The organism is Flammeovirga sp. OC4, assembly GCF_000812565.1.
Lineage (GTDB): Bacteria > Bacteroidota > Bacteroidia > Cytophagales > Flammeovirgaceae > Flammeovirga.
Genome location: NZ_JTAM01000009.1, coordinates 57672 through 115342 on the forward strand (window position 1 = coordinate 57672; position 57671 = coordinate 115342).

Here is a 57671-nt window from a genome sequence, read left to right on the forward strand (position 1 = left end):
ACGAAAGAAATTAGAATCGCAATGGCTCAGGGAACAGTGATGAAAGAACACAAAACATCTTTTCCAATTGTTGTAGAAATGGTTGATGGAAACGTTGACTTTGGTGTGGAACAAAAAAACTTGCAATTGAAAAAAGGAGATATCCTTGCATTAGAAAGCAATGTTCCACACGACTTAAAAGCTACAGAAGACAGTGTTATCAGACTGACACTAACAAAATATGACTCTTCCGAAAGGGTAGAAGGTGTAGCAAAAAAATAATAGATTTAAATTTCAACAAATTCGATATTTAAGCTTTTATTGGGTTGATGATAGAGTCCTTAAGGTTCTTGATTCATCCCTTTTTTTGTTAAGTTTGTGATGTGTTTTTTAATCTTACTAAAACTAAATTAATCATGAACAAACTTATTACTATGGTTTTCATTTTGATGGTTTTCATCTCTTGCAAAACCAAAACGAAACAAGATCAAGTGAAGGAGACTCTTTTCGAGAAAAGGAATGATCTTCAGCTAATTCTTGACTCAGCCCAACTAGACGGTGCAATATTAATTTATGATCAAGAAAAGGATACCTATTATTCAAACAATTTTGAGTGGTCTGAAAAAGGTTTTTTGCCTGCTTCAACGTTTAAAATTCCTAACTCCATTATTGCATTAGAAACTGGAGTGGTTGAAAATGACAGTACTTTGATGAAGTGGGATGGTATTGAACGAAACTTTAAAATCTGGAATCAGGATTTAATTTTTAAAAAAGCCTTCCAATATTCATGTGTTCCCTGTTATCAGGAAGTAGCAAGAAAAATAGGTGTAGAACAAATGCAGTCTTACTTGAAAAAATTGAATTATGATGGGATGGTATTTGATTCTACTTCAATTGACACTTTCTGGTTGGTGGGAGATTCACGGATAAGTCCATTTGAGGAGATTGATTTCCTAAAACGATTGTATAGATCAGAATTACCTATCCAAAAGAGAAATGAAACCATCATTAAGAAAATGATGTTGATTGAAACCAAAGATCAATATAAACTTAGTGGTAAAACAGGTTGGGCTAGTAATGGGAATTATAACAATGGGTGGTTTGTAGGTTTTCTTGAACTTTCAGACAATACTATTTTCTTTGCAACCAACATTGAACCTACAGAAAGCTTTGCTATGAAAAACTTTCCAAAAGCAAGAAAAGCTGTAACAATGAAAGCTTTCAAAACTTTAAATTACCTGTAAAGATCTATCTCTCTCTTCAATCATTTAACTAACAATTAGAACAAAACTATTTCTAAGAAAATTGTATATTAGATTAACTCAAATTTTTATTAATTACATTTCTCAAAAACTACTATGTACACTAAACGGATCTACTCAGTTTCCATTATGGTAAAATGGACCAGAAGGTATATCTATCAATTTATCATTTTAGCGATTTTACCGGTCATTCTGTATGAAGTATTGGGCTTCAAGTGGCTGAAATTACCTTGGTTACCTATTGGTTTAGTAGGTACAGCATTAGCCTTTGTGATTGGCTTTAAAAATAATGCTTCATATGGACGCCTATGGGAAGCTAGAAAAATTTATGGAGGTATAGTGAATGCCTCTCGGTTATTGGCCACTATGGTCAATGATTTTATTACAAATGAGCATGCAAAAAGAGAAAGAACAGAAGAAGAGTTTTTCGAAATTAAGAAAGAAATTATTCATCGACATATAGCTTGGATGACTTGTCTTCGATATGCTTTAAGAACAAAAAAATCATGGGAAACCTCCGCTGTCAATAAGTCAGATAAAGAGTATATGGATGCCATGCAAATCATAGAATATGAAAACACCTTAGAAGATGAGTTAGAAGGGTACGTATCTAAGGAAGAAAAAGAATATATTCTTGATTTTGGAAATAAACAAAATGCATGTCTGACTTTGCAATCCAAACAATTCCGTGAATTACAGCTTAGTGGCTTAATAGAAGATTTTAGACACATGGAATTTAAAAATATGATTGCAGAATTATTTGCTTTACAAGGTAAAGCCGAACGAATAAAGAATTTTCCGTACCCTCGTCAGTTCGCAACTTTGAATTTATATTTTGTATGGATTTTTGTGATTTTTCTTCCATTTGGTTTAATGAGTGAGTTTGATAAAATTGGTCACGTTTTATTAAATCAGAATGTACTAGACCCAAGGTTCCTATTTATTGCTGATAATTTTGTATGGTTGTCCATTCCAACGAGTGTTGTGATCTCATGGATATTTTTTACGATGGAAAGAGTCGGTGATGTTTCAGAAAACCCTTTTGAAGGTATTGGTAATGATGTTCCGATTTCGACGATGTCTAGAGGAATAGAAATTGATATTAGACAAATGATTGGTGAAGATAAAGCATTGCTTCCGGCACCACTTCCTCAAATCAATGATACGCAGATGTAAGTCTTGAAATATGAAATTTATAACACCAACTATACTACTATTATTTCTTTTGCAAAGTTGTTCCATCTCAGAGGAGACATGGACAAAAGAAGAGATTTTGAATAGTGTTTCAGAACATAATTATTCGGGAACGGGTTACAGAGACTTTGAAGGCAAAGTCATCAATTATGATTATGTTGATTTTGGCAGTTTTCGGTTAGCTATTTACGATAATAAAATTAAGTGGAGAGGTTATGGTGGTTATTTTGATGGTATTGTTGCCCTGGTAGAGCCTCAAATCTCTAAAGTTTCAGAAGGAGTCTATTTTATGTCTTGGGTTTTCGAATCTGGAGGAGGAGATAATGTATGCGTAAATTTTAATAATAAAAAAGTATATGCACACCTTCATCAACCCGAATCAGATTTGCCAGAGGATTTTGAATTGATACATGGAAAAATAGCATGTGGTCCCTCTAAAGATTGTGCATTTCCTGACGGTGAACCAATGGGACAGTTTTCAACAATTTGGTCTATTTTTAAGAATATCATGAAATATGATCTTCCTTTTTTGGGAGAAACGGAACGTCCTTTGATTCAAGAAAACAAATTGGCTCAAAAAGAATTAACAGGTAAAAAAATCAAATATAGCATTGACAACCTATCCATCACTATTGAAATCAAAAACGAAGTTACTCAAGTGACCTATCAAGGAGAAGAAACTCAAAACTTCTTGACTTATGTAACAAAAGTTAGCCCTGGTATTTACTTTATATCATGGATGGGAAACCGAAAAGCGAGTGATCATATCGTCTTCAATCAAAATGAAATGATAGTTTTTGATCACATTTCAAGAAATGGAGAACACCGAGAGTCTGTATATGATGTAGATTGCTTTAGTGAAAACTGTAATTAGTTTAACAATTGTAAAAAAGACTTAGAATTAAAATCCATTGGGTACATTTGTCTTGAGTTTAACTACATTATCACGACTACGTTTGCATAACTTTATATGATCTCAATAAAAAAAAGAAGACAATTAGTACAGGTTATTCCATTTGCTGTAATTTCTTTATTATTTGGTTTAATCTATACATTCCTTGAACATGGTATCCTTGGAGATACACCAACCTATCCAACAACAGGTAACCCTTATAATTTTAATCCTGTTTCCTCAGCTATTTTAACCTTAACAGGAGGAACTTTAATGGGACTATTGGAAGTATTTTGCCTTAACAAACTATTTCATTATAAGAGTTTTTCCAAGAAGTTGATCATAAAAACATTGATCTATATTCTGATCATTGCTGTACTTGTTTTTATAATGACGGATTTAGGACATGCTATTGAAATGGAGGAAAGTCCATTTAACCCGAAGGTAATAGGGTATGCGATGAATTTCTTAATGAGCTTTGCTTTTATTTCTATGGAAGTCTATATGGCATTAGGGATCGTAATATGCTTGTTTTATACAGAAGTGAGTGACAACATTGGACAAGAAGTATTGATCAATTTTTTTCTAGGAAAATACCATAGCCCAACTGAAGAACATCGTGTTTTTATGTTTTTGGATATGAAAGACTCGACAGCAATTGCGGAGCGATTAGGCCATACCAAATACTTTGATATGCTGAGAGAATATTATGCTGATTTGTCGAACTCCATTCTGAATTACAGTGGACATATTTATCAATATGTAGGAGATGAAGTAGTAGTGACTTGGACAATGGAGAATGGTTTAGAGAAAAACAATTGTCTGAACTGTTTTTATGATATGAAGAAGTCATTGGAAGAACAAGCTGATAAGTACCAAGAAAGATTTGGCGTAGCACCTACTTTCAAAGCAGGGATACATTTAGGCAAGGTAACCACTGGTGAAATAGGCGTAACTAAAAAAGATATTATCTTCTCGGGCGATGTATTAAATACAACGGCAAGAATACAAAGTTTATGTAATTCTTATAAAACTGATCTTCTCATTTCTGAACGATTGTTGGAATTCCTTAAAGTCGAAAACTATTTTTCAACAACAGATATTGGTACTGTCGAATTGAGAGGTAGAAATGAAAAAGTAAATCTCTTTTCAGTAAAACAGATTGCATAAAACTAAACCTGTCTCTAACAAACTTATCTCTTAATGAATATAGATCAACTTCGTCTAAAAGAAGATATTGTGCCGCTATATGACGATAAGCAAAATCATAAAGTGACTCCTTACATTCATAACTTCATATTTCATAAATGTTCAAAGGAAGAGCTTTTACTTCGTCAATCCATAATCCAAAATCTTCTGAATCATCAAGAGGTTATTCATAGCTATAAATACAATAAACTTTACTTTGGAGAAGCTTTTAAGGTAAGTGAAGAAATAAATAGATCTTCATTTTTGACCTCAAAGAATTATATTTTCTTTACGAAAAGAGAAGTTGATCATAGTAAAATTTCAAGATTAACAGCAAGTGCTATTTTCTTCAATGAGCTTGAGTCTTTAATTCAAAGTCTTTTAGATATTGCAAAGGTTACTGAACTGAGAGATTTACTATCTCTACTATTAGATGACCTTAACTCCCTTAAAATTTATTCTAATACTGCACTTACTCAGCAGGAGTTAATGAGGTACATTGAAACCCTTCAAAAGATAAATTTTAAGCGTTTCTGGGATACTCTTTTTCAGGTGGAATGTTATATCTCTATCACGAGGTGTTCTCTAAAGAAAGGGTTTTGTTTACCTGTTATTTACGAGGATTGTATTCACTTAGAACAAGCTTACTTTCCGTTGATCAATAATGTTGTCAAATATGACATTACATTTGACAATAGTTTTAATATACTTAATGGCCCTAATATGGGAGGTAAATCGACTTTCTTAAAGACCATTACTTTATGTTGTTACTTAGGGAATATTGGTGTCCCAATTCCATCTTCAAAAGCTAAAATTCCTTTTTTAGAATCCTTTCATGTAAATTTTAATACTAAAGATAATTACAAAAATGGGACAAGTCATTTTATGAATGAAGTTCTATCCATGAAGGAATTTATCCTTTCAAGTAAGTCTTTTGGGGGCGTTTTTGGTTGCTTTGATGAATTGTTTAATACGACAAATCCAGAAGAAGCACTTCGATTGATCTCTTATTTGTTTTCTAACTTAAAATTGAAATCTCCTTCATTTTTTATTATTTCTACTCATTTAGATATTGAAATATTCAAAGACAGAGAAGAGATAGGATTTTATCATCCGTCCACGAAATTAAACGGAAATAAAATTCAATTTGATTATAGTATCACGAAGGGAATATCAAACTTGAAACTAGGAGAGAAGCTATTTCAAGATGCTGGAATAATGGATATCATTTAATATGAAAAGAAAAAATGTCACACCTACTTTAAACTAGATGTGACATTTTAGTATTAAGTACTAAGCCAAAAATAAATTAGAATTATTTTTTCTTGGTACTTAATAGTGTTTGACTCTATTCCTCACTTCATCCTTTTTACCATTATTAAATACTTTATGGTAAGCACCGGTGATATATCCTGTTACCCTACGAAGTGTGATAATATCTTTTGAGCCACATTTTTTACATTTCAGGTCATCAAATAATCCTTCGTGGTTACAACTCAAACATCTATCTTTTTGAATGTTCGTGGCGAAGTAATAAACTCCTTCTTCCATTGCTCCCTCCACAAGGTTTTTATAAAGATGAGGCGTTTTTGAAATCTCAGATCGCAATTCTACATAAGTAATAGAACCTCCTGTACAATGTTGATGATAAGGAGCCTCAATGGCAATCTTATCGACATAATTGATTTCATGCCAAACCGGAACGTGATAAGAGTTTGTGATGAATTCTTTGTCGAAAATTCCTTTTACTCTACCATATTGTTCCTGTAGTTTCTTAGCAAAAGTATGGCAAAGACTTTCTGCAGGAGTAGCATAAAGAGATATATTCAATCTTCTTCTTTCGCTTTCTACATCACAAAATTGATGTAAATCGCTGATTAATTTTAGAGCTTTTGCCTGAGATGTCTCACTTTCACCATGGTGTTTTCCCTCTAGAATTAATAGTGCTTCAGCAAGACCAATAAACCCTAAAGCAAGCGTACCTGAATACAATACCTCACCAATCTTAGCCTTTTCATTGTATTCTTGTTCATGCTTCCAGATCTTATTTTTATACATAAAGGGAGCAGACCCCATCAATTGTTTCCTTTGCCAACGTAGACGGCATTCCATCATGTCAATACCCGTATAGGCCATTTCCATCACCATTTTAGAAAACTCTTCCCATGAAGAAGTCTCCATTGCAAACTTTGGAAGGTTCATGGTAACAGGAGAAAGATTACCTCTTCCTGATTTTCCATTACTACCGTGTAGGTTTTTACCTAAGCGTGTTCTACAGCCCATGGTGGCAGGGATGAGATCAGGAACAATATTTCCTTCTTCATCCTTGATATCGTATACCTCTTGATGGGTGTTGACATAGTTTGGGTAAACTCTTTTAATAGAACATTCATTGGCTCTACGGAAAAGGTCTTCATTGATAATCTTACCTTCCTCTTTACGGTATTGCCAAATTTGTATAGGGAAGATAGGCGTTGTTTTTTGTTCACCAATACCTTCCATTGTAGCTTCAAGAAGACACTCAATAAATAAACGACCTTCTTTAGATGTGTCACAACCGTAATTGATAGAAACGAATGGCAATTGATTACCGGCTCTACTTTCTAAATGATTTAGATTATGAAGAAAAGCTTCACAAGCTTGCTTTGTTTCCTCAGTCGTTTGTTCCCAAGCATACTTTTCTTCGTTAGGAATGGAGTAACGATTAGCCACTTTTATATGTTTCTCATAACTCTTTCTGATAAAAGTAGCCATATGAAAATCAAAAGCATTGATGGCAATACCTCCAAATTGTGCATTACTTTGACACTGTAAAACCACTGCTGTCACTTGTAAAGCCGAACGAATACTTTGTGGAGGGCGCATGGTACCATTGGTCGTGAAGATAGGTCTACTTAAAATATTACCAATATCAATAAACATACAGTTTTGCATTCCCACTGCATACGAACTGAAGTCATGAATATAAATCCAACCTTCTTCGTGCATCTTTAAATGTTTTTCTGGAAGGAGATATGATTTAGCATATTCTTTAGAAATCTCTCCTGACATCCTTGTCAGCTTAGCGGTAAAAACACCCTCTGGCATGTTGGCGTTCTCATTTTCTACATTGGTGAGGTTGATGGCCTCATTGGCGAATTTTAATAGTTTACTATCTTGAAAGTTTACCATGTCTTTTGAGTATAAAATGAACAAAACACAAGGCGCGTTGATTGGAAGTGCAAAACAATAGGCACATAACGATCCTATCGTTGATGTAGACACTTTAACTCGAAGTCTCTTCATAACTAATGCTTGGTAGGTCTTCTGACTTATCTCTGAAATATCTACCTTCTCGCTTTGTAGCAATGGCTATCAGATTTTCATTAGAAAGATTTACAGCTGCGAGTACAGTTTCAGCTTTTCACTGAATTCCCTATTATTCCACTTAGGCACCATGCACAACAAATTTGTGTTTTCTTTCCTTTAAAAGTATTGATGACAATCACTGAAAAAATATTGCAAATTATAAGCGCTTGAAAATGAACTTTTGAGCGAAACAAGTTTGTGTAAAACCTACATTAAAAATTGTGAAGTAGATTTGAAGTAGTGAATTGGCTATTAGATGAAGAATGCCGTATCAATTGCTTTTTTGTTGTATCCACGACTAAATATATTTGAGTTTTAATTTAAAAGCGGACGGAATTTCAATTTATAAACGGCAAAACGATTTGTACTCAGCAATATAATTGATTTGTACATTTTATTTTACCGTTTTTATTCTTGACCTAATGATCTGCTGTAAGTCCACCCCTTTGACTCTAATTCGAGTATTTTTTCCGTTGTTGATTGAGGTTGATTTGATATATTAACTAATACAAAACTTCGATTAACCCCCGAACTATACAATAGTAAATCATCCAATATATCGTTGAGTGTATCGAAGTTGGATGAATTCCAAAAGTTTGATAGTTGTATTGATTCTAAGTTCAGCCACGCTGAACTAATCATTTCAGTATGACTGAAATTGTCAATATCTTCACATCGGAATATTACATCTTTCACATTTGGTGCACTTGAAAGATTAACAATACTTGAAATATTACACTGTATCTTCTCAAGTAATGTGTGATTACTAAAATCAATAGTTTCTGTTTTGAAATTTTCACATAACGAAACTAATGATTTTAGTTTATTTTGAGTTTGTAAATTGGCGAAAGTTACTTGATTAGTATATTTCCAAAAACCTTGTATTTCAACATGTTCCAATGTTGAATTAGCAGGCAAGATTACCGTTGCGTGACTATTAAAATATGCACCGTAAATTTGGTGAGTTGTATTGATTCTCAAAAGTCTACTACATGCACTAAAATTGTACACCCCTCCATTTTGTCGCCCTAATAACGTCATATTTTCAAGTGAGTCAGGAAAAATGTAAGTTCCATTTCTTATTTTTAAGTTTGAAAAATACCCTCTTTCATCTCCAAAACCTTTGATCTTTGAGTTCGACATGTCTGCTACAAAACCATCCCCCTCTCGAACACTCCCCGAGTGTAATAACCTCAATACATTACAATTTTTGCGATTTGTTATTTGTTCCACATTCGGAACGCTTGAAAAATAAGAGTTAAATACATCGGTTAATTCTGAATCATTCAGTGAATCAATAAAAGAACCTTCTAATTTCACATCCGAAAAAACTGTGAGGTTAGAAAAGGTCACACTAGACATAAATGTATTATAGTGATAATAAGATGTAGCACCACCCCATGACTGTCTGTCAATCTTAATAAGATTATTAAGATCAATATTAGCACAATATCTTAATATTGTGTGACTCCCTACAAAAGCTCGATCACTATTAGCAACAAAGCTCTTCCACTCGTTTGTTTCGGTCATTCCATAACTTCTTGTATTAACAACGTTGTCATTAATATCATACATTGCAAATAGCTGAGAGCGTGTATTGCCACCTGTACTTATTTCTTCGAAAATAGGTGTATATACATTTGTATTATGTTTTTTAAATATCTCAAAGGAAAGAAAGATAAGCTCACTATTTATATCTATCTCACTATCACAGAAATCGAACACTAAATTCAAAGTATTTAGATCATATAGATACTGAAAAAAGTTAATAAGGAAATAGGTGCTCATTTTCGTAAACTTCATATTTATCTCAATATCCTTGTCTAGGATAATATCATTAGTTAAGAAGTCAACTAATGATATATGCGACAAATCAATTAATGAAATCCCCCCAACATTACTATGATACAACTCCACCAAATCCCCTTGTTCCAACTGAACCCCACCAACAACCCTCTTCCCATTAACAAACCAAAGTTCAGCTCCCGAATTAGCAGTAACCCTATTATCAAAAGATATATAAGTACGTTCCCCAATTGTAGCAGATAGCAGTTTGTAGTTTACAATCTTAATTGTCCAACCCAAAGCCGTTAAAGCATCAATACGTGTTTGCAGAGTGGGATTATCATCTAAATCCACCAATACAATTCCTGCATTGAAAGTTCTATCAGAAATCACGTTATCTGGGTCATTGACACGCTCTAATTCCGTAAGCATTCTTTCAAAGTCGGAAGGCTCATAAAAGGCGTTCTCGACGTCTAAAACAACACCTGTTTGATTCACCCAAGAGCCTAATCTTAAATCAGGGTTTAAAGCGTTTTTAAAGCAGATATAAACGAGGTTTAACCAGTCATTTGAAGTGAGGTCAATCACACCCGAAACACCTGCTTCGCAAGCTGAGATACTATTAATTTTATCCTTTCCTGATAAAGCAAATAAATAAGAAATACCTGCTCTATGATCCCATACAAAGTTAGTTCCTGTAGCTACTAATTTTGATGAGTTTGTATTGAAGATTTGAAGATCTGAATCGGGCGTTGTAGCTTCTGCGATATTTGAAAACTCAACAGCTCCAGCGAAGCCTTTTACTCTCACTTGATACTCGTATGTAGTACCGTGATCTAGGTTGTCATTTTGCCAAGTAGTTTCACCTACACTTGTGTCGTAAATGCGAAGAAAATCTAATGCTCCTTTCTTTCTTCTCCAAATTTCAAAGGCATATAATCCTTGACTGTTATCATACCAATTGAGTGTGATTGATCCGATTTCTGAAGAGGTAGGAACGGCTGATAAACCTGAAGGAGGAGAAGGAATTTCTATATCACCAGTGTTCACACGAACACCACGAGATTGAAAGTAATTCACAATCTCAGGACGTTCTTGATTATCGGTGTCAATGATCACTTCCGTACCTGCATTTATAATTCCGTTGGGGTTGATGTGTGGGTTTCTTTCAAGGAATGCAGGTAAACCTTCCACACTTCCTTCTAAGAATAATACAACGTCAAGAATGTTCATTCCTTCGCTTGTGATTACTTTCTTTTTCATAGTTCCTTTACAGCTTAATAAGTTTACCTACTACCATGTATGGCTGTCTGTTTTCGTGTGACTCTAATGCGTCTTTTGCATTTACATTGTTAGTCTCAGTAATGCCAGTATAAGAGCTTTGGATAGTGCCACAACGAACAAGGTTAGGTTCTGTTGGGTCATTATTAGTATCACCCCCCGAAGTCGATAATCCATCAGCTGTCATTAATTTATTGAAATCACCATTAACGTGATTGTGAGATTTATCTGTAATCGAATGCTGATGACTTTGAATACCCGATTGATCACCAGTTAATGTCACATTTCTAGTTCCTCCTTGATTTCCAACCTCAAAATATTCAGATAGATTAGCCTCTGAATTTCCGTTTGGATCACTTGAATTACCTAACCCCACTGTCACCCTTCCTCTTAAATCGGGCGTACCATTCTGACCGTTACAAAGCGCATAACCGATATAATCACCGATACCCAAACCTGTTCCATCAAAGTTTGTAAGTGGACCAAAAAAATCAACTATCATTCCCGGAAGTAAACCTTGTAAACCTGCAATAGCATCAGAATTACGTTGAATAGGGTGCTTAATGATAGCATTATAATCAAACAAGCCTGTTCCACTCGCTCCAAACGACGGTTTCAATTTCTCTTCTTGACAAATAAAGAATGTTCCGACTTTGTTGAACCCTTCAAAAAGGTCGTGTGGTTCATGATTTAGATTTGATGTTTCTATATTAAATACAGGAATTTCAGAACCTGTACCAGTGCCGTTAAAAGCATCTACTTTATACAAGGTATTTTGATACAATAGCCAACCTTCAGTACATTCATATTGATTGCCATTATTTGAAAATTCCACTCCCGTGATTCTGACTGGAGCAGAACTTTCAGTTAAGACCGAAGCCAAAGCATCCGCAACATCCTTAGTCGCATTATACAGATGTTCAAAATCAACAGTATTATACCTTGCACCTTTTGGAGGTGTATTAAACTTTTTCATGTCCAGATTATTTCATAGATGATGCCTACGTGAAGATATTTCTTCAGGAAGACGTGAATATTATTTTCTTGACTTTGCAGTGCAATTGGCACTTCAACCGTCAATTGGGTTTGTAATAAATCTACACTCGTATCATCGGGAGGTTTGACAACACTTGTAGCGGTAGAGGGAGGACCGACAAAAGGAGTAGTCGCATTGTATTCCGGAGGAAAAACCAAGAACTCCACATTCTCCACAATTTGAGTAATCAGGTTGATTGAAGGGTTATTAAAACGTTCTCTGATCAGTGTTTCCACTGCCAGCTTTGAACGCCCCCATATAATTTGATCTTTCGCATAATTGGCAAAAACCCTCTTTTCTTCATTTACTGTTTTAGAGTGAAAGCAAAAGAGCCTTACCCAAGCAGTATGAAAATTATCCCTTAAGAAAGATGGAATACATCTATAAGAAAGTATATCTGTATCGAGTAATGAAAACTTAGACATCGGCTATTGAGGTTATTTGATATGTTTCTAATTCCATCCACCCCGACGAAGGGTAATATCTAGCTTTCACATCTTCGGAAACGGTTCCTATGTCTGGGCGAGCCTTCAGAACAGTGATATAGAAATCACTGACCCCTTCCGTCTGCTTGACGAAATCCACCAAATCAGACACCTGAAGTGTACCATCAAAAGGCAGGTTTTTAATATAATCGGCTACTGCTCCTTGTACATCCGCCTCTACTTGCAGGCGATCGTGTTCCGGTTCGTAATAGAGATCTGCATGCAAGATTAATTTATCAGAGTCTAAATTGACTACTCCCATTTGTGCTCCTGGTTCTTGAATTTCTCGTAGATAAGCTTCAACACCTGAAGCTTCACTATCTGTTAACTTTCCATTTTCTCCACGCAGTTTTACAAGAGCAAAGCCACGTCCAGAAACAGCTACAGATTTCACAACCCTTTTTGTTTCGTCAACAACCTCGTAATAAGGTTGCTTCGTGTCGGGGTGTAAAAGAATAGGATCACCATGTTGATACTCCAAAATTCTTTCAGCATACCATTCTGCTGTATGTACTTTTGAAGCTGCAATCAATGCTTCTACTTCAACTTTGTGAGCATCAAAAAGGACTGTGATAATATGACTTACAAATGATGTGATATACAACCACAAATTCCAAATCGCCACTTTGGAAGTACTTGTTACATCTCCCAAGTCTTTCAACGCATCAGCAAGTTCCTTTTCATCCAAGAGCATATCCAGTTCTTGAACACGCTCTTTTTCTGTAAGTAACTCCTGATATAGTTCTGCTCTTGATTTTGCCATTAGACAATTGTTAAAGTGAAATTATTACGACCGATCGCACTTATCATTTTTGAAAAAGTGGCTTTTGAGGAAGTAACATCTTTATAACCATCTTTGTCAATGTCAAAATGCGTTTGACCGACAAGCACACACCCCAAAGTATCTTCATGGAAATTACCCCAATGAAATAAAATTAAGTCTCTATCTGGCACATTGGTGATATGGTAGTGCTGCTTATATTTTTCTGATTTCCTTGGTACACATTCATAAGTACCTTTCGGAATGCAGGAAACATAGTTTTCATTATCATTGTCTGCCAATTCAAGTGTTTTACACTCAAATACTTTTTTCATACCATCATAAACGACCAGTTCACCAAGCGTTTGCTTTTCACCTTCTTGTACTCTTACTAATACTGCTTTCATCATTATTTGAGTTTATCAGCTCTATCTTTCTTTTTCAGAAAAGACAGATCCACGTTTTTAGTTACATTTGTTGCGATTTTTTCGGCTGTTCTGCCAATCACAAAGCCCCCTAAACCAATTTCTAAAAGACTCCAAAATTCAGCAGGTAAGTCATTTGCCATATTTTCGGCATCAGGAAAAAAAGCAGGCTGAAAAAAGTAAGTGTACATCACTATAAAAGCGAAACAAAGCATCACTACAGGTCGCCAAGAACGTTGTAATAGATTGCCATTTGCTTCAGCTAAGATTACTTTCGCTTGAGCTTCATGTAATTGATTAAGGTTTCCCAATACCACTTGAGAGAGCTCATTTTTAAGTTTCTGTTTCTCTTCCGTATTGGTGACTACCTGATCAATAATATCCGAAGAGCCCTTAATAAGGTTGGATGCTGATTTTAAAATATTGCCAATCATTTTCTTTCTGTTTTTAAATTGATCTGACCATTTTCATAAATATCAAGTGCTCTGATTTCCTTTTCGTCCAATTCCATATTCTCAATAATTACCTTATAGAGATCCCCTAACTCTCCATCTACAAAAGAACCTAATCCAACACCCAAATCAGGAAATTCACGAAAGTCTCCCTTGTTTGCAATCAAGATTAATTTCTCTTCTTGATTTAAAGAATCTTCTACAGTAAAGTCACCCTTTGTAACTTTTAGTGTATTATCATCATTGAGAATAAAGTCTTTCATATCAGTGTTTGATTTTAGTATTTTCTACTTTTGAGAAATCCCCTAACTCGAATGTTTTTAAAGTACCATTCAAGGTTTCTTGAAGTGCAGATTTAGCTCCGTTTCCCGGTTCGAATATGGGAGCACCACCCAATACCTTTAAAAAAGCATCAAGAAGTTGATTATTCTTCTCCAGTTCTTGAACCAAAGTTGGTGTAATCAAAAGCCCTCCATTATTTCCTTCATTGAAGGTGATTCCATTTTGATCCACCTCAATAGTCGTTTCACCAATAACAGTTTTCACCTTTTCAGGTTCATTGACCATTGTTACAAATGCATCAATCTGAGAATTACCAATCAAAGCAACCATTACAATAGATTCTTTTTTAGGGAAGACTATAGTATAGTTACTAGCCTGATCCAAAGAGGCTTTGAGGCGGACATCTGGAATTTGTACTTCCTCGTGCAGAGGCAATACATCGATAGAGGCACTTTCCTCATTAACCGAGATCACCTTTGCAGGAAAAAGTACGGGTGGCCTGTCAACAATTCGCCGTAATAGGGTTTGAATATCTTCCTCGTAACTCATTTAAGTAATCTTTTTACCTATTTGAATAGCTCTTCTCCCTCCAGAGCTGGAGAAGGTGGTCACTACTTTATCAATTAAGAAAGTTCCATCCTTAGCAGGGTTTTCTATATCTGTCACCTTTGCTGTCATGCCAAAAGTTGCGTAAGGAAATAAGAAGGTTTTTACACCTCCTTCATATTTTCCTAACCGAATCCTTTCTATTTCCTCTTCGGCCTGTCGTTTTAATTCGGGTTTAGTTCTAGCAGTATAAGAGGTGTATTTTTTTGTAATACCACCTTCTTCCCCTGCTGTCACTTCTATTACGGTATTGTTTGGAAGAATAGCTTTTGCATCTATCTCAATCGCTTCATCTACAAAATCCCTATAGGTGAGATCTTCGGAAATAATATTTTCATTAAAATTATATTCCACTTCCCCCGGATCTTCCGTAAATGCGAGACCAACATAAAGTGTTTTCCCCCTGAAATAAGCAGTTAAACCGAATTCCTCTTGTAGTTTTTTCAAAGCCTCATAACCATTAATGTTACTCAACCGAAACTTATCCAACTTCACTTCCGGTATTTCTTCAGATAAGGTAATGGCTGTATCACTAATGATATAATGTATAACTTGTTTGAGTGTAGTGTCCTTCCAAACGTAGTTCAACCGCTTCTTTGCACGTAAAAGATAAGAAGCGTCTTCCAATTCAATTTTAATAGGACTGGTTTGATGAAATCGTTTTACATACCCTTCAAACTCCTGATTCAAAAATTGATCTTCACGAAACTGATAACCCAATTTGATATTGACTGGAGTCCCTCTTCGCATGACTTCCCCCAGACTTTTATCTACTTCGTTGTTGACAGATGGGATAAACAATTGAGCGGAATCCGTAAGAGTTGTCCATGACTTTTCAATTTTCACTTCTTTGACAAGAGGCATTTCCGTTTCATTGCGTCCGACTGTAATGCTATGAATCATTACAAACATGGTAATTAAGAATTTCATTGTGATTTTAATTGTTTAATAATTTTAGAATAAATGTTTTCGGTAGATGATCCCTGGTCCGAAAGTGCCCGAATAGTGTAGGCTTGACGATCCGGCTTACCACTCTGACCAGGGAAGTTATAATCTTCAATTACGATGTACTCAATATTGAGCAGTGACGTGATTGTAGATTCTATTTTTATAGCCTGCTGTTTTTCGCAGATTGCTTTGAGTTTTGTAAAGGCATTTTCAGGAAAGTTTTTACCTATCAAAGAATAAGAGCTAGTATTAGAAATATCTCCAAGATTAGATTCCCTACTAAGTGCCTGTCCTGTATTAGGGTTTTCCATCAAAATACCATTGATGCTGATTTCATAATCTCCTTCGGCGTAAAGCTCCTTTATAGTCCCCCTTGCTTTGGAACGGTTGACATTGGTTTTGATGATCTTCTTTCTTGAGCGGATCGTTAATACAGGCTCCAGAGGCATTTGAACTTCGTCCAGTTTGAGTGGCATAAAGAGTGGAGTGCCGAATATTTCATCTACTCGATCCTCTCCACTTTTAACCCTACTCACTAGCTCTTTGGCAGATTTCGCTGCAAAAGTGGTATATAACCCACCGGTCAAGTCATTGATATTGAAATTAGCCATTTGATAGATTCGCTACAGAGGTAAATACCCTCAGGTTCATTTCTTTAAACTTCTCGAAGTAATCTTCAATAGACTCTTCAAGCTGTTGTACATTGATCGTTTCCGCCATACTTATATCACCGTAAGTAATATTGATGGTAGTTTGCCGAGCTCCACCTTTTGAAATTTCATTGATACCATTTGCAGTATCATCGGTAGGAGCAGGAAGGTCTGAAGTCGGTAATCCTGGTACTGAGGGAGCCGAAGTGCCTACACCTGCTGTTACTGTATCAAGATTACTTTTAGAGAGTTCGTTATTGTATCCTTTTTTGAAAGAATCAACTACTTTGCCACCATATTGGTAAGCAAACCCCGCAGGTGTGGTAGCCAACAATCCTTTACCTAAAGAAGAAGCTCCAGCTTTGATTTGTGCTACATTTCGATTTAGTACCCCAGAGATCATATCACCAAGACCACCTAAAATATTTGAAGCAATATCTGCGATAGACATAAATACTTCTTTAAAGGCTTCCCATAATCCCCAAACGCCACCTCGGAACCAATCAAACTTCTGATAAGCATAAGTTAGTGCTGCTACAAGAACACCAATCCCTACTACGACTAGACCAATAGGATTTGCTGACATAATAGTATTCAAGAGCAATTGCCCTTTTGCCATTGCTATAGTAGCTATTCTTGCAATCCCCAAAGCCAAGGCATAACCTTTCGTAGCTATGGTTAGAATTCCCCATGCTGCACCTGCTGCCAAAACACCTGCTCCCAAGGATTTTACAATTGGAAGATATGATTCTGTATTTTCTCTCAACCAAATAATACTATCACCAATACCATTTAGAGCAATTGCAACATAAGGAAGGATTACTTCTCCTAATTCCGCTAAAACAACATTGAATCTGTTTTGAACAATGTTTGAAAGCGTATTGAAATCACCATGAGCATTTTTCAGTGCTTGACTAATATTGAATTTAGAACTATCGAAAGCATCCAATGTGGTCAATACATCATCTCCAGAAGTTTTCAATTGGTTCATCAGATTTTGCAGACCTTCAGGTCCACCAATAGCATTTCTCAAAGTCAAGAAATCTTGATCACTCATTCCTTGCAATTTTGGAACAAGCTCACGGATAACAATATCCATATCTTTCATGTGCCCTTGAGCATCAAATATGTCTACCCCGATTTTTTTCAACCCCTTCACTGTATTATCAGCCGTCAAACCTTGGAAAGCCGCTTTGGTTGCTGTTGCTGCCGTGGTACTGTCTTTTGAAATTGCAGTCATTGCTGCAAAAACTTTATTCGCAGTATTTACATTCTGTCCCGCAGCAGCAGCTGCTCCTGCATATTCCGTCTGTACTTTCGCTAACTCATCAAATGTGGTGATACCTACCTGCACGGTCTTCGCAGAAGATGCCAGGTAGCCATCCAAGTCATCCGTACTCAACCCAAAAGCCTTCATTGCTTTGGTAGTACTGTTGATTGACTCGTTGAAATCTGCTTTTGTCGCAATGGAGAAACGCCCGACTTTACTAACAATCTTCTCGACTTCATCCCCGTATTTTCCCGTAGCACTCTGAACGTCATAAAATGCCTTTGCCGTTGCTTTTGGATCTAAACCTTGCTCAAAAGATAAGTTTTTGACACTCTGATCTAAACCCTCAATCTGAGCTTGTGTTTTATCAAGGTTCAGATTTTTAAGTTCCAAAAACTGATTCTGATAATCACCTGCCGCCTTAGTTGCTAACCCGATAGCTCCGGTAATTGCGGTTGCTCCCGCTACCACTGCGGTCTTACTGATTTTGAACTTAGCATTAAAAGAAGAAACATTTCTATTCAATACACCAAAACGAGTGTTCATCACACCTGCCGCCTTACTGGCTCTGTCCATCACTGGGCTTGCCTTGTCAGTGACTTTTAATATGTATTGATAAACGTCATTCATGATTTGTTATGCTTCGCTTCTTCTTCTCTTGCCCACTCCAAACTTTTATAATAATATGCCCATTCCTCAACAGGCAATTCCCAAGGCTTTAAAATTTTTAAATGATAGATAAGCATTGCGTCCGCTTTCCTTTCAAAACTACTCCTTGAAGTAATTTTAGCAGACTCTAAAGCTTTTTTATTTTAGCTTCATTTTCTTCTTTCAGTTCATCTACTACTGAAAGCATAGCCATGTGCAGACGGTCATCATTAAGCACCTCTGTATACTTCTTCTCCGTATCTTTCCAGATGCGTTTTAAAATGGAGATATTCGTCTCAAAAGGCACTCTCTTCCCGTTCTTCTCTGAAGAGAATTCAACATCACCACGGTTTACTTTTCGCACTTTCGCCTTGAAATTTTTCTGAGGAACATGAATAATTTCGTGTCCATTTCCTTGAATAATCTCCGCCGTTGGTAAGACTGTTAAGCTGATGATCTGCTTTGAAATACCCATTACATGAGCATCCCCCGTAAGGTCATCCCCTTCAATAAGGCAGTTATTCAAGACCACTTCCACGGCATCATATTCACTCTGCTGTAAAGCAGTAATCACCTGCTTCATAACATTCAGGCTTTGCGTAGGTGTCCAGATGACCGCCTGTTTGCCGTCATCTGTTTCAATCAGTTGGATTTCTCCATGTGCTTCTTTCCAAGCCTTGATTTTTTCTTCAGTCAATTTCATTGTTATGCTGCACGTTTAATTCCCAAACAAAGACCAGGAAGCGAAACTTCCATAAACTTATCACCTTGGTTAAAGTCCTCTTCGTTTACATTGATTTTTACAGAGCGGATATAGCGGAATGCCTGCTTGCTTGTTGCTGTTTTTGAGTAAGCTACTGAAACATCGAAACGAACGTCAAGAAGAGAATTTACCCCTAGTGATTTTTCAATTTCAATTTTCTCACCCAAGGTCATTTTAATTTCCACTTCATAGCTTCTGTTCCCTGAGCCGATACCGATCGGCTCACCACCTCTGCCATAGATCAGTTCATCGTCATCCTCTTCCTTGAATCGAATACCACGGATGCCTAAAATATTACGACCTCCAAAGACCACCTGTACATCTTTCCATGCAAACTCATCTGTATCAAATTCCCCCATGATTTTAAGTGTTTAAAGGATTGTCAAAACCTAAATTTGCCTCAAGGTATTTAGGATAACCTTTTGGTCGGATTGCCAGACGATCCAAAGTGATGGAGTCAGTTGCAAGCAAGTTTTGATTAGGATTAATTTCTACAATTACTCCAGAAGCATACCCCGTTTTGATCAGGGCATCACCCAATGCTTCACTGACAGCACCTTCAATGGACTTCATTTCTGCGGGTGCAGGAAATCCACTTTCATCAATATCAATATCATCATCGATCTCTTCAATCATGGTATTGTAGGCAATACGCAAAGCATAATCGATAATTCTACCTCTTTGAAGTTCGGAGTAATCATCACTTGCAGCGGTTGCAGCTAAAAACCCTGAGAAGTAATAACCGTCACGGTTCTGGAATCTTCTCAATGCGATATACCTTTTATTGTAAATCACGTCCTGCTCAGTTTGAGCACCTTCCTCTGACTTGTTGACCTTTACCTTTGTACCGTCTGTAAAGTAACCTTGCTCAATGGGCAGTTGGCCACGTTTCACTTTTGAGATAGCTTCCTGCAAACTTCCTTGCGCCGCCCAACCTAGAGTAAACCCTACTGAAGGATACCCTGAAGCCTCATCACTTGCCAGTACTACACCTGCTCCATTGTATGCGTCCTGACTAAAATCGTAAAGATCTGTTACAGAGCCATCGAAGCCTCTACCCCCAATCAACACACGCAGGGGTGTCTTATAGGCTTGAGTAGCCACCGTCAATTCGTGTGCATTTTTCACTGCACTGATTACATCGGGGTCTATTCCTTCTGTAATTGTTGGAGAGTAGGCACCATCAGGAACTCTATTGATGCCCATTAGTGAAATTACTCCATCTGCTTCGGTGATTGCCTTTTGGACAATATCATTATCCTTGTTCAAAGCATCCGACATAGTGGTAGCGTCAGCAATCAACATGATCCAAAGTGGTGTTCCTTCGTCTGCTACACTGTAAAAACCTGCAACATCATAGTACACTTTCAGACTGTTGTCAGTATCGTACTGAGCATCTAGTCCCAATGCTTCCGCCTCTGCCAGTCTTGTTACTCTTTTTGGTTCATTTAAACCAATTTTTGAAGCAACAGCAACTCCAGTAAGCACCAGTAGGTATTCTCCAGTGTCTGTTTCACTTCTTCCCAACTGACCGTTGAGAAGATTAATTTTAGCGTTAGGTAAACCTTGTGACATTGTTTTTATGATTTAGAGTCCAAAGTTTCATTTTCATTTTTTACGTTTCCTTCCGGGAATAATGTCTCCCTTTTAAAGGTTTCGTAAGGGCACTGAGTACGTTGTGCATATTCGTCTTTATGAGCTTTGGCATGTCCTCCAAAGCTCATTCCATCTTCAAACACATAAAGCACTTTCGCCTTGGCATGATCCTCAAAATATTTTGAAGCTGTCTCCTTTAATCTATCTTGTCTCTTCATCCTCTTTCTTTGTTGATTCAAGTCTTAACATTGCTTCGTTATAGATTTTTAGGATCAGCCAAATAATTGAAAGTATTGTCATGGATTTAGAAGCCGTAATCCAAAAAATATTAGAATCGGAAAGCATTTCTCTCCAATACGACTCACTGATCCATGTACTAATACTTGCAGGAATAGACATTAAAAATGAACCCATTCCCAGCTTATCCATAAGGCTGTTCATACTTCCGTTTTTTTAAGGGTGAACGGAAGTAATCAATGTTCCAACTCCCTTTCCTCTAATCGGCTTTGCTAGGAAGCGTTTTTGGAAGTTGAATACATCTCCTTGCTGATCAGGATCTTTCTCTTTCAAGAACATTTCATAATCTCCATCCGCTTTCATCACCTCTGTTTTCAAGAAAGCAATAGATGCTCTATGAAGGTTTGCAGCGTCAGGAGCAGTACTAACTGCTTGCTTAGAATCGTCCGTGATATCGAAAGTTGGAACAGCACTAGACACATACAGATTAAAGTCAAATAACTTACGGTCTGACATTACCTGCTTGTACAAAGCCATATCTTCCGCTTTCAAATCTGCTGCATGTTGAGGAGAAAGTACTAGTACCATATCCATAGGGTCTGCATCAAACTCATGGAATTTCGTTTGCAAATCAATAATGTCTTGGAATCTACATCTTTTGATCGCTCCATTTGCATTTCCCTTGGTTTTCAGAACCGGAGTAAACTCACCATCTGTATCAGGAGCATAGTTATATGCTGCCAATTGAACTGCTTTTTTGTATAGTGCATTACGGTGTCCTCTAACCGCCGAATCCATTTTTTTGTAATTCGTTTCCATCTCTTCGATGTTTCTTACAATAGTGGATTTCGTTGTTAGCGTTGCTAGCGGTAATGTATGAGGAATATCCGTTCGTGTACTCGCAGGAATAGGAAAGGTCGTGTTGTCAATCAACACATCAGGGTCAGCACCTGCTTCAGCTAGGTTCAAAGTATTGTATTCCACAAACTCTGACATGTCTACCACCTCGCTTAAAAATGATCCATCAGGGTAAAAACCTTCCTTGATGATATCGAGCCATATTTGTTTCCAGACTGCCATGATTATTTATTGTTTTTAAGTTGTTCAAATGCTTGAGGGTTTTCAAGTTTTAGCTTCGCAAGTCCCTGAGGGTCTTTTTGAGCCCATTGCAGGTAAGTCCAAGTAGCTCTTTCTCCACCTGTCGTTTGTGTACCTCCTTGCGTAATTTGAGCAGATAAGCTTTGCTTTTTTTCCAGAGAATTCAGTGTACTTTCAGCTAAAGCAATATTGTCTTTTGCAAGACTCAACCATTGTTCCTTAGCTTCTGCATTGATTTTACCCTCTTTAATGGCAAGTTCCACAAGAGCAACCGCACGAGCATCTTTTTCCGCATCGACGGTTAGTTTTAAAGCAGCATACGCTGTAAGCTCTTTTTCAACTGCTGTTACAAAATCAGTTTCATCAACTTCAGCACTTAACCCCAAAGCATTTTGAAGGGCAACAGATAACTTTATTTTCATTTTTTTGTTTTTTGGTTCTACTTTCTTGAAATCCAATTGCAAACACACTTCATCGAAAGAAATTTCATTTCCTTCGGTATTCATCAGCTTCAACGCATTGGCATTACTCGGAATACTCACTACACTGATTTCCATGAGATCACTTTTTGTAGCCATAAACTCACCGGCAGGATCTAAGTCTACTTCAATGACCTGAAGCATCGGGCTTGCTCCTTTTAAAAATCCCCGTTCGACCTTTCCCGACAATGCTTTCGCCTTCAAATCGTCCTCATCAAAGACGGCATCTGCTAATAGCTGGGTTCCTTCTATGCGTAAGTTTTCCCACTTACCATATACATCATCTCTACCATGATTGTAGAGCAAAACAGGGTTGGTTTTAAATCGTGTCTGATCTATTCCGGCATTCATCAATCGGAAGCCGTGGCTGTTTACTTTGCTTTCATCATTTATTACGAATGTGTGTTTCTTCTTGCTCATCAGATAACTGCGTTTTTGTGATTACAAACATAGATGTAAGTCAACACCTCCAAAAACAGAATCGGTATAATACCGATTCTATTTTTTTGAACAGCCGAAAAAAGCCTCATTGCAAACAAAAAGAAATGGGAATCAGAGCTAAAAATGCAGAGAAGAATGAATACGCTTATTTGCTATTCATGCAGAACAAGAAAGAAAAAGAAATCTGCCAGAGTGTAGGCATTACACAACCCACTTTGAGAAAATGGAAGGCGGAAGGCAACTGGGAAGAAAAACGGGCATCTCAAGCCATGAGCATTGATACGATTCTTTCTAAATCCCTATTGAAAATAAATGAAATGCTGGATAAACCCGGATTTAAAGCCGATGAGTTTTCAAAAGCAATTTCACAATTGAAACACCTTAAAAGTGGTGAGAATATCAAAGTGGATGATGTGATTAGAATATTCTTAAAGTTCAGTGACTTTCTACAGACTGAAGCCTTGAAAGATGATACTGTTGATGAAACAGTTATGAAAATCATTACCCAATACCAAGACAGGTATATCCATCATTTAATCAATAAGGAAAATGACTTCTAAAGAACTACAAAAAAGGTGGAAAGCAAGGGTTGATGAGGTGCAAAATAGATTTTTCTCACTTGACCCTGAAAAAGATGGTAGTGTTCGTATCAATAAGGCAAGAAAGGATTATGCCTATTTTGTAGAAACTTACTTTCCTGACCTCGCTAATAAAAAATGTGGTAAGTTTCAATTGGATGCGGCTAAATATCTCCTGAAAAACAAGAGAGCAAGAGCCGTTTTTGAATGGGCTAGAGGTCATGCAAAGTCTACACATATTTCTTTGCTGATACCTCTATGGTTGATGATTCAAGAAAATCGCCAATTCAATATGATGGTGCTCGTGTCGAAAAGTGAAGATGCTGCCGTCCGTTTGCTTTCGGATCTTCAGGCGGAATTACAGTACAACGAACTATTCAAACACGACTTCGGTCATTTGCCACAATTAGGCTCTTGGGAGGAAGGAGAATTCCGTACGGTTACAGGTTTTACATTCGTGGCATTAGGTCGTGGACAATCGCCCCGTGGTTTGAAAGACCGAAGTAACCGCCCCGATTACCTTGTCATTGATGATATAGATGATGATGAAATGTGCCGTAATGAAGACCGAATAAATAAAGCACTGGATTGGGTGCTTACTGCTCTGATGGGCACTATGGCAATGGGACGTGGTCGAGTAGCATTTGTGGGAAATAGAATTCACAAAAAGTCTATTCTTGCCAAGTTTGTCAAAAGGCCCAATATCTACCATACTATTATCAATGCATTAGACAAAAATGGCAATCCATCATGGAAAGAAAACTATACCCCTGAAGAAATTGCAGAGATCAGAGCTACGATAGGTGAAAGAGCGTTCCAAAAGGAGTATATGAACAATCCTCTGGAGGAGGGGACAATCTTCCAAGAGAAATATTTCCGATTCGGTAAAATGCTCCCTTTGAAAAAATATGTAGCTCTTGTTTGCTATACCGACCCCAGTTTTAAGTCCTCCACCAAGAATGATTATAAAGCCACCATGCTTTTAGGGAAGACAAAAGAAGGTTACTACCATCTTTTAAAAGCGTATGCAGATCAAACAACAATTACCAATATGGTGGAGTGGCATTATGACATTGACGATTACAGCAAAGGAAGCCGACCCATTATGTATTATATGGAAGCCAACTTTTTGCAGGACTTACTTTTAGATGAGTTCAAAACCTATGGCGAAGATGTTGGCCATCAAATACCCATACGAGGAGACAAAAGGAAGAAGCCCGATAAGTTTGCAAGAGTTGAAGCACTGCAACCCCTCTTTGAGCGTGGGTTTATCATTTTTAATGAAAAAGAAAAGGAATCTCAAGGAATGAGAATTCTTATTGAACAATTATTGGCTTTTCAAAAGGGATCTAAAATACATGATGATGCCCCCGATGCTCTGGAGGGTGGAATATTTCTTTTACAAAAAAGAACAGCAACTAAAAGTAATACCTACAGGGTAGGCAGAACCTCACAACGTAAATACTAAGATTATGTTTATCACTTACGAAGAAATGAGTACGGTAATCTATGAATATAGTTTGACAGAAATTACCACTCAAACCGATGTTGAATTTCAGATTGCAGCAGCAATACAAGAAATGAGTTCCTATCTCCATTCCAATTATGACACGGAAGCTATTTTCAATGCTACTGGAGAAGAAAGAAACAAATTGCTTGTGGAATTCGGGAAGAGCATAGCAATATATTATGTGATCCGTGTTTGTAATTCGGATTACCTTTTCGATAAAGCACAACTTTATTATGACAACGCAATCGCTTGGCTCACAAAAGTAGCAGGCAACAATAATGTAGCTCCAAACCTTCCATTGAAAAAGGATGACGACGGAGAGGTTAAAATCAAAAGCAGATACGCATCAAACACCAAATTCAATCATAGTTTTTAGATATGGCAACAAGAAACAACAATAGAAACCGAAGAGGAGGAAAAGGAAAACAGCAAAAGGGTTTTCATAGAAAAATCAAACCGAAAGCCATAAGCAGAGTAAGAAATGATATTTCTAACTGGAAAATGGCACTGCAGAAGGCCGATAATGTAGACGATCCGAAAAGGCAACTGCTTATAGAAATCTATGAAGATATAATGCTAGACGGCACGCTGTCTTCTCAGGTACAGCAACGATTCGAGAGAACCATTGGAGCCTCATTCCAGTTAGTCAATAAAAGTGGGAAAGTAGATGAAAATGCTACACAACTTTTTCAAGAACACCCTTTTTATTTGGATTTGGTGGAAGCCATTTTGAATGCACCATTATACGGTTACTCTTTAGTGGAGTTTGAATACATTGATGATGCACTATGCATGAAAGACATTGACAGAAGGCATATTTCACCCACCTATGGCAGGTTTTATCCTGACCTGATGAGCAATACTTTTATTCCTTATCGAGAAACGAAAGAATTTGGCAAATGGCTGATTGAATTTAATGAGTCTGAAGGTCGTAATTATGGAGTATTAAATAAGTGTGTTCCCCATGTTTTATTCAAGAAATTTGCTCAAGCATGTTGGTCAGAGCTATGTGAAATTTACGGCATCCCACCAAGGGTACTGAAAACTAATACTCAAGATCCTGAGCAACTCGATAGAGCCGAAGCTATGATGCGTGATATGGGTAGTGCTGCTTATTTTATTATTGATGAAGAAGAGGAATTTAGCTTTGCTAATGGGGCAACTACATCAGGAGATGTTTACAAGAACCTTATTCAACTTTGTAATAATGAAATCTCTATGGTGATCAGTACGGCAATTGTAGGGCAAGACACCCAATATGGCAACCGCTCCAAAGAAGAGAGTTCAAATAAACTGATTGAATACATTGTCAAAGCCGACAAAAGAAGGGTAGTACAGGAAATGAACAAGAAAGTGCTTCCTGCTCTGGAGGCCATCGGGTTTATTCCTGGGGGATTGACCTTTCAATTTGAGAAAGAAGAAAACTTGAAGTCACTTTGGGAAATGACGGTTCAAGCAATGTCGCACATGGATGTTGACCCCAATTGGATCAAAGAGAAGTTTGGCATTCAAGTGACAGGCACCAAAAAGCAAACCGCCCTTAGTGGATTAGACCCTTTTTTCGATTAAGCCCCAAAAACCTAGGGGCATACAAAGAAAAAATGAAACTGTATTATGGTACAATAAATAATGGTTGTCCGATACATGGTGCTGTAGAGCTTGCCGACAAGAATGCTCCAAAACTTGGAATGGGTAATGATCCCATAGAGAGAATTTGGCGTGAGGTACAGGGGGGAAGAATGACCATTCACCCTGAGCTATTCCATTATACCAACAACTATCTCCAAGCAGGTATTGATCAAATATTTTCGGATATCGTCTATGATGATCAAGGCTTTGAAATGGTACAGAAATTTAGGAGAAACATTGCCCGTTTCTCTGCCTATAAGGCTAGGGAGCTTACTGTTGTTTTGGAACTGTCTGCGATGGAAGACGCACCAGCGATGGACAAACTGTATAACACCAATTGGCTAAGAACGGAGGGAAACCATGTAAAGCGTTCTTGTCAGTCAGCGGAAGAATGGTTGGAGATTGAGGCGGACAAAGATCTATATCCGTATCTGAAATATGAACCGAGTGTATCAGCAGAGCCAAGAACTGAACACAAAAAACTTTACGGTATCATAAAACACGTTGATGATCCTTTTTGGGATGTTTGGCTTCCTCCTTCTGCTTGGAACTGTAACTGCTGGGTAAGTCAACAGACCACTGATAAAGGTTCAAAAGAAATGCCTAAGAAAATCAAGTTGCCACCAAAGTCTATCCGTAATAACCCTGCGAAAACGGGGAAAATAATTACGGATCATCACCCTATGATTGCTATCAGTAACGAGGCGATTAAAAAGGGTGTAGAGAAAACGTTGCAGACCTTTATTCCTGATATCCCATTTGCTGAAGGAGTGCAATACATAGGAAAAAAAGGAACGATCAAAACACATTACTATGCAGACCCATCAGATATTGATGAAAATATGGTAGATGCCATAAGAATAGCAGATCAGTATGATGTGGAAATTTTGATTAATCCTCATACCAATGCTGATGGAATCAAAAACCCTGAATTTGTGATTGATGGTATAGTAGGAGATCGTTTTGAGCGAAAAGGGAATGCGACAGTTAGAAATACAATTCTTAATAATATCCGTAAAAAGCTGAATTCAAAGAAAGGTCAATTATCTAAAAATACCCATGATAAAGTTTCTTTAGTAATTAATCTCAAAGAGGAAATCCAAAAAGATAAAGAAGCCATTGCTTCAGCTTTATACGGGCAAATCAAGAATTATCCTCATTTGAAGCTTGTCTATATTCTTGGAAAGAATGAAATGGTAATGGTGGAAACAAAAAAAATCAAATCGTATGATGATTTGATTCAACTGTTTTAAAAGAAAAGTGCGGGATTTTCCCTTCCCGCAAGGGTGGGACGATGAGTTTCCCCAAGGTCTATTACAAATATACGAAAACTCCATAATAATGTTCTATGGCAAAACATATTTTTAAACTTGAACTTGATTTAAAACAGCATTCAAAAGCAATTGAAACCTATTTAAAAAAGGATGCTCCCCGAAAAATGGGGATAGAAGCGAAGAAACATTATAGAAAAAGTTTTGATGATGGAGGTTTTACAGACAGTTATCTGGAGAAATGGAAACCTGCTAAAAGAACCAATAGCAATAGCGTTTGGTATGGATTTGAGTACAGAGCCAAGTCTACTCCTCCAGACAGTCACCCCAAACGGTGGAAAGCTAAAAAGGGGTATGAGGCGAGAAAACCAAATGCAATCACCAATTATTCTCCTGCTGCCACAAAACGTACTACATTGGTGGGTACTGCTTCAACTCTCAAAAATAGTATTAAGTACAGAAGCGGAAATGGTGAAGTGCGGATCTTTAGTACAGTTCATTATGCCAAACTGCATAATGAAGGAGGAACCATAAAAGTGTTTGGGAAAACTACCCGAAGACTTCCCCAAAGAAAGTTCATGGGTAAATCCAATAAGCTGAATGCAAGAATCAAGTTTATCATCAAAAAAGACATCAATCAACTTTTAAAGTAAAATGAAACAAATATTAAACAGTATTCAGGAACAATTAAGTAAAATATCTGAAGTCAATTATGCAGGTGAAGATTGGGGACAACTGGATGAAGAACGACCACCAGTAAAGTTTCCGTGTGCTTTGGTCGATATGGATCAATTCCAATACTCTGACATGGGCGAAAAGACACAAATGGGGGAAGGAATTATTCAGATTACCGTGGCTGATATAAAACTGCAAGGTAATAGACCTACAGCACAAATGAATAGAGTTTCTGACCACGACCGCTTTATGACAGTATTGGAAAAGGTTCATGAGAAGTTACACGGCTACGGCACTGCCGAATTTCAACCCCTCAAAAGAGTAAGTATGGCAAAAATAAAAAGAACGGATGGTATCCGCTCCTATGTGATCAGCTATGAAACGGCCTATACTGACCGTGTTGCTACCACCAAATACACCAAGAAGACGATCAGTGGAATTAATATTAATCTGTAAAAAAAAGAGGCACTTAATAAGCACCTCCTTAATTACTGACAAATGTCGTGTCCATCTTTAGTAACCTAATAAACCTGTCATAACTGATCGGAATGTAAGGAATCACCTTATGTTCCCACACCCATTTCTTATTGCGGTCTTGCCTGCGTGGCTCATACCACTCCTCAACAATTTCTTGTAGGATTTTAGCTTTTCTAAGTGTATTGATACGCATTGGAGTGGACATAAGTAAAAAGAGGTATAAATGTGTAATTATTTAACAAAGATAAAAAAATAAGCGCGTAATATGAAATATATAACCTTTAAGTGAATGTATATTTTTATACTTTTTTCACTAAGTTTACTTTCAAATAAAACTATATCGCATGTTATCAATAAAACCAACAAAAAACGGGCTTGGAGTAGAACTATGGGGAGAAGAAGAAGACCTTAAAAGGTTATACTTATTTATTCAAAACTTTTGGCATGACATTGAATCTCCTAATGAATTGGCTAAAGGAGAAGTTATTAGTTACTTTTCTTACGAAATAAGAAAAGGATTTGAAGGAAAACGATTAAACAGAGGAAATAGATACTTTGGTGTAAACATCTATTGGATACATTATATATGTTCTTTAACATGTTTGAAATCAAATGCTAGTTTAATTCCTACAAGCAAAGAAGATGTTGCGATGTTTCAAGCATTAGAGAAGTTGTTTATTGAAGCTATGAAAGAATATGACTCAGTAGGAGCTCAGGGTCTTGAACCTTATTTAAATGCACTTTATGGTAACAATAAATATATGTACCAGTTCATGAGACAGGCTACAACAGACCATGTTAAAACAGGTGGTGGCAAACCAGCTTTCAGGTCACTTCCAATTTTACTTCAAGGTGGAATTTATGCTACAGAACCTTACAAAGAATTTGTACGCAGTCTCAAAAAATCAGCTAGTGAATTTGGGGTACCTCCTGAGACTATTGAGTTTAATGATGATGAAATATATGAGAATTTAATATGGTAATTTGACCAACTAGAATGATGTACAGTGAGATAAAAAATGAAATCTTATTAGAGATTTACAAAACAGGAGAAACAGACCTTGCTTTCGATTTGAATAGAGATTTCGCTAAAAAACATGGAGTTTCTCCTGAGATAATTGAAGGTTTCTTTAAAGAATTTGAATCAAGAGGTTTTATTTCTGTTACGGGACTTTCTAAGTTTAATGTCCTGGTTTATTTAGAATCATCATTTTTCACTTTCCTAGAACAAGGTGCTTATGAAAGTGAGAATAGAATTTCTTCTCTTCAAAAACGACAACTTACTCTTGAAGTAGAAACATTGGAACTTCAACTTGAAAAACTTAAATCGGAGCTTGAGTCCGTCAAAAAAGTCGATCCAAAACTTTTTGAAAGAATTTGTACCATTTGCTCTCAGATAGCAACTACTACAGGAGTTGCTATCAAATTTACGTCTTGATATCACGTAATCAAATTTCTGAGCATACTCTACAATTGGATAGAGTATGCTTTTTTTATGTAAATGAATTGGTAATACTTCTTCTGCTATCACTTCATCATTAATAGATAAAACCATTTTTGATGTTTCGGCATTATCCGTTTCCAATTCTTTTCCTACAGTCCACATAAGCTTTATTTCTGTGGTAACTGATTGTTCTCTCAAGAATATCATATTCAATTATTTTTCCGATTAAAATCTGCAACAGCATCTTTCAGCTTCAAAGTCATTCGGTTATCCAAAACTACCAGCCAATAAGTGACTACTTTAAGTAAAATATAAGGTAGTTTTATTGTAATTACCACGAACCAAATACACCATACAAAGGTTCGGTGAATTCTGTTTTCAAAGTCTATTTCTGGCATTACTAATTATTCTTCTTCGTTAAAGTAAACAATGTAATAATTCATATTCTTGTCTCTGCTGTAACCTTTTTCAATATTCTGTTCATTCCCATGAACTATAAGGCTGATTTTTTTATCAAGTTTGATAATACTCTTGAATAATTTCTGAGATCTTTTGACAGCTTCTTTTGAAACTTTAAATTCCTCATAAAGGGGAACTTCCTTCTTTTCAGCAAAATCTTCTTTGAATTCTTGGAAGGCGTCAATTACTTCAGGTTCTTCGATCACATTGTTTTCAAAGTCCACTATATTGAACTCCTCCTTTTCTTTAAAATACTTCAATGAGCGGTTTAAAAGATCCACTTGGGCAGGTTTATCTACAGCATGGTCTTCATTGAAAACTTCCTCTACAAAATCGACACACATGTCTAGAATATTTTTTGTGTGAAAGAAATTATCTTCTCTAGGTTTCAACTGAAGGAAAGACTCTTTCCAATACAGTGCTTCAACCCCATGAAATGGAGTGTCTTTTAGCATAACTTTAAAACCTTTATCAATCTCTGAATTAAAAATCAGACACCCTTTGTCTAATTTTTTTGTACTCATCCCTTCACTCTGATCTAAATGAAAAGCACCAATTTCAGTTTTATCACCTACAGTAATAAATTTTTCTTTGTGTTCGGCTTTAAAAAGACCTATTGCATCAACTACATCACCATCAATTACACAATCTTTTAAGACCGCTACAAACAATTCTCCTCCTTTGATCCTTGGGTGTGTTGATGCTTCAAAAAGTAGCTCTGCTATTCTTTGTGAACGATTCAGTAATGTTTCGAATGGTGCTTCAAAAACGGTTGCTGTTATATCGAACATTTCATTATCCTTAAATGATTCTTCGTCTTCTGGAGCTCCAAAATGATACATTGGTCCAGGCTTAAAAGATTTCAAGAAATAATCCATTACAGACTTATATAATTCACTGTAATTTTCTAACTCGATTTCAAACTCAGCTAGGTCAATTGGCTCTTCTTGTGTTTTATTTCCAACTTTATGGATTACTAATTGTGAGATTTTCACGTTTGACAAGTCAAAAGATTTAATTTTTGTCATAATACTTCATTAAAAATTTAAAGTTCAACTTCTTTACAATACATTACCCCACCAAACACCAATACCCCTTTCTCTTGAAAACCTTCGATTAGAATATCAGCAAAACGGATCATTTCCGCTCTCATGGATAGGAAGTCTTCTGGAGCTGTAACATCTCTCCAGTTATCTACTAATTGATTAATTAGGCAGATTCTTAGTGTTTTTATGTTCATTTTTCTTGGTTTTAGAATCCACTTTTAGGATTCGTTCTACTTTATTGTCTTGAAGTCCGACAAAGATTTCTCCATCAACTTCATTGATACCTAACAGCTCTATTTCTTCAAAATCATCTGAGTCAAGAATAGTGTTTTCCCAACCGAATCCACTAACCCATAGATGAGAGAAAATAATCTTACGTTTGTTCATTTCTTTAAAATTTTATCCATTAAATACTTTGCTTTAAACGCCCTGTATTCCGCATCCTTATCATTTTTGGGAGGAGGAGTATTAGGCTTTTCCTGCATCTTTTTATAGAGTGCCTTCATCTCATCAGGGGATGCCCTGGAAAGGTCTCTATCCTTCTTACGTCTGCCGTGAGCATCTATCTGCTGATGACTCACAAAAGGCGTTCTCTCCTCCACGTCGTACTTGTCTATCCAATCACAAATAGTCTGATTATCTATCGCTCCGTATACCTTGCCGTAAGCTCCTTCTTGTACCCTGCGAAAACAGTACAATAGCTCATCCAATCGGAGGTAATAATATTTCTTAGCGATAAGCATTACCACCTGCATGATTTCAAAATCGGTTTCGGGCTTGTTCTTAATTCTGAATGTGGAAAAAAGCATCTGCAATGCGATATGAATTGCTTTCATTAATTCAGTCTTGTTTTCCTTTTTCAGTTTTGCAATAGAAACCCCTGTCAATGCTTTTCCGACGGTCAGATCTGTTTGGTACTCCAGCAATTCAAACTTATTTTCTTCTGAAAGAATCAAATGGATTGCTTTGTTATTACCCGTAGAGATTGTCAAGTCTTGCTTGATTGTCTGTGGAAGTTGGTGGTTGTTGCTTTTTGTACTCATCTCTAAACAGTTGTAATATTTCGCTTAAATGACTGACGATCTCTGAAGGTTGCAATCTTCGCCCTACAAAGGGTTTATGCTTTTTGATAAAGTCCCAGTGCTGGCAAATAAAACGCCATTGGTTTATTGCTTGCTCGCTGACTTGTTCCTCTGTACAGTTTTGGTCTTTTAGAAACTCCTTGGATAGATTTTTACAAAACTCTACTATCTTTTTCATTCCGGCTTTCTGTTTATAATCCATTGCCGGAGAGGTTCCCGTTTCCTTGCGGATCAATCCGTAATAGGAAGCATAGAAGGCGTTGAGAGTTTTATCAGGAGCAGACTTGGTTTCTGTCATTACTTCTATTCGGAAAAATGCTCTTGCTTCTTCCAAACTATCCTGATGCCAAGGGAAATGCTCAAACAATTCTACCACTTTCTCTTTTTCGGGGAACTGCTTTTGATACTTCATCGAATTTGTCAATTCTTTAAGTCCTCCCTTTTCGTTGTAGATCACGGTAAAACTGCCTGTATACCCCTTTTTCTTCAACCTTACTTTCATGTGGTACTAATGTTATTTTCGGCAAGAATATCATCCACATAATCATAAAACTTTACCTTGCCGATGTTTTTTTCCATTTGTTCAAACTGACTGACGAGTTTAGGAAGTTCGTTGAGTTTATATTTCGGAAGACGTTTATGGAGATAGCCGTATTGCATCATCCATGCGTTGAAATAACTCCAGTCAGTTTCTTTGAAGTTTTCTTTCAATTCCACCATTCCAATTTTACTCGCAATGGCAATGATCTTTGAACGCATTTTTGAAACTTCCTTTTTTTGCACCTCATACTCTGGCGGATTAATCTGGATTAAAAGGTCTTGAAGCATCAGCAGTACCTCATCTTGGGTCATTTCCTTGGTACTGTCCGTTCGACCTTCGGTATACTGTAACACAATGTCTTTTCTCTGCTCTTTGATCCCCAAAGTATTGAGGTAGGCAAAGAACATTTTTCTTTGTTTTGCTGTCATGGCAGTAAGGGTTTTTGAGTGGAAGGTGAGGCACTAGCCCCACCCGTAATTACAATGCTGAAAACTGAATTGAGATATGGATAAACTTTCCATCTTGATTGGCTTTATAGAAACGGATATAACGAGTAGTTTCCCCCTTTTTTACCGACTCCATAATCAGATCACACCCTTCAGAAAAAAGAGGAGCTTTGATTTCTTTCTTCATTGATAACAGATCCAAAATCTTGGTGCTGTTGTACTGCCCATCTTTGTTTTTTGAAAGTAAACGCTCCACAATCATTGTCACGTTTTTATGTGCTTTCTTTACCGTCGATGATAGCCATTCACGAATTTTCTCTATTCCTAACTCAAATGTTTCATCGTAGACGGGTTTGATCTGTGTTTTTACTTCTACTTTGTACTTCTCATCAGTGGTCTTTAAGAAATAGTTATTCAAGCTTTTATTGTTACCTTGGTAAAGGTCTAATAGTTCTTCCTGCAACATGTCTGCTTGCTCAAAAGCCCACGATTTAAAGCCTTTCAAACCTCCTGATTTGATGGTGCTAAGAGTAGAAGATACATAGTCAATAGTTCCATTGTCTCCATCAGATAAAACCAATGCCATTTGACATGATTTCCCCACAAACCCATCACGTCTATTTTCCCATGATTTCTTTGCCCGTGTTTTAGCAGCTGCTTCTTTCTTTTTGCGTTGCTCCAGTTCTTTTTCCAGTTGCTCAATTTGCTCTGAGGTCATTTCAGATACACTAATTCCTTTCATTGTTTTTTTTGATTTAGTTGTGATTGATTTCTTCTTCTTGATGATTGATTTTGGTCTTCAAGGCTCTCCAGGAATATCCTCTTTGATCGGGGTACCCGTCTTTAGTGCCTTTGTAAATTCTTTTGTGACTGAGCCCTATGTCTTCATATTCGACCACCCAACCTTTATACCCATAACGGAGTACGTAGCTGATACTTCTTTGATAATTATTACCCATAACTTCAAGTTTCATTCTTTGTCAATCCAATATTTACTTGCTCCTTCATCCCATATCGTGAAGGGTTCACCTCCTCCGTACCTCGATACTGGAAAAGCTCTGTAGCCTTCCACTCTTATTTTTACATCTGCATCATAGCGGGCAAAGTTGGCAGTACGGCCAGCAGGATTTTTACCCTCTGCATGTGAGATAAAAACAAACATCTTATTTGGGAAGGCTTCTTTCAGCTCTATATATTGTTGTCTGTCCATCCCTGTGTACTGTAAAGAATCGATGATGATCACCTTGGGGCTTTGCCTGCCTTTGAGTCTTTCCTTTAACTCCTCAATGGGTTCTCGGTCAAGTATCAAGAATCGGCGTTTAACATCGACCATTCTTGTTTCCTCTATACCTTTCTGGAAGGAGCGTCTTGCTCCCTCTTCCAGCGTATTGTAGGCGACCTTGCAAAAGCTTGCCATGTACTTGGCGAGTTGCAAGCAGAATCTTGTTTTTCCGTTGCCTGAATTGCCCCAAATAATCCATATGCCCGTTTGCTCTGGCATTCCGAATGCATCTTTCCATTGTCCTTGAAAGTTGAAAGTGGTAAATCTTTTTTTGCTGAGTTGGTCTACTGTTATAGCTCTGCTTCTTCTTTGTCTGCGTTGTTTTTTAAGTTCACTCATTTTATATCTTAGTTTATAGTGAAGATGGAGTGGCTCATGCAATATCATGTAGATAAGCTCTAACATTTTGCTTCACTCTGCGGAGATCCATCTCACTATCCTCTTGAATTTTTTTAATCTTTCCTCTGTCTTCAACACCGTTTATTTGACATATCATGTAGATATCATCATTAGAAACTCCTTTTAGCTCTACAAACTTCCTCTTGATTCTTGAGTAGATCTCTTTAAATCCTTTTTTATTGAGTTTCAATCCTCTTTTAATTCTCTTTTCAAGGTGATTGGTAGCACAAAGCACAAAACCAACTTTTTCCTCTAACTCATTATAAATCGTGATGAAGAAGTATAATATTGGATCACTTAGTTTGTCGGCTTCGTCAAGAATTACTAAAGGGTTTTCTTTTTTCTTAAGAACATCTACAATTGTATCTACCATTTCAGGTATTGATCCTGTATCTTCTTTTCCCATTGCTCGAAGTAGCTTAATAAGAAAGTACCTTTTGTTCCAATGCTCACCACATTTCAATAGGAAGACGTTTTTGTGGTTGTTACTATACTCTCTAAGTGCGTAACTCTTACCACTTCCTGCTTCACCTGTAATAGCAAGTGCTTCGTTTTCATCTTGGGCAAACTTTACTACATTTTGAATAAACTGAAAGTCTCTTGTTTTTACCCCATTCCATTGTTTAGAAGACCAACCCACACCATCTGCCACTTTAAGAAAAATCTCGTCTGAGGTTTTGCCGACCTTGCCACTTGCAAGGTCTCTGAGTTTTACATTACTTACACCAATGATGTTTGATGCTTTCTCCGGGCTTCCTACATGATCAATAAATGCCCTTAATTTTTGAATGATCTGATCTTTTTGTAAATTTGTCATCGTAAATTTGATTTAAATTCTTACTCACAAAGGATTTATAGAACACCGAATAACTTGTTTGAAGAATTGCCGTCTTCATCATTGTTATCGGTGTTTTTTTGTGTATCAATAAGGGTATCCATATTTGATTCACTTTTGTACACTTCACCAATGCTTGTTTCTTTTACTTTTTTAGCTTTGCCTTTCTTGACTTTTTTCTTTTTACTTGTTACCCCTTTAATAGAAGGAGCATTTAAACCATAGTCTTCTGCACGCATCCCAAACTCTGCAAGAATTTCATCTGCTTTCTTTACTCTTTCAATTCTAAGGTCCTTGATCTTTTTATCTACCTCAGAATAATAAGAAGCTTCCCATTCCTCCTGCTCTTGGATGGCTCTGTGCGTGATTGGTTTCAACTCTGCATTTGCTTTGAACTCTAATCCTAATGCATCTTTTGTATAGAGTTTAACATATTCAGTATTTTCAGGGTCATACTTAATCCAGAACTGTCTGCCTATGTTATCGTTTAGCCATTTAACATCTGGAGTACTACCATTCATTACTACATAGCGTTTCTTTACACCATCTTCTGTAAAGACTAACCCCACTTTAGTGCATGTAATAGGTTTTGGTCTTTCGATCCAATACAAATCAACCATATCCCAAATAGTAAGCTCAACAGCTTCTTCGTTTACACTATCACGGTACATTTGAGAGCGTGGAATCTTTGTGACATGATGTGGTGCATTGTTCCACTCGTCACGACGTTTCTTGTAGGCTTCTTTTACTTCTGCTTCAGTAGGAAGATTTGCTTTGTTTGCAAGAATAAACTCTTCATTCTTTTTACTCTCTTCTGAAGTAGCAGTAATGTTTTGGCCAGTGAAGAACCAATCTTGCTTCAGGTATCTTTGTTGGAATCTACCAAAAGTGCTTTCAATGGTCTTAGAGTTACCATTATAAGGCTGTGTTTTGATACTCAACCTTGCAATCTTATTTAGAAGATTACCTGCTTCAAGTTTACCATGACCACCTTGACCATCAAACTTCAACTCATAAGGTCTATGCCCTGAAACTTGAGAAGCCATTTTGAAAGCACTAAACTGCATTTCGTAGTTTTCCGTTTTTGCAAATGAATAACCAAGGAGTACTTCGCTGTATGCATCCATTACCTCATAGACAAACATGGTTTTCATGTTTCCATTTTCATCTAAGTAGTAATAGTTCAGCTTTGTACCATCAGCATACCAAAGGGCATCTCTTACTGAAGGCAATTCAGTTGAATGCAGGTAATCGAATTTTCCTTTTGCTGCTAAAGATCCTCTACGGTGACTAATCCACATACTTTCAACTTCGGGTTGGTACAAATACGAGCGGATGGCTCTTTCATCTTTCAGTGTCTTCCAACCTTCTTCCTCTGCTTTCTTGTTGTAAAGCTCCCAAAGGTGGGGAACACTTGTTACTTTCTTGACCTGATTCGCCCACATGGCAAACAGCCACATTCTTGCATCTTCTGTGAGTATGCTACTACTGTTATTACAGAAGTTTCGATGAATCAGTACCTCATAACCTCCTTTTTTATACTTGTCTAACCGCTCACGAAGTCGACGGGTGTTCTTGGGTAGGTTATGTGCCCAGGTATGTCGTGGGAGTTCTGCCACTAGGTCAGCGATCTTCTCCCAAAGTTTACCTTTTCTTCCTCCCAGTGCTTGACGTTTTGCCATCATGAAGTTGCTGTATTCTTGAATAGCATTGAGCACTGAGGCATTTGCGGTGTATTCTATGCGTCTGGCTTCGGGTAAAGCTTTTCGTTTTCCGTTTTCACTATCGAAAGTGTAATCATCAAAAAACTTTTTGGCTTTAGTATCAATTACAAGGAAATTAAAGAAGCTATTCCGGCGGTAAATCTTGTGAGGGTCTCCAAACTTCTCTTCGATCTTATCTCGGAAACGTTGAGGGATACTTTCGTATGAAACTAGGGCAGTGCGTCCATTACCTCCTCTTCTAAGTATCTCTATTTTTCCTCTTCTACTAAGATTATCGTAATTTACTTTAGTTATAACCTCAGCTTCTTCATAAAGCCATTTACTTTCAACACATAGTTTATTATTGATGAAGTCGAAAGACATTTCAATTAAACTTTACGTTCTTCTACTCCTGTATCGACAATAATTTGTTTAGCTTCATTCTCAAGCATCTCTTTTAAACGAGCTCTAATTCTTTGATGTAGAGGTGTATTATATGCGTACCTCACTGCATACCTTACTGTTGATTTACTCGTACTCATTTCTTCTGCTACTTGCTGTATATAACTTGTAGGTATATTGATTTTTCCTGCCATAATTATTGAGGTTGTTTAAATTATACATATATTCGTTTGTTCTGTTGAACAAATAACTTTGTTTTACATTACAAATATATAGAAAATATTACGAACTAAACAACATGATTACAGAAAATAATACGAGCATTTCACTGAGAATCAAGCAATTCATTGATAATCAAGATATTACAATCAATCGATTTTCTAAAGAAGTAGGTGCTTCTAATAGTTATTTTAATAAGCTTTTTAAGAATAATGGATCAATAGGATCTGATAAGATTGAGAATATACTACGAGCTTTCCCTGAAATCAACCCAACTTGGTTACTTACAGGGTGCGGGAATATGTTACTTGCCTCAACTTTTCAGCCACAAGGATCATTTAAAATGGAAACTGAAGTTAGACCTATTTCTACAGGAACTCCATTAATACCCACACATGCTTTTGCTGGAATGGCAGGTGGAGACGTATCAATTATGGAGAAAGACATAAATGAATATTATAATGTTCCTGATTTTACAGGAGTAGATTTTATGATAAGAGTTAAAGGAAGTAGTATGTACCCTAAATATAATAGTGGAGATATTGTCGCTTGTAAAAAATTAAATAATACCAATATTATTCAATGGGGAAAAACTTATGTAATGTATATTAGAGATCAAGGAACATTAGTAAAAAGGCTCTTTCCTTCAGAAGAGTCTAAAATGTCAGTAAAAATTGTAAGTGACAACGATAAATACCCTCCTTTTGATGTATCTAAAGATGAAATTTTAAGTTTAGCTCTAGTTACTGGAGTTATTAGAATGGAATAATTTTTTTTGTTAGAATTATAGATCAGAAAAGTCGTTAAATTGTCAAATTGTACACCTTTTCCACGCACCTAAAAACATCAAAATGCCCCAAAAACCGCCTTTACAATACCGTAATAGCGGTTTTTTGTGTTTCTTAAAGTGCATTAACCCCCTTTGAGTTTTCACTTTTTTGCAGTTTTAGAGCTTATTTTTGTCATTACACCCTATCTAAAACACCCTTTGATACAACATTATGACTGTCCAACTGACTGTCCAACTGACAACCCAACTCAAAAAAACACACCTTTCAACACCTCCTAACGGTCTATAAAATACGCTCTTTAATTCGGGTTCAATTAGTATTAAAGGGAAACTAAAAACGCCCAAAACAGCCCCATACAGGCTTATTTTGAGCGTTTGAGAAAGTTTCCACCCCATTACTTTCCTTTATCCAGAAGAAGAGAAAGTAAAAAGAAAGTAAAAGAAAGTTTCTGCACAATATGTTTTGTTTTAGTAGGTTACTCTTATAAAGCAGAAAAACCGCCTTTATGCTGTCGTAAAGGCGGTTTTTGGGGTTGTTTTGGTGGGATTTTCGCCCCCTAGTATGTGTACATTATGTATTGCCCCCTATAAATTAGTATGAAGCGACTATTGTTTATCATCATTTTTTTATGCATCAATAATTTTCTACTTGCTCAAAATGAAAAATTTACTTTTGGTATCGGTACAGGTTTAGAAGTATATACTGGAAAAATTGATGATATCAGTATTGGCGGAGTAGGAATCAGTTTAAATATCAATTTTTACTATAATCACACTTCACATTGGTCATTCGGTTTTGAACGAAATGGAAGCATGAGTATGCAATTTTTAGCTCGAAAACATGAAGATGATTATTTGGTTTATTTACCTTTCGATGCAATCGTACTATCAAATGTTGTTGATTACACTCTTAAAGCAAAATATTATATAGGAAAGAGTAAAGTGCGTCCTCATATAGGCTTGGGCATAGGATATTATAGGACAAAGAGTGCTTTGCGTTCTGATGATGACATGGGGCCAAGTATAGAAGTTCCACTAAAAAGATATGAAGCCATAGGTTTTTCACCAGAATTAGGGGTTAATTTTGGCTTATTTCAGTTGGCTTTTATTTCAGATATTATTCCGGGTACAGTAATTGATCACAATGATGAATCCTATCTTTTTAATTTATCAGTGAGAGCAATCTTTAATATAGATGTTCAGAATAAGGATGGGTCGAAAAAGAGATAACAGAAATTTATATGGGAAGAAATGAAAGTAGTGCTACTTAGTATTTTATTATCAATACAATTATTTTTTGTAAGCCAACAAGAGGTACCAAGAAATGAAAAACAGAAGCAATTTTTAATTATAAATGCTCAATATTTTAAAGAAAATAATGATACTTTAAAAATATATCATCAGAGTAATCTGTCATCTCCTGCTTTAAAGATGACAAATGAAAAGATTATCTTTTATAAAGATACATGTAGTTACAATAGGAATTATTGTAGGTATTTTAATGAGAAAGATGTAGTTCAATTTCTTGAGTATAATATTTTCTATTTTAAGCGAGCTAAAGAAATAAAGGATGGTTATTTGGTGAGCGTAGATGATGATATTTATATGATCCCTCATCAAAATGGAGTTTATACAGAAAGTATAGAAAAGCACATTCAAGGTTGTATCATTACACCAAAATCAAATGTATCACTTAAGCAATTTCCAAATACCACTTCTGCAGATGTTAGGGTAAGTAAAGAAAATATCTATTTTGCAGTTAAGGTGTTAAATGATTGGGTTTTACTGGAGACCCCCGAAGAGTTTGAAATAAAAGAAAGAGGATGGGTAAAGTATATTGACAATGATACGCTTAATATTGATCTTTATTATTCATATTAATAACTCTATGCTATAACATCAAATTTAAAGTCAACCTATTGCCTGTAAACCTATGAAAAGTAAACTAATTCTTTCAGTATTTTTTTTCGTCACAACTAATATTAATGCTCAAGAAGTTCAATCTCTTAAAAGTTTATTATCTGATTATTTAATTGATAGTTGGCTGGAATGTGTTTCGACTGAGTGTGTTGATTATCAATACAATTCTAATGATACAACTAAAGTAATGTTAGTAAAAGTACCTGATTGTAATGTTGTAGAAGAAGGTAAAGCCATATTTTTAATTGTTGAGGATCACATCAAACATTTTGAAGAAATTGAATTTGATCAAAATTTCATTCACATTGAAGAAAGACAAACAAGTAATTCATTTTATACTTATTTCTTTCATTATTCAAGTATTAGAGGAGACATTAAGTACTATTTTATTGATTTAACATCGTATAAAAGTTATGAAACGGTTTGGCTTGATGGAAAAATTAAAATTGATGATGTGAACTTTAATCAAAAGAGAATTTTTGGAAAGAGTGAAAGAACAAAAACTGATATAGAGTTAGAACTGAAACTATTGTAAATATTATGAAAAATCCCTATTTGGTGTAAGTATAAAGCCGTAGGCGTTACTTAGAACTGTCCAATTGAATAACACCATAATCTACCCCCGCAAAGGTGGCTTGTTAGATTAAAAACACAACTGCATCAATCAAATAACTCTATAAGTAAACTTCATCATGACAAGAACTCTAATACTATTTATTTTTATTTCTAGCACTAGTTTTGCTCAAGATCTTCTGGTTCAAAGTGATACAACTGAATATTATAAATTGAAAGGCAAGTATGATTTACTAATTTTTAATGATATAGAATGGAATTTTACGAATAATGTTGTTAGAAGGACCATTTACGATTCAGAAAACTTTTTGAAAGATTATCCAAAATCTCTCTTCTGCCCATTAGTAATGCATGATTTATCGTCTTTCTATCAAGCAGTCGATTCAGTAGAAAAAGCACATTCCATCGATCTTGAGTTAATAAAGACAATAGATGACTATAAATTAGTTGAGATCAAGGATAATTTTACTTTTTATTTTTCAGATACATCTAATCGAAGGTTTAGAAGAATATCTTATGAAGATAAAAATGATGCTAAAATTTCCACTCTAGAAAAATTGACCAAATATTTTATTAAACATAAAGATTATGAAAAAGCATATTACTATCTAGAAATGTTGAAAAGCACAAACCGAACATCCACATCTACTTCTTGTTATAGTACTGTAAACGAATATGCTGATTTAAGTTTTGAAGTTTATTATCATTTCAATTATTATAAAGAGTGTTTAAAACTTATAGAGAGAGGTTTACTTCAAATTATGCTATATGAGAAAATTTCACTCAAAAAAGACTCAACCCATAGTGAACTAGTATCAAAATATACAGATGTAATAAAAAAAATATACTCAGAAGAAGAAATTGAGAAAGGATTTGTCAAACAGATAAAGCCGTCTAATTATGATTACTTTTATTATGAAGTATACCTTTTCGGTCGTCTTTATTATTTGGATTTGTATGAGGATGATTTCTCTAAATTACTAGGGTATAAGGTAGATGACGAGATGGAAGATAAACAAGTGGGGATTGATTTAGATAATGTTTTGAAGAAGACACTTTTTTATAAGAGTTTAAAAGAGGGAATTAAATAAGGATATGCCAAACAGAGAATTAATGAATAAACTTTTCATTTTTTTATTTATAAGCTTTTAATAGGAGAAGAGTATTACACTAAAGATAAGTATGTCAAGGAATTATTTAATGAGATAAAAAAAACAATTGATTAAAATGAAATATTGTTGTACTAGCTTTGAAGCTTTATATAAGAATACATTAAAAGAATCAACTTATATATTTATAGAAAAGTACAAACCACATCCAAGAAGTATTTTCCAAGAAAAATCCTTAGATTTTTATTTAGGTAAAAGTATAGAAGATAGAATTAGAATTTATTATTGCCCTAAATGTGGAAAAAAATTATCGACGTTTTATAATATTAAATATTTTCAATCTTAAGTTACACTTAACTATTCTGGATATAAAGCTTTTATATGTTAATCAGGGGATTCGTATCCTACTGCTCTAATTATAAAGCTGTAGGCGTTACTTAGAACTGTTCAATTGTATAAGTTTCCAACTTATCACAACAAAATACAAACCCCCACAAGATAAAACCTTGTGGGGGTTACTTATCCCCAAATACAAATCAAAAATTCACTATATTTACCCCATAAACGGACAACAGTTATGTGCACTTCACGTTATATCAATCCATTTACGGATTTCGGATTTAAGAAAATATTTGGAGAAGAAGCCAATAAAGATATTCTCATTGATTTTTTGAACTCGGTATTACCTGCCGAAGATCAAATCTATGATTTGACCTATAAATCTACAGAGCATTTACCTAAAAATGACACGGATCGCAAGGCCATTTATGATTTATATTGTGAAAATGATCAAGGTGAAAAGTTTATCGTGGAGTTGCAACGTGCCGAACAAATACATTTTAAAGATCGGACAATCTATTATTCATCTTTTCCCATTCAAGAACAAGCTAAAAGAGGGAAAGGGTGGGATTATGAATTAAAAGCGGTTTATGTCATCTCTATTATGGATTTTATCTTTGAAGAAAGGGATGAAGATTTCCATCATATCGTACAGCTGAAAAATCAAAAGAATCAAGTCTTCTATAAAAAACTGAAGTTTGTGTATTTAGAATTGCCAAAGTTTAGAAAGCAAGAGAAAGACTTGAAAACTAATTTTGACAAATGGCTTTACCTTTTAAATAATATCACCACCTTTGAGCAAATGCCATCTGTTTTGAAGGAGCACATTTTTAGAAAAGTACTGAAATTAGCAGAATATACAGCCCTTCCAAAAGCTGATCAAGAAATCTATGATGAGGATTTAAAGCGTTTTCGTGATTACACCAATACTTTGGATATGAGAGAGGAGAAAGGAAGAAGAGATGCTAATATAAAGACAGCTAAAAATTTACTTCAAATGGGTTTACCAATAGAGCAAGTAGCCCAAGGTACAGGTTTATCAATTGACGAAGTAAAGGCGATCGCTAATACCTAGTGGATCGTGAACCACAAGGCATTCTGGCCCTACAGAGTTATAATCTTTCATTTATTCACTAAAGCTATAATTATTACTAATTCTGTAAAGACAAAATGCCTCACACCTCACAATCCACAAGGGCAAAAAATTAAAATTCTATTTTATAAGCTAATGAAGGAATGACAATTTGGGCATCAGCTTTCTCAAGGTTTTGAGTTTGATAGTTGTATAAATAACCATAATCATCCTTACTACCAAGGGCATTTAATAGCTGTAATTTCCATGTGCCTGTATGTCTTCTTTTATTAATTTTCCAATAGAACGAAATATCTAAACGGTAGGATGGATCTTGTTTCTCCGTATAAATTTTTGATTCATCATAGATGGCTTCTTTTTGATCCATACTTTCCTCTGTATCTAAAGGAGTGGTATATTTTCCCCCAAGAAGATTCAAACGACCGCTAAGGCCTAATACTTTATTTTTTGATTTTCCAACCACCCATTCTTTACCATAGATAGCATTGATTACAAATCCTCTATTGAATCTAGTATTACGTTCAATACCATCACCTCCCTTGTATTTTGAGTCAAAGACAGAACCGGTAAACATATAGTAAAATCCTTGATTCAAACTTCTTGATAAAGTGATGTCTATTCCCATGTTTTCACCTGTTCCAGTTCCTTCCATTTTATCTTCATACAGCCATTGAGCATCAATATTAATAGCTGAGTATGAACTATCTGGAATTACGGGGACGTCATAGAGGCGTTGGTAGTAGGGTTCGATACTAAGTGTAATTTTGTCATTAATATTCCAATCATATGAAAAAACATAATGATGCGATTTAGATAGAGGTAAGGATGTATTAGGTTGAGTCACTACACCATTATCCTCAATTTTACTAAAATACAATGGCAATGGTTCTAGTTTGGAATGTTTACCATAAGCAAATCCAATGGACCTGTTGGGAGAGATTTGACAGGATAGGCTTGCTCTAGGTTCAAACGTCAACTCTTCGTTGAAATTTACATATTGGCTATGAATACCTACATTTAATTTTAAGCGAGAGGTTAAATCAAACTGTGATTGTGTAAAAAACTGATAAGTATTAATGGTACTTTGTTCATCCAAATAGGTTTGTAATGGATCTTTAAACTCAGGAGAGAAAGCTAATTTAGAATTGTAATGCAATTGATTGACAATTACTCCCGTTCGGTTGAAGTGAGAGGCATTAAACTTATGTTGCAATACTGTTGATGCTGTCCATTTGTTATTTTTAATACTCAGATCCCTAGTTGGAAATGCATCTAAAAGAAAATCATAACGCTCTTCTTCGTACCGTTTATATTCATGTGAAGCCACTATAGATGTTTTTAAAAAGGTTTTATTGCTAAAGGAATAATTATGCGTTAAACCTAAAATTCCTGTTCTGAATGTACCTAGATCAGAATAACTATCGTATTCAGAAACCCATTCGGTGGTGTCATTATTGGCTTTTGAATCGATACCGTCAATTAAGCCTAAACCCCAAATAGAAAATACACCCGCTTTTTGAGTAGGAACATTAATTTTAAAACTTAGATCTTGATAGGTTGGAATACCATTATCTTCAGGAAGAATAGGCTTTATTAGTGCAAGCGTTGAATATCTATAATTAAAGAGATAAGACGCATTACTATTTTTTGAAAAAGGACCTTCAGAAGAGATATCCAATCCTAATGTTCCCAATTGAACGGCATGTTCGGAAGTTTCATTATTTCCATTCCTAAACTGCATATCAAAAACACCTGACATCGCATTTCCATATTCGGCAGGGAAAGCACCCGTTAAGAAGTCAGAATCACCTAACATCAGACCGCTTAGTGCAGATATTGCTCCGCCACCAAAAGAACCAAGACCTCCAAAATGATTCGGGTTAGGAATTTCAACACCTTCTAATCTCCACAAAACACCTTTGGGGGCATTTCCTCTAATCACCACACCATTATCATCTAGGTTACCTGTAGTCACCCCGGCAAAAGAGGCTACAACTCTGGCAGGGTCATCAAAAACAGCTAATCTTTCTGTTTGTTCCACCGTGAAAGACTGTCCACTCACACTGACCATTTCATTTAATGTTTTACCATTTCCCTCTGAAGCCCGAATCACTACTTCTTCCATTTGAGTAGCACTTTCTTTTAGAGGAATGGTAAGGACTAATTCCTTTGCAGAATTCAGCATCAAATTATTGACTATTGCAGGTTCATAACCCACCAAAGTTACTTTTAAGTTTTGTCGACCAACTGGAATGCCTTCTAATCTAAAATTGCCTTGGTCGTCTGCAACAGTGCCTAGTGGAGTTTCCAAGGAAGTAACAATTATGGTAGCAAATGCTAGGGGAGTTTTAGAAGTGGCGTCGACAATCTGACCTCTGATTACTTGTTTGAGTTCCTGAGTAAAGGCTGTAGTAACTAATAACAAGAAAAGCATAGAGCAAATAGTTTTTTTCATCATTTTAAAAATTGATTTAAGAGCATTTAATTTTGTTTACATGATGATGACACCAAGAGTATGTTTTACCCCTATGCGTGATGAAAAAAAATAATATGAAAGAGAAAACAACTATTTCCGTTTGGTATGAATATGGAAGGCATTGAGAATATAGAGTTCTTTCAAATAATGAGGAATAATTTTAATATAGATGTTGAAGTTACAGATGAAAATTAAGTTATTGTTTATAATATTGCTCAGTGTATTGTATTATGTGATTCAAAAAATTATATCCGTGATGCTTGTCTTTTTTTTCTATGGATCAGGTACTCAAAGTTCAAAATATATGATTTTTTTTGAGTTGGGATTTATAATAGCTCATCTACTTTTTTTCTTTTTTTTATATAAAAAGAAGCATATGTATTCCTTAAAGTTTATCATAATTCATTATTTCATATCAATCCTATTAATCTATCTTCTTACTAATGCGGGTATTGTACCAGGTTTGGGAGTTTACTAATTTTAGATTATTTCAAATTTCATATTTTCTCAGTCTAGCGCAAGTGTTAAACCGGAGGTGTCACTTGTGCTTACAATTGGTATAAGTCTGAAGACTTATAGTTGAAGTAACACTATTTATAACTAAAAGTCTACAGACTTTTTCCAGATTTAGGTCCAAGTCACGCTTTCAGCTTAAGACTTGAACCAGTAATATAACTAGGAGAAATAGCTTGAAACAAAAAAAGTCTGCAAATCACGAAGACCTACAGACTTTTCTATGCTTTTATTCCGATAAGGATTATCTCATTTTTTCAGAGTATTCCTTCACAGTATTAATAAATACTTTTACTTTTTCAGGATCAATATCTGGGTAAACACCGTGGCCTAAGTTAGCGATATGCTTATCAGGACCGAATTTATCCAACATTACTTTTGTCGCTTTTTCAACATCAGCATTAGAACCGTATAAAGCACATGGATCAAGGTTACCTTGAAGTACTTTACCGTTGGTCAACATTCTTGACTCAGCAACGTCCATGTTCCAGTCCAAACCAACCGTATTACAGTTGCTTCTTCCGATGGCTTCTCTAGCGAAGTAAGCACCTTTAGCAAATACTGTTTTTGGAACCTCAGTGATAGCATCACAAATTTGGTTGATGTAAGGCATTGCAAATGCACTGTATTGTTCTGGAGAAAGGATACCAGCCCATGAATCAAAAATTTGAATCATATCAGCACCTGCTTGGATTTGAGCTTTCAAATAAGCAATCGTACTGTCAGTGATCATTTGTAATAACTGATGTGAGAACTCAGGATTTGTATAGAACATTTTCTTTGCTTTAGAGAATGTTTTTGATCCTTGTCCTTCAATCATATAACAGAAAATAGTAAATGGAGCACCCGCAAAACCAATCAAAGGAACTCTACCATTTAACTCTTTCTTTGTCAACTTAATTGCTTCTAACACATAACCTAAGTCAGATTGAACATCTGCTACTCTGATTTTCTGTAGATCAGCTTCCGACTGAATGGTATTAGGGAAGAAAGGACCTCTTTTCTCTACCATTTCGTAAGGTAATCCCATTGCTTCAGGAATCACTAAGATATCTGAGAAAATAATTGCCGCATCAACGCCTAATAAATCTACAGGTTGAATTGTAACTTCTGCTGCTAATTCAGGTGTTTGACATAATTCTACAAAACCAGAAACGCTACTTCTTACCGCTCTATATTCAGGAAGAATACGTCCTGCTTGACGCATTAACCATACTGGTGTTCTTTCTGTTTTTTCACCTCTTGCGGCGCGAAGAATTAAATCATTCATGTTATATATTCAATTAAGTTGTTTGGAGTTTTTTTATTCTACAGGAGTTAACCCAAGTTCTTTCCCTATGCTCAACATAAATGGGAAGGCTTCTTCTTCGGTATTTTTGATTTTACCGTCTAGAATTGCTTCACGAACTTGATCCTTAATTTGTCCTACTTCACGAGAAGGCTTGATTCCGAAAGTTTCCATAATACGCTCACCTGTAATGACGGGCTGGAAATTACGGATTTGATCACTTTCTTCAACTTCGATCAACCTTGATTCTACATAATCAAAGTTGGCCAAGTATTTCTTTACCTTCTTATCATCCTTTGAAGTAATATCAGCTCTGCAAAGTGTCATTAAAGCTTCAATGTCATCGCCTGCTTCAAAAAGCAAACGGCGAACTGCGGAGTCAGTCACTTCTTTTTTCACTAAAGCGATAGGGCGTAAATGAAGACGTACCAATTTCTGTACAAACTTCATTTTATCATTCAAAGGCAATTTCATTCTCTTGAAGATTCCAGGAACCATACGTGCTCCTTTGTCTTCATGTCCATGGAATGTCCAACCTACTTTAGGATTGAATCTCTTGGTAGGAGGTTTGGCAATATCATGAAGAATTGCCGCCCAACGTAACCATAAGTCGTCTGTTTTCTCAGCAACATTGTCCAACACCTTTAAGGTATGATAGAAATTATCTTTATGCCCTTTGCCGTCTCTACGTTCAACGCCGTAGAGATTATTCATTTCAGGGAAAATCAATTCCAATAATCCTGAAGTGAACAAAAGCTTAAAACCATAAGATGGGAGTGGAGAGAGGATGATTTTATTCAATTCATCCATGATTCTTTCCTTGGATACAATCTCAATGCGTTCCTTATTGTCGGTAATCGCCTGGAAAGTATCGGGGTCTATATCAAAAGAAAGCTGAGAGGCAAAACGGATCGCTCTCATCATTCTTAGGGGATCATCAGAAAAAGTAATGTTAGGTTCTAAAGGCGTAATGATGTTCTTTTTCTTCAAATCATCTACACCTCCAAAAGGATCGACCAAATCACCAAAATCTTCAAGATTAAGAGATATTGCTAATGCATTTATCGTAAAATCTCTTCGGTTTTGATCGTCTTCCAACGTACCATCTTCCACAATCGGCTTGCGTGACTCTCTACGGTAAGATTCTTTTCTTGCCCCTACAAACTCTACCTCATATTCATCGAACTTTACCATAGCAGTTCCGAAGCTCTTGAAAGTATTGCACGGAAGGTTGCCACCATTTTTAGCCACTTGCTCGGCCAAAACAATACCACTACCCACACATACTATATCAATGTCTTTGGAAGGACGCTTAAGAAGTAAGTCTCTAACAAAACCACCTACAAGGTAAGTTTTGAAACCAACCTCCTGCGCACTCTTAGCAACGATCTGGAAAATTGGATTTTTATCTAATGTATCTTTAAAATTGATTTCTGACACAATCAAAAAGTACTAAAAAACTATAAATTCAAACTGAAAAGCAAAAATACACTATTTTATGCTAGAAAAGAGATTAATAATTGATAATTGACAAATCAATTCGAAAAATTGATGTAATCTTGATTTATTATTTTGCAAAATCACGTAAACATCCGATTTTGCGAGAAATTTAATGACAGGCAAATTTGTTCAATGATTATGCGTAAGTGGGAAGACCTATTATCTTTTTCTGCAGTAGTACTTTTTTTTATATTACTTAATATACATTCAGATCAACTTTTTTTCCGTTGGGACTTGACCGAAGAGAAGCGATTCAGCATCAATCCTGCTACGGAAAGGTTATTGAATAATCTTCCTGATGAGGTGAAAATTGATGTATACTTAGATGGCCCATTGAATGCAGAATTCGAGCATCTAAAACAATCTATCCAAGAGACACTAGATGAATTTAAGATTCAATCTAACGGAAAACTAGATTACCGTTTTGTTGATCCAAATGATTTTGCTGACCAAAGACAAAAAAGAGCCTTTCAGCAGTCCATCATCAAAAAAGGTATTCCTCAAACAACCCTTTTTGATGTTTCTGCAAATGGAGAGCAAACGCAACGTTTGATTTATCCAGGAGCATTGATTTCTTATAAAGGAAAACAGAAAGGTGTGCTTTTATTAAAAGGTAATTCTGCAAGGTCTTCACAAGAACAAATTAATCAATCTATTGAAGGGGTTGAATTTGAACTAGCAAGTGCAATCAAAGAACTTTCTCAAACTCAAACCAAAAAAATTGCGATCATTCAAGGTCATGATGAACTGACACCTGTTGAAATGACTGAAGCTATTAATGCTTTGAAAAATAAATATTATGTAGCAGAGGTGAATGATATGAGCACATTGAATCAATTTGATGGTATCATTGTCGCACAACCGAAAAAGAAATTTCCGAATAGAGATAAATACTACATCGATCAATATTTAATGAACGGTGGAAATGCCATGTTCTTAATGGATAGGGTGCAAATGAATAAAGATTCGATTCCATTAGGAGGAACTTATGCATTTGGTTATGATTTAAATATTGAAGATTTATTATTCAGGTTAGGAGTGAGACCAAATATTGATTTAATCCAAGATCAACAGGCAGGGTTAATTGAAATTGTGGCAGGGAACTTTGGCGATAAAGCCAATCTGAAAAAACTTCCATGGCCTTATTTTATGTATTTGAATACCTTCTCAGAACATCCTATTGTAAGAAATATGAATGTTGTTTACGGTAAGTTTGTGAGTTCATTAGATACTGTAAAGTCAAAAGGTATTAAGAAAACTCCTTTAGTCTATACTTCCAACTACTCAAGGGCTCGAAAAATGCCTAACATTATTTCTTTGGATGAAATCAAAGAAGTCAATCAAAAAGAATTATTTAACGCACCACATATTCCGGTCGCCTATTTACTGGAGGGTAAATTTAAATCTTTGTATGCAAATCGTTTTCCTCCTAAAGGAATTAATAAATCCACTTTGCTGAAATCAGGAAAGAAAGAAAGTAAAGTAATTGTAATGGGAGATGCAGATATTATTAAGAATGAAATCAATCCTGTTACAGGGAAAATGGAATCGATAGAGTTTGATCGTTTTCAGAATCAATCTTTATCCAACCTTGACTTTTTAATGAATGCAATGGATTACTTGACTGATGACGATGGTTTAATCCTAGCTAGAAATAAAAAGGTGACTATTCGCCCATTAGATTCTTTTAAGATCAGAGAAGAAAAGACGATGTGGCAATGGATTAACGTTGGAGTTCCAGTGATGATCACCATTCTTTTAGGGATAGGTTTTATTTATCAGAGGAGAAGAAAGTATAATAAATAATCAATTTTTTTTATCCGATTCTTTTCAGTAGTAAATCATTAAAATGTAAGAAATATAAAACCCAATAGAACTTAATAAATAGTTCCTATTGGGTTTTTTATTCTAGTAATCAATATTCTCAACTTCAATTAATTCTTTATAATACTTCTCAAGTAACTCATTGTAAATCATCTTTACTTCATGAATGTAATTTATATCAGGGTTGTAAGCTTTTAGAATGTGATGGTTTTTATCCCATTCATTCCTATGTAATTCATATTCATTAATGATTCTTAAACTTCCTAATCTTACACTTTCATTGTCATCAATAAATTTATCAGTTGTTACTTGCATAATACCTAATGTCTTAGCTTTTCCAAACTTGAAAAATTGGTTTTCAATGGCTCTAATTAATTTTGGTCTATTAAAGTTTTCATAAATGAGAACTGAAAAGATTAGGCATTCAATCTCCTTATTTTGAGTCAGGTTAGATATTACTTTATTGTATTTTTTATAATATATATCAAATACAGATTCTAAATACTTTTCTTTCCTTTTTATTGAATTCTTACTATCAAAGTTTATTGAATTAAATGTGTGGTACAGAAAACCAATGACGCCTAACCATAATGCATTACCTAATCTTTCTGAACTAGGGAAAAAGAACTCTTTATTTAATATAATATTTTCATAAACATAATAAGAAAGAGAAACAGACACTAAAATATATGCAACCTGAGTTTTCAAATTAAGTAAAAGGTATCTTCCAAAAACCAGATTGAAAATCAATCTAAAGAGCGAATGGTAAATTGCTACCATATAAATGTTCTTTATTATCCAATCTTGTTTAAATGTGTAGAGAATTGCGGAAACTAATGTAATATAAACTACGGGTGCAATGGAACGATACACAAAATTAAAAGCTGGTGCGTCGTCTGATTTTACAAATAATGATAATTGAATATACCCTGAATGGATTGAATGTTTTCCAATCCAATTCATAAGAAAAAAAAGTACAATAGAAATTATTAGATGAAGAATGAAAAGGCTTAGTTCCATATTTATTAAGATTAAATGAATTCAATATTTATCACTTCCTTCCTTTATACAACTGAAAACGGTTCACTTGTTCTTCTCTAGGGAAGTGGTTGTTATAAGTATCAATATCGGCTGTTTCTCTGTTAGGGTCTAAAACAAAAGAAACTACCTTTTTCTTCTCTACAAATACTTTCGTAACATTTTCATTATTCTTTCGCCAAACTTCAGCAGGGATATATACTTTCTCACTTGTACCATCTTCATATATTTTTTGAAGGATGATTGGCATGATTAATCCACCTACGTTTTTAAAGTCAATCTGATACACAAAGTGATCTTCTTGAAGCCATGCTTTATCTTCTTTTGTGAGACTGTTTTGGTATCTTTTGAATTGTTTTTCTTCACTTGCTGTTTTATCAAGTGGATCATAAGAATTGTAAAAGTCCTCTAATTCCTTTTTCTTTTCTACTCTAGTGACAAGACCTACTTCTTCATTGTGAAGCTCGGTAATGGTCGGAGCTTTAGAAGAACGTAATTCCTTACGTTTCTTTTCTTCAATAGTTGGGTCTTGTGTATTTAGTTCTTTAAACGTTACGTTCTCAATACTAATATCACAAGGTTCAGTAGTGTAAAACCAACCTCTCCAGAACCAATCTAAATCTATACCTGATGCGTCTTCCATTGTTCTAAAGAAATCAGCAGGAGTAGGGTGCTTGAATTTCCATCTTCTGGCATATTCTTTAAAAGCATAATCAAACAACTCTCTACCCATAATCGTTTCTCTAAGGATATTAAGAGCAGTTGCTGGTTTTGAGTAGGCATTATAACCAAATTGATGAATGGATTCAGAGTTGGTCATGATAGGAGAGATTCCTGCAGGATCACCTTTCATATAATCAACAATCAATTCAGGGAAACCTTCTCTACTAGGATAGCCTTCTTCCCATTCTTGTTCGGCAACGAATTGTAGGAATGAGTTCAGCCCTTCGTCCATCCATGTCCACTGACGTTCATCAGAATTGACAATCATAGGGAAGTAGTTGTGGCCTACTTCATGAATAATTACCGAAAGCATTCCATATTTAGTTCTCTTTGAGTAATTTCCTTTTTCGTCCACTCTTCCGTAGTTGAAGCAAATCATTGGATACTCCATGCCGTTTTCAGCTTCAACAGAAATTGCTACAGGATAAGGATAATCAAAAGTATATTTTGAGTAAGTCTCTAATGTATGTGCTACCGCTTCTGTTGAATATCTCTTATAAAGATCATATGCTTCTTTCGGGTAGTAAGACATGGCCATTACTGTTTTGCCACCGACTTCAACACCCATTGCATCCCAAAGTAATTTACGAGAAGATCCCATGGCAAAGTCTCTTACATTCTCAGCTGTATAATGCCAAGTTTGTGTTCCTTTTGCTTTTTTCTTCTCTTTCTTTTGCACTTCTTTCAGAGTGACAATCATCTCAGGTTTCTCAGAAGTTTTCGCTTTTTCAATTCTTTGGATTTGCTCTTCTGTCAATACCGAAGAATCTTGTAAAACACCAGTAGAAGCTACTATATGATCGGAGGGAACCGTAAATTTCACATCAAAATCACCAAATGTTAAAGCGAATTCTCCGTTACCTAAAAATTGTTTGTTTTGCCATCCGTTCACATCGTCATAGACAGCCATTCTTGGATACCATTGCGTGATAGTGTATAAAGTATTACCATCAGGGAATTGTTCATAGCCACCACGGCCACCCATTAATTTACGGTTATTGATATTGTAGCTCCATTCTACATTGAAAGTGAACTGATCTCCAGGTTGCATAGGTTGAGCTATATCCACTCGCATCATGGTTTGATTAATGACAAAAGGAATCGCCTTCCCATTTGTATCAGTAACAGATGCAATTTTATGACCACCATCGTACTCAGGGTAACCTTCAATTCTTTGTAATTTCTTAAGAGAGGCTTTGTCTTTAATTTTACTTTGTTGGATTTTATAGGTGTTTGAGTTTTTAGCTCTCATATTTTGATCCAACTGTACCCATAAATACTTGATGACATCAGGAGAATTATTGGTATAGGTGATTGTTTCTTTACCTGTAAGTCTATGCTTAGATTCATCAAGACTAGCCTCAATCACATAATCTGCTTGTTGTTGCCAATACTTATGGCCCGGAGCTCCAGAACCCGTTCTATAAACATTGGGAGTTGGAAGTTCTTCGTCTAGTTGCTTAAACTTATTGTTATTATAAAACTCTTTTTGTGCAAAAACGGCACTTGAAGTCAAAAGAGTAAGGATTAGGGTTGTATAGAGTGTTTTCATATTAAAACTAAAAAACGACCACCTTTCGATGGTCGTTCTTCTAATTATTGATCAATAATTATTTCTTTTTCTTTGCTTTCTGCATAGGATTTAATCTTCCAGAATCATACGATCTTGGTTGATTAGCACCTGATTTGTAAAGCTGGAATCTACTCATTTGATTTTGACGAGGGAAGTAGTTGTTTTCCGTGTCGATGTCAGCTGTTTCTCTGTTAGGGTCTAACACAAATTGAACCACTGGCTTGTCACATACAAACACTTTAGAAACTACGATATCATCTTTTTTCCAGATTTCAGCAGGAATGTATTTCTTTTCAGAAGTACCATCTTCATATTGAAGTTCAACGATAATTGGCATTACTAAACCACCAACATTTTTGAATTTCACTTCATAAAGATGTTTGTTAGAAGCGATCCAAGCTTTATCATTTTTGTTTAATGAGCTTTGGTATTTCTTGTACTTCTCGTAATCTTCATAATTCGCATCCAACTCATCGTAGCTGTTGTAGAAGTCCTTCAATTCAGGTTTTCTATCCACTCTTCGTGATAAGTTGATTTCTTCGTTATGAATAGTTGTGATGTCTTTTGGTTGAGCATCACGCTTTGCCTTACGTTTTGCTTCTTCAACTTTTGGATCTTGAGTATCTAATTCAACAAAAGTAACGTCTTCAATAGAAATGTCAACAGCTTCCGTTGTATAGAACCAACCTCTCCAGAACCAATCTAAATCAACACCTGATGCATCTTCCATTGTTCTGTAGAAATCTGCTGGTTTTGGATGTTTGAACGCCCATCTTTCAGCATATTCTTTGAAAGCATAATCAAATAACTCACGGCCCATGATTGTCTCTCTTAAAATATTAAGAGCAGTAGCTGGTTTTCCATAAGCGTTGTTACCAAATTGCTTGATAGATTCAGAGTTGGTCATGATAGGAGTGATGTTGTTTTTCTCACCTTTCATGTAATTGACAATATTCTCGGCAGGTCCTCTACGTGAAGGATAGCCCACTTCCCACTCTTGTTCTGCTAAGTATTGGCAGAAAGTATTCAAACCTTCGTCCATCCAAGTCCACTGACGCTCATCAGAGTTGATGATCATAGGGAAGAAGTTGTGACCTACTTCATGAATGATTACTGAGATCATTCCGTACTTGATACGAGGAGAGTAAGTGCCATCTTTTTCAGGACGACCGTAGTTGAAACAGATCATTGGATATTCCATACCGTTTGATGCCTCAACAGAGATAGCTACCGGATAAGGGTAATCAATAGTATATTTAGAATAAACTTCTAAAGTATGTGCTACTGCTTCTGTAGAATATTGTCCGTATAATGGATTAGCTTCTTTCGGATAATAAGACATTGCCATTACTGTTTTACCATTAATGTCAACACCCATTGCATCCCAGATAAACTTACGAGATGAACCAAAAGCGAAGTCTCTTACATTTTTCGCCTTGTAGTGCCATGTCTTTGTACCACTTTCAACTGTTTTCTCTTTTTTCTCTGCTTCTTTTTGAGAAACAATTACAACTGGCTTATCAGCTGTTTTTGATTCCTCAAAGCGTTTCTTTTGCTCCTCAGTTAAAATTTCATCAGGGTTTTGTAATTCACCTGTAGAGGCTACGATATGATCTGAAGGAACAGTGATTTTTACATCATAATCACCAAACGTTAAAGCAAATTCACCATTACCTAAGAATTGCTTGTGTTGCCAGCCATTGAAATCATCATAAACGGCCATTCTTGGGAACCATTGCGTAATGGTATAGATTGTATTACCATCTTCAGCAAAAGTTTCATAACCACCACGGCCACCCATTAATAAAC

Annotated in this window: 60 protein-coding genes and 1 riboswitch (2 of these 61 cut by a window edge); of the genes, 22 read left to right on the forward strand and 38 right to left on the reverse strand. The window is 35.8% G+C overall.

Annotation, left to right across the window (positions count from 1 at the left end):
* The 6 genes from PL77_RS08610 to PL77_RS08635 form a co-directional block, all read left to right on the forward strand.
* On the forward strand, positions 1-261 hold the 3' portion of the coding sequence (locus PL77_RS08610) for an AraC family ligand binding domain-containing protein (protein WP_044203836.1). 81 nt of this gene lie to the left of the window's left edge; the window shows 261 of its 342 coding nt (coding positions 82-342); its start codon lies beyond the left edge, outside the window; its stop codon occupies positions 259-261.
* Between the two features lie 134 nt (positions 262-395).
* The gene (gene blaOXA / locus PL77_RS08615) at positions 396-1223 is read left to right on the forward strand and encodes a class D beta-lactamase (RefSeq protein WP_044203837.1); all 828 of its coding nucleotides are present in this window, start codon (positions 396-398) and stop codon (positions 1221-1223) included.
* A gap of 114 nt (positions 1224-1337) precedes the next feature.
* The gene (locus tag PL77_RS08620) at positions 1338-2417 is read left to right on the forward strand and encodes a bestrophin family protein (protein WP_044203838.1); all 1080 of its coding nucleotides are present in this window, start codon (positions 1338-1340) and stop codon (positions 2415-2417) included.
* 10 nt (positions 2418-2427) lie between these two features.
* Entirely contained in the window at positions 2428-3309 is an 882-nt protein-coding gene (locus PL77_RS08625) for a hypothetical protein (RefSeq protein WP_156152296.1), read from the forward strand.
* 96 nt (positions 3310-3405) lie between these two features.
* Positions 3406-4497 (forward strand): adenylate/guanylate cyclase domain-containing protein, encoded by a 1092-nt coding sequence (locus PL77_RS08630; RefSeq protein WP_044203842.1) that lies wholly within the window; start codon positions 3406-3408, stop codon positions 4495-4497.
* A gap of 33 nt (positions 4498-4530) precedes the next feature.
* The gene (locus PL77_RS08635; RefSeq protein WP_044203844.1) at positions 4531-5748 is read left to right on the forward strand and encodes a hypothetical protein; all 1218 of its coding nucleotides are present in this window, start codon (positions 4531-4533) and stop codon (positions 5746-5748) included.
* A 99-nt stretch (positions 5749-5847) separates the two neighbouring features.
* Here the strand turns inward: PL77_RS08635 and nrdD are convergent, their stop codons facing one another.
* From nrdD to PL77_RS08730, 19 genes are all read right to left on the reverse strand, one after another.
* Complete coding sequence (gene nrdD, locus PL77_RS08640; protein WP_044203846.1) at positions 5848-7686, reverse strand: anaerobic ribonucleoside-triphosphate reductase; 1839 nt, start codon at positions 7684-7686, stop codon at positions 5848-5850.
* 107 nt (positions 7687-7793) lie between these two features.
* Positions 7794-7969: riboswitch (cobalamin riboswitch) on the reverse strand.
* A gap of 302 nt (positions 7970-8271) precedes the next feature.
* Positions 8272-10911 (reverse strand): fibronectin type III domain-containing protein, encoded by a 2640-nt coding sequence (locus tag PL77_RS08645; RefSeq protein WP_044203848.1) that lies wholly within the window; start codon positions 10909-10911, stop codon positions 8272-8274.
* A 7-nt stretch (positions 10912-10918) separates the two neighbouring features.
* Positions 10919-11905 (reverse strand): hypothetical protein, encoded by a 987-nt coding sequence (locus PL77_RS08650; RefSeq protein ID WP_044203850.1) that lies wholly within the window; start codon positions 11903-11905, stop codon positions 10919-10921.
* Positions 11902-12390: a hypothetical protein gene (locus PL77_RS08655; RefSeq protein ID WP_044203852.1), complete on the reverse strand. Its 489-nt coding sequence runs from the start codon at positions 12388-12390 to the stop codon at positions 11902-11904. Before PL77_RS08655 ends, PL77_RS08650 begins: the two co-directional genes overlap by 4 nt.
* Entirely contained in the window at positions 12383-13213 is an 831-nt protein-coding gene (locus PL77_RS08660) for a hypothetical protein (protein ID WP_044203854.1), read from the reverse strand. Before PL77_RS08660 ends, PL77_RS08655 begins: the two co-directional genes overlap by 8 nt.
* Complete coding sequence (locus PL77_RS30365; protein ID WP_052444270.1) at positions 13213-13620, reverse strand: DUF5675 family protein; 408 nt, start codon at positions 13618-13620, stop codon at positions 13213-13215. The genes PL77_RS08660 and PL77_RS30365 overlap by 1 nt, the downstream gene beginning before the upstream one ends.
* A complete protein-coding gene (locus PL77_RS08670; protein WP_044203856.1) occupies positions 13620-14069 on the reverse strand; it encodes a 3TM-type holin in 450 nt (149 codons plus the stop codon). Before PL77_RS08670 ends, PL77_RS30365 begins: the two co-directional genes overlap by 1 nt.
* The gene (locus PL77_RS08675; protein ID WP_044203857.1) at positions 14066-14350 is read right to left on the reverse strand and encodes a hypothetical protein; all 285 of its coding nucleotides are present in this window, start codon (positions 14348-14350) and stop codon (positions 14066-14068) included. The genes PL77_RS08670 and PL77_RS08675 overlap by 4 nt, the downstream gene beginning before the upstream one ends.
* Before the next feature lies 1 nt (position 14351).
* Positions 14352-14918, reverse strand: coding sequence for a hypothetical protein (locus PL77_RS30370; protein WP_052444271.1), 567 nt, complete (start codon positions 14916-14918; stop codon positions 14352-14354).
* Complete coding sequence (locus tag PL77_RS08685; RefSeq protein WP_044203858.1) at positions 14919-15905, reverse strand: phage late control D family protein; 987 nt, start codon at positions 15903-15905, stop codon at positions 14919-14921. It lies immediately after the preceding gene.
* Positions 15902-16534 (reverse strand): DUF6046 domain-containing protein, encoded by a 633-nt coding sequence (locus PL77_RS08690; protein ID WP_044203860.1) that lies wholly within the window; start codon positions 16532-16534, stop codon positions 15902-15904. The genes PL77_RS08685 and PL77_RS08690 overlap by 4 nt, the downstream gene beginning before the upstream one ends.
* Positions 16527-18473, reverse strand: coding sequence for a phage tail tape measure protein (locus PL77_RS08695; RefSeq protein WP_044203862.1), 1947 nt, complete (start codon positions 18471-18473; stop codon positions 16527-16529). The genes PL77_RS08690 and PL77_RS08695 overlap by 8 nt, the downstream gene beginning before the upstream one ends.
* Before the next feature lie 166 nt (positions 18474-18639).
* Positions 18640-19194: a hypothetical protein gene (locus PL77_RS08700; protein WP_044203864.1), complete on the reverse strand. Its 555-nt coding sequence runs from the start codon at positions 19192-19194 to the stop codon at positions 18640-18642.
* A gap of 2 nt (positions 19195-19196) precedes the next feature.
* Entirely contained in the window at positions 19197-19613 is a 417-nt protein-coding gene (locus PL77_RS08705) for a hypothetical protein (protein ID WP_044203866.1), read from the reverse strand.
* A gap of 4 nt (positions 19614-19617) precedes the next feature.
* Positions 19618-20829: a DUF2586 family protein gene (locus tag PL77_RS08710; protein WP_044203867.1), complete on the reverse strand. Its 1212-nt coding sequence runs from the start codon at positions 20827-20829 to the stop codon at positions 19618-19620.
* 5 nt (positions 20830-20834) lie between these two features.
* On the reverse strand, positions 20835-21068 hold the full coding sequence (locus PL77_RS08715; protein WP_044203868.1) for a hypothetical protein: 234 nt from the start codon (positions 21066-21068) through the stop codon (positions 20835-20837).
* Positions 21052-21291, reverse strand: coding sequence for a hypothetical protein (locus PL77_RS08720; protein WP_044203869.1), 240 nt, complete (start codon positions 21289-21291; stop codon positions 21052-21054). Before PL77_RS08720 ends, PL77_RS08715 begins: the two co-directional genes overlap by 17 nt.
* Positions 21292-21303: 12 nt before the next feature.
* Complete coding sequence (locus PL77_RS08725) at positions 21304-22167, reverse strand: hypothetical protein (RefSeq protein WP_044203871.1); 864 nt, start codon at positions 22165-22167, stop codon at positions 21304-21306.
* 2 nt (positions 22168-22169) lie between these two features.
* Positions 22170-23084, reverse strand: coding sequence for an HK97 family phage prohead protease (locus PL77_RS08730; protein ID WP_052444272.1), 915 nt, complete (start codon positions 23082-23084; stop codon positions 22170-22172).
* A gap of 125 nt (positions 23085-23209) precedes the next feature.
* Between PL77_RS08730 and PL77_RS08735 the strand changes: the two genes are divergently transcribed.
* The 7 genes from PL77_RS08735 to PL77_RS30375 all read left to right on the forward strand — a co-directional run bounded on the left by PL77_RS08735 (position 23210) and on the right by PL77_RS30375 (position 29224).
* Complete coding sequence (locus PL77_RS08735) at positions 23210-23665, forward strand: phage terminase small subunit-related protein (protein ID WP_172665824.1); 456 nt, start codon at positions 23210-23212, stop codon at positions 23663-23665.
* Positions 23655-25151: a phage terminase large subunit gene (gene terL, locus PL77_RS08740; protein ID WP_044203874.1), complete on the forward strand. Its 1497-nt coding sequence runs from the start codon at positions 23655-23657 to the stop codon at positions 25149-25151. Before PL77_RS08735 ends, terL begins: the two co-directional genes overlap by 11 nt.
* A gap of 4 nt (positions 25152-25155) precedes the next feature.
* Positions 25156-25569 carry a DUF1320 family protein gene (locus PL77_RS08745; RefSeq protein ID WP_044203876.1) on the forward strand — a complete coding sequence of 138 codons (414 nt, stop codon included), beginning with the start codon at positions 25156-25158 and terminating at the stop codon, positions 25567-25569.
* 2 nt (positions 25570-25571) lie between these two features.
* Positions 25572-26762 carry a DUF935 family protein gene (locus tag PL77_RS08750; RefSeq protein WP_052444273.1) on the forward strand — a complete coding sequence of 397 codons (1191 nt, stop codon included), beginning with the start codon at positions 25572-25574 and terminating at the stop codon, positions 26760-26762.
* 32 nt (positions 26763-26794) lie between these two features.
* Entirely contained in the window at positions 26795-28075 is a 1281-nt protein-coding gene (locus PL77_RS08755; protein ID WP_044203878.1) for a phage minor head protein, read from the forward strand.
* Positions 28076-28170: 95 nt separating this feature from the next.
* Complete coding sequence (locus tag PL77_RS08760; protein ID WP_044203880.1) at positions 28171-28746, forward strand: phage virion morphogenesis protein; 576 nt, start codon at positions 28171-28173, stop codon at positions 28744-28746.
* 1 nt (position 28747) lies between these two features.
* On the forward strand, positions 28748-29224 hold the full coding sequence (locus PL77_RS30375; RefSeq protein ID WP_052444274.1) for a hypothetical protein: 477 nt from the start codon (positions 28748-28750) through the stop codon (positions 29222-29224).
* 28 nt (positions 29225-29252) lie between these two features.
* On the opposite strand, the gene PL77_RS08770 is transcribed toward PL77_RS30375, so the two are convergent.
* Entirely contained in the window at positions 29253-29438 is a 186-nt protein-coding gene (locus tag PL77_RS08770; RefSeq protein WP_044203882.1) for a hypothetical protein, read from the reverse strand.
* 151 nt (positions 29439-29589) lie between these two features.
* Here PL77_RS08770 and PL77_RS08775 point away from each other — a divergent pair, with 151 nt between their 5' ends.
* Both PL77_RS08775 and PL77_RS08780 read left to right on the forward strand, forming a co-directional pair.
* Positions 29590-30228: a hypothetical protein gene (locus tag PL77_RS08775; protein WP_044203884.1), complete on the forward strand. Its 639-nt coding sequence runs from the start codon at positions 29590-29592 to the stop codon at positions 30226-30228.
* Between the two features lie 14 nt (positions 30229-30242).
* On the forward strand, positions 30243-30683 hold the full coding sequence (locus PL77_RS08780) for a hypothetical protein (protein WP_156152297.1): 441 nt from the start codon (positions 30243-30245) through the stop codon (positions 30681-30683).
* 410 nt (positions 30684-31093) lie between these two features.
* Here PL77_RS08780 and PL77_RS08790 read toward each other — a convergent pair whose 3' ends face one another.
* From PL77_RS08790 to PL77_RS08840, 12 genes are read right to left on the reverse strand one after another with little or no spacing between them, the layout of a single operon-like run.
* Complete coding sequence (locus PL77_RS08790) at positions 31094-32176, reverse strand: nucleoid-associated protein (protein WP_044203890.1); 1083 nt, start codon at positions 32174-32176, stop codon at positions 31094-31096.
* Positions 32177-32193: 17 nt separating this feature from the next.
* Positions 32194-32388: a hypothetical protein gene (locus PL77_RS31745; RefSeq protein WP_156152298.1), complete on the reverse strand. Its 195-nt coding sequence runs from the start codon at positions 32386-32388 to the stop codon at positions 32194-32196.
* A complete protein-coding gene (locus PL77_RS08795; protein WP_052444275.1) occupies positions 32354-32581 on the reverse strand; it encodes a hypothetical protein in 228 nt (75 codons plus the stop codon). The genes PL77_RS31745 and PL77_RS08795 overlap by 35 nt, the downstream gene beginning before the upstream one ends.
* Positions 32578-33237, reverse strand: a complete 660-nt coding sequence (locus PL77_RS08800) for a DUF6633 family protein (RefSeq protein ID WP_156152299.1) — start codon at positions 33235-33237, stop codon at positions 32578-32580. The genes PL77_RS08795 and PL77_RS08800 overlap by 4 nt, the downstream gene beginning before the upstream one ends.
* Complete coding sequence (locus PL77_RS08805) at positions 33167-33778, reverse strand: hypothetical protein (protein ID WP_044203894.1); 612 nt, start codon at positions 33776-33778, stop codon at positions 33167-33169. The genes PL77_RS08800 and PL77_RS08805 overlap by 71 nt, the downstream gene beginning before the upstream one ends.
* Positions 33775-34245, reverse strand: coding sequence for a hypothetical protein (locus tag PL77_RS08810; protein ID WP_044203896.1), 471 nt, complete (start codon positions 34243-34245; stop codon positions 33775-33777). The genes PL77_RS08805 and PL77_RS08810 overlap by 4 nt, the downstream gene beginning before the upstream one ends.
* 49 nt (positions 34246-34294) lie before the next feature.
* A complete protein-coding gene (locus PL77_RS08815; RefSeq protein WP_044203897.1) occupies positions 34295-35005 on the reverse strand; it encodes a DUF3164 family protein in 711 nt (236 codons plus the stop codon).
* A gap of 13 nt (positions 35006-35018) precedes the next feature.
* Positions 35019-35237: a hypothetical protein gene (locus PL77_RS08820; protein ID WP_044203899.1), complete on the reverse strand. Its 219-nt coding sequence runs from the start codon at positions 35235-35237 to the stop codon at positions 35019-35021.
* A complete protein-coding gene (locus PL77_RS08825) occupies positions 35234-35884 on the reverse strand; it encodes a hypothetical protein (protein WP_044204038.1) in 651 nt (216 codons plus the stop codon). The genes PL77_RS08820 and PL77_RS08825 overlap by 4 nt, the downstream gene beginning before the upstream one ends.
* A gap of 34 nt (positions 35885-35918) precedes the next feature.
* Complete coding sequence (locus tag PL77_RS08830; RefSeq protein WP_044203901.1) at positions 35919-36761, reverse strand: AAA family ATPase; 843 nt, start codon at positions 36759-36761, stop codon at positions 35919-35921.
* A 35-nt stretch (positions 36762-36796) separates the two neighbouring features.
* A complete protein-coding gene (locus PL77_RS08835) occupies positions 36797-38866 on the reverse strand; it encodes a hypothetical protein (protein WP_052444276.1) in 2070 nt (689 codons plus the stop codon).
* Positions 38867-38871: 5 nt separating this feature from the next.
* On the reverse strand, positions 38872-39078 hold the full coding sequence (locus PL77_RS08840) for a hypothetical protein (protein ID WP_044203902.1): 207 nt from the start codon (positions 39076-39078) through the stop codon (positions 38872-38874).
* 104 nt (positions 39079-39182) lie between these two features.
* Here PL77_RS08840 and PL77_RS08845 point away from each other — a divergent pair, with 104 nt between their 5' ends.
* The 6 genes from PL77_RS08845 (at position 39183) to PL77_RS08875 (ending at position 44909) form a co-directional block, all read left to right on the forward strand.
* The gene (locus tag PL77_RS08845) at positions 39183-39872 is read left to right on the forward strand and encodes a S24 family peptidase (RefSeq protein WP_044203903.1); all 690 of its coding nucleotides are present in this window, start codon (positions 39183-39185) and stop codon (positions 39870-39872) included.
* A gap of 618 nt (positions 39873-40490) precedes the next feature.
* Positions 40491-41123: a hypothetical protein gene (locus tag PL77_RS08855; RefSeq protein WP_044203905.1), complete on the forward strand. Its 633-nt coding sequence runs from the start codon at positions 40491-40493 to the stop codon at positions 41121-41123.
* Between the two features lie 21 nt (positions 41124-41144).
* Positions 41145-41774, forward strand: a complete 630-nt coding sequence (locus tag PL77_RS08860) for a hypothetical protein (RefSeq protein ID WP_044203906.1) — start codon at positions 41145-41147, stop codon at positions 41772-41774.
* Positions 41775-41826: 52 nt separating this feature from the next.
* Positions 41827-42348, forward strand: a complete 522-nt coding sequence (locus PL77_RS08865) for a hypothetical protein (protein WP_044203907.1) — start codon at positions 41827-41829, stop codon at positions 42346-42348.
* 157 nt (positions 42349-42505) lie between these two features.
* On the forward strand, positions 42506-43477 hold the full coding sequence (locus tag PL77_RS08870) for a hypothetical protein (protein ID WP_044203908.1): 972 nt from the start codon (positions 42506-42508) through the stop codon (positions 43475-43477).
* A gap of 595 nt (positions 43478-44072) precedes the next feature.
* Positions 44073-44909 (forward strand): Rpn family recombination-promoting nuclease/putative transposase, encoded by an 837-nt coding sequence (locus PL77_RS08875; protein ID WP_044203909.1) that lies wholly within the window; start codon positions 44073-44075, stop codon positions 44907-44909.
* Positions 44910-45039: 130 nt separating this feature from the next.
* On the opposite strand, the gene PL77_RS08880 is transcribed toward PL77_RS08875, so the two are convergent.
* The 3 genes from PL77_RS08880 to PL77_RS08895 all read right to left on the reverse strand — a co-directional run bounded on the left by PL77_RS08880 (position 45040) and on the right by PL77_RS08895 (position 50635).
* Entirely contained in the window at positions 45040-47385 is a 2346-nt protein-coding gene (locus tag PL77_RS08880; protein WP_082026458.1) for a carboxypeptidase-like regulatory domain-containing protein, read from the reverse strand.
* Between the two features lie 775 nt (positions 47386-48160).
* Complete coding sequence (gene hemE / locus PL77_RS08890; protein WP_044203911.1) at positions 48161-49186, reverse strand: uroporphyrinogen decarboxylase; 1026 nt, start codon at positions 49184-49186, stop codon at positions 48161-48163.
* Between the two features lie 33 nt (positions 49187-49219).
* Positions 49220-50635 carry a CCA tRNA nucleotidyltransferase gene (locus PL77_RS08895; RefSeq protein ID WP_044204041.1) on the reverse strand — a complete coding sequence of 472 codons (1416 nt, stop codon included), beginning with the start codon at positions 50633-50635 and terminating at the stop codon, positions 49220-49222.
* Positions 50636-50842: 207 nt separating this feature from the next.
* Here PL77_RS08895 and gldG point away from each other — a divergent pair, with 207 nt between their 5' ends.
* Positions 50843-52510 carry a gliding motility-associated ABC transporter substrate-binding protein GldG gene (gene gldG / locus PL77_RS08900; RefSeq protein ID WP_253273971.1) on the forward strand — a complete coding sequence of 556 codons (1668 nt, stop codon included), beginning with the start codon at positions 50843-50845 and terminating at the stop codon, positions 52508-52510.
* Positions 52511-52612: 102 nt separating this feature from the next.
* Here the strand turns inward: gldG and PL77_RS08905 are convergent, their stop codons facing one another.
* The 3 genes from PL77_RS08905 to PL77_RS08915 all read right to left on the reverse strand — a co-directional run.
* Complete coding sequence (locus tag PL77_RS08905) at positions 52613-53491, reverse strand: hypothetical protein (protein ID WP_216595894.1); 879 nt, start codon at positions 53489-53491, stop codon at positions 52613-52615.
* Between the two features lie 88 nt (positions 53492-53579).
* On the reverse strand, positions 53580-55841 hold the full coding sequence (locus tag PL77_RS08910) for a M1 family metallopeptidase (protein WP_044203916.1): 2262 nt from the start codon (positions 55839-55841) through the stop codon (positions 53580-53582).
* Between the two features lie 58 nt (positions 55842-55899).
* Positions 55900-57671, reverse strand: the 3' portion of a protein-coding gene (locus PL77_RS08915) for a M1 family metallopeptidase (RefSeq protein ID WP_044203918.1). 568 nt of this gene lie beyond the right edge of the window; the window shows 1772 of its 2340 coding nt (coding positions 569-2340); the start codon falls outside the window, past its right edge; it ends in the stop codon at positions 55900-55902.

Excerpts from the sequence above, each read along its gene's own strand:
- blaOXA (WP_044203837.1), top strand. The coding sequence starts at position 396 with ATGAACAAACTTATTACTATGGTTTTCATTTTGATGGTTTTCATCTCT.
- PL77_RS08620 (WP_044203838.1), top strand. The coding sequence starts at position 1,338 with ATGTACACTAAACGGATCTACTCAGTTTCCATTATGGTAAAATGGACC.
- PL77_RS08625 (WP_156152296.1), top strand. The coding sequence starts at position 2,428 with ATGAAATTTATAACACCAACTATACTACTATTATTTCTTTTGCAAAGT.
- PL77_RS08630 (WP_044203842.1), top strand. The coding sequence starts at position 3,406 with ATGATCTCAATAAAAAAAAGAAGACAATTAGTACAGGTTATTCCATTT.
- PL77_RS08635 (WP_044203844.1), top strand. The coding sequence starts at position 4,531 with ATGAATATAGATCAACTTCGTCTAAAAGAAGATATTGTGCCGCTATAT.
- nrdD (WP_044203846.1), bottom strand. The coding sequence starts at position 7,686 with ATGGTAAACTTTCAAGATAGTAAACTATTAAAATTCGCCAATGAGGCC.
- PL77_RS08645 (WP_044203848.1), bottom strand. The coding sequence starts at position 10,911 with ATGAAAAAGAAAGTAATCACAAGCGAAGGAATGAACATTCTTGACGTT.
- PL77_RS08650 (WP_044203850.1), bottom strand. The coding sequence starts at position 11,905 with ATGAAAAAGTTTAATACACCTCCAAAAGGTGCAAGGTATAATACTGTT.
- PL77_RS08655 (WP_044203852.1), bottom strand. The coding sequence starts at position 12,390 with ATGTCTAAGTTTTCATTACTCGATACAGATATACTTTCTTATAGATGT.
- PL77_RS08660 (WP_044203854.1), bottom strand. The coding sequence starts at position 13,213 with ATGGCAAAATCAAGAGCAGAACTATATCAGGAGTTACTTACAGAAAAA.
- PL77_RS30365 (WP_052444270.1), bottom strand. The coding sequence starts at position 13,620 with ATGATGAAAGCAGTATTAGTAAGAGTACAAGAAGGTGAAAAGCAAACG.
- PL77_RS08670 (WP_044203856.1), bottom strand. The coding sequence starts at position 14,069 with ATGATTGGCAATATTTTAAAATCAGCATCCAACCTTATTAAGGGCTCT.
- PL77_RS08675 (WP_044203857.1), bottom strand. The coding sequence starts at position 14,350 with ATGAAAGACTTTATTCTCAATGATGATAATACACTAAAAGTTACAAAG.
- PL77_RS30370 (WP_052444271.1), bottom strand. The coding sequence starts at position 14,918 with ATGAGTTACGAGGAAGATATTCAAACCCTATTACGGCGAATTGTTGAC.
- PL77_RS08685 (WP_044203858.1), bottom strand. The coding sequence starts at position 15,905 with ATGAAATTCTTAATTACCATGTTTGTAATGATTCATAGCATTACAGTC.
- PL77_RS08690 (WP_044203860.1), bottom strand. The coding sequence starts at position 16,534 with ATGGCTAATTTCAATATCAATGACTTGACCGGTGGGTTATATACCACT.
- PL77_RS08695 (WP_044203862.1), bottom strand. The coding sequence starts at position 18,473 with ATGAATGACGTTTATCAATACATATTAAAAGTCACTGACAAGGCAAGC.
- PL77_RS08700 (WP_044203864.1), bottom strand. The coding sequence starts at position 19,194 with ATGAAATTGACTGAAGAAAAAATCAAGGCTTGGAAAGAAGCACATGGA.
- PL77_RS08705 (WP_044203866.1), bottom strand. The coding sequence starts at position 19,613 with ATGGGGGAATTTGATACAGATGAGTTTGCATGGAAAGATGTACAGGTG.
- PL77_RS08710 (WP_044203867.1), bottom strand. The coding sequence starts at position 20,829 with ATGTCACAAGGTTTACCTAACGCTAAAATTAATCTTCTCAACGGTCAG.
- PL77_RS08715 (WP_044203868.1), bottom strand. The coding sequence starts at position 21,068 with ATGAAGAGACAAGATAGATTAAAGGAGACAGCTTCAAAATATTTTGAG.
- PL77_RS08720 (WP_044203869.1), bottom strand. The coding sequence starts at position 21,291 with ATGAACAGCCTTATGGATAAGCTGGGAATGGGTTCATTTTTAATGTCT.
- PL77_RS08725 (WP_044203871.1), bottom strand. The coding sequence starts at position 22,167 with ATGGCAGTCTGGAAACAAATATGGCTCGATATCATCAAGGAAGGTTTT.
- PL77_RS08730 (WP_052444272.1), bottom strand. The coding sequence starts at position 23,084 with ATGAGCAAGAAGAAACACACATTCGTAATAAATGATGAAAGCAAAGTA.
- PL77_RS08735 (WP_172665824.1), top strand. The coding sequence starts at position 23,210 with ATGGGAATCAGAGCTAAAAATGCAGAGAAGAATGAATACGCTTATTTG.
- terL (WP_044203874.1), top strand. The coding sequence starts at position 23,655 with ATGACTTCTAAAGAACTACAAAAAAGGTGGAAAGCAAGGGTTGATGAG.
- PL77_RS08745 (WP_044203876.1), top strand. The coding sequence starts at position 25,156 with ATGTTTATCACTTACGAAGAAATGAGTACGGTAATCTATGAATATAGT.
- PL77_RS08750 (WP_052444273.1), top strand. The coding sequence starts at position 25,572 with ATGGCAACAAGAAACAACAATAGAAACCGAAGAGGAGGAAAAGGAAAA.
- PL77_RS08755 (WP_044203878.1), top strand. The coding sequence starts at position 26,795 with ATGAAACTGTATTATGGTACAATAAATAATGGTTGTCCGATACATGGT.
- PL77_RS08760 (WP_044203880.1), top strand. The coding sequence starts at position 28,171 with ATGGCAAAACATATTTTTAAACTTGAACTTGATTTAAAACAGCATTCA.
- PL77_RS30375 (WP_052444274.1), top strand. The coding sequence starts at position 28,748 with ATGAAACAAATATTAAACAGTATTCAGGAACAATTAAGTAAAATATCT.
- PL77_RS08770 (WP_044203882.1), bottom strand. The coding sequence starts at position 29,438 with ATGCGTATCAATACACTTAGAAAAGCTAAAATCCTACAAGAAATTGTT.
- PL77_RS08775 (WP_044203884.1), top strand. The coding sequence starts at position 29,590 with ATGTTATCAATAAAACCAACAAAAAACGGGCTTGGAGTAGAACTATGG.
- PL77_RS08780 (WP_156152297.1), top strand. The coding sequence starts at position 30,243 with ATGATGTACAGTGAGATAAAAAATGAAATCTTATTAGAGATTTACAAA.
- PL77_RS08790 (WP_044203890.1), bottom strand. The coding sequence starts at position 32,176 with ATGACAAAAATTAAATCTTTTGACTTGTCAAACGTGAAAATCTCACAA.
- PL77_RS31745 (WP_156152298.1), bottom strand. The coding sequence starts at position 32,388 with ATGAACATAAAAACACTAAGAATCTGCCTAATTAATCAATTAGTAGAT.
- PL77_RS08795 (WP_052444275.1), bottom strand. The coding sequence starts at position 32,581 with ATGAACAAACGTAAGATTATTTTCTCTCATCTATGGGTTAGTGGATTC.
- PL77_RS08800 (WP_156152299.1), bottom strand. The coding sequence starts at position 33,237 with ATGAGTACAAAAAGCAACAACCACCAACTTCCACAGACAATCAAGCAA.
- PL77_RS08805 (WP_044203894.1), bottom strand. The coding sequence starts at position 33,778 with ATGAAAGTAAGGTTGAAGAAAAAGGGGTATACAGGCAGTTTTACCGTG.
- PL77_RS08810 (WP_044203896.1), bottom strand. The coding sequence starts at position 34,245 with ATGACAGCAAAACAAAGAAAAATGTTCTTTGCCTACCTCAATACTTTG.
- PL77_RS08815 (WP_044203897.1), bottom strand. The coding sequence starts at position 35,005 with ATGAAAGGAATTAGTGTATCTGAAATGACCTCAGAGCAAATTGAGCAA.
- PL77_RS08820 (WP_044203899.1), bottom strand. The coding sequence starts at position 35,237 with ATGAAACTTGAAGTTATGGGTAATAATTATCAAAGAAGTATCAGCTAC.
- PL77_RS08825 (WP_044204038.1), bottom strand. The coding sequence starts at position 35,884 with ATGAGTGAACTTAAAAAACAACGCAGACAAAGAAGAAGCAGAGCTATA.
- PL77_RS08830 (WP_044203901.1), bottom strand. The coding sequence starts at position 36,761 with ATGACAAATTTACAAAAAGATCAGATCATTCAAAAATTAAGGGCATTT.
- PL77_RS08835 (WP_052444276.1), bottom strand. The coding sequence starts at position 38,866 with ATGTCTTTCGACTTCATCAATAATAAACTATGTGTTGAAAGTAAATGG.
- PL77_RS08840 (WP_044203902.1), bottom strand. The coding sequence starts at position 39,078 with ATGGCAGGAAAAATCAATATACCTACAAGTTATATACAGCAAGTAGCA.
- PL77_RS08845 (WP_044203903.1), top strand. The coding sequence starts at position 39,183 with ATGATTACAGAAAATAATACGAGCATTTCACTGAGAATCAAGCAATTC.
- PL77_RS08855 (WP_044203905.1), top strand. The coding sequence starts at position 40,491 with ATGAAGCGACTATTGTTTATCATCATTTTTTTATGCATCAATAATTTT.
- PL77_RS08860 (WP_044203906.1), top strand. The coding sequence starts at position 41,145 with ATGAAAGTAGTGCTACTTAGTATTTTATTATCAATACAATTATTTTTT.
- PL77_RS08865 (WP_044203907.1), top strand. The coding sequence starts at position 41,827 with ATGAAAAGTAAACTAATTCTTTCAGTATTTTTTTTCGTCACAACTAAT.
- PL77_RS08870 (WP_044203908.1), top strand. The coding sequence starts at position 42,506 with ATGACAAGAACTCTAATACTATTTATTTTTATTTCTAGCACTAGTTTT.
- PL77_RS08875 (WP_044203909.1), top strand. The coding sequence starts at position 44,073 with ATGTGCACTTCACGTTATATCAATCCATTTACGGATTTCGGATTTAAG.
- PL77_RS08880 (WP_082026458.1), bottom strand. The coding sequence starts at position 47,385 with ATGATGAAAAAAACTATTTGCTCTATGCTTTTCTTGTTATTAGTTACT.
- hemE (WP_044203911.1), bottom strand. The coding sequence starts at position 49,186 with ATGAATGATTTAATTCTTCGCGCCGCAAGAGGTGAAAAAACAGAAAGA.
- gldG (WP_253273971.1), top strand. The coding sequence starts at position 50,843 with ATGCGTAAGTGGGAAGACCTATTATCTTTTTCTGCAGTAGTACTTTTT.
- PL77_RS08905 (WP_216595894.1), bottom strand. The coding sequence starts at position 53,491 with ATGAATTGGATTGGAAAACATTCAATCCATTCAGGGTATATTCAATTA.
- PL77_RS08910 (WP_044203916.1), bottom strand. The coding sequence starts at position 55,841 with ATGAAAACACTCTATACAACCCTAATCCTTACTCTTTTGACTTCAAGT.